42 protein-coding genes (1 of these 42 cut by a window edge) are annotated in these 42,105 nt (G+C 44.1%); 23 read left to right on the top strand and 19 right to left on the bottom strand.

What is annotated here, in order from left to right:
* Nucleotides 1–150 precede the first annotated feature (150 nt).
* Nucleotides 151–558 (bottom strand): hypothetical protein, encoded by a 408-nt coding sequence (locus tag MHM87_RS15125; protein ID WP_239259939.1) that lies wholly within the window; start codon nt 556–558, stop codon nt 151–153.
* 107 nt (nt 559–665) lie between these two features.
* Nucleotides 666–2,093: a PLP-dependent aminotransferase family protein gene (locus tag MHM87_RS15120; RefSeq protein WP_239259937.1), complete on the bottom strand. Its 1,428-nt coding sequence runs from the start codon at nt 2,091–2,093 to the stop codon at nt 666–668.
* Between the two features lie 259 nt (nt 2,094–2,352).
* Between MHM87_RS15120 and MHM87_RS15115 the strand changes: the two genes are divergently transcribed.
* The 4 genes from MHM87_RS15115 to MHM87_RS15100 all read left to right on the top strand — a co-directional run bounded on the left by MHM87_RS15115 (nt 2,353) and on the right by MHM87_RS15100 (nt 4,190).
* On the top strand, nt 2,353–2,973 hold the full coding sequence (locus MHM87_RS15115) for a LysE family translocator (protein WP_239259935.1): 621 nt from the start codon (nt 2,353–2,355) through the stop codon (nt 2,971–2,973).
* A gap of 85 nt (nt 2,974–3,058) precedes the next feature.
* Nucleotides 3,059–3,397, top strand: a complete 339-nt coding sequence (locus MHM87_RS15110) for a nuclear transport factor 2 family protein (RefSeq protein WP_039225393.1) — start codon at nt 3,059–3,061, stop codon at nt 3,395–3,397.
* Nucleotides 3,398–3,436: 39 nt separating this feature from the next.
* Nucleotides 3,437–3,817, top strand: coding sequence for a VOC family protein (locus MHM87_RS15105; RefSeq protein ID WP_014976792.1), 381 nt, complete (start codon nt 3,437–3,439; stop codon nt 3,815–3,817).
* Between the two features lie 37 nt (nt 3,818–3,854).
* A complete protein-coding gene (locus MHM87_RS15100) occupies nt 3,855–4,190 on the top strand; it encodes a hypothetical protein (protein WP_014979563.1) in 336 nt (111 codons plus the stop codon).
* 16 nt (nt 4,191–4,206) lie between these two features.
* Here MHM87_RS15100 and MHM87_RS15095 read toward each other — a convergent pair whose 3' ends face one another.
* The 3 genes from MHM87_RS15095 to MHM87_RS15085 form a co-directional block, all read right to left on the bottom strand.
* A complete protein-coding gene (locus MHM87_RS15095; RefSeq protein WP_239259933.1) occupies nt 4,207–4,806 on the bottom strand; it encodes a DNA-3-methyladenine glycosylase in 600 nt (199 codons plus the stop codon).
* Between the two features lie 28 nt (nt 4,807–4,834).
* Entirely contained in the window at nt 4,835–5,053 is a 219-nt protein-coding gene (locus tag MHM87_RS15090; protein WP_239259930.1) for a DUF2945 domain-containing protein, read from the bottom strand.
* A 385-nt stretch (nt 5,054–5,438) separates the two neighbouring features.
* Entirely contained in the window at nt 5,439–6,323 is an 885-nt protein-coding gene (locus MHM87_RS15085; protein ID WP_171338728.1) for a DMT family transporter, read from the bottom strand.
* Nucleotides 6,324–6,570: 247 nt separating this feature from the next.
* Here MHM87_RS15085 and MHM87_RS15080 point away from each other — a divergent pair, with 247 nt between their 5' ends.
* Nucleotides 6,571–7,020, top strand: a complete 450-nt coding sequence (locus tag MHM87_RS15080; RefSeq protein ID WP_239259928.1) for an effector binding domain-containing protein — start codon at nt 6,571–6,573, stop codon at nt 7,018–7,020.
* Nucleotides 7,021–7,093: 73 nt separating this feature from the next.
* On the opposite strand, the gene MHM87_RS15075 is transcribed toward MHM87_RS15080, so the two are convergent.
* From MHM87_RS15075 to MHM87_RS15060, 4 genes are all read right to left on the bottom strand, one after another.
* Nucleotides 7,094–9,934, bottom strand: a complete 2,841-nt coding sequence (locus MHM87_RS15075) for a TonB-dependent receptor (protein WP_239259926.1) — start codon at nt 9,932–9,934, stop codon at nt 7,094–7,096.
* Between the two features lie 728 nt (nt 9,935–10,662).
* Nucleotides 10,663–11,703 (bottom strand): methionine synthase, encoded by a 1,041-nt coding sequence (locus MHM87_RS15070; protein ID WP_239259924.1) that lies wholly within the window; start codon nt 11,701–11,703, stop codon nt 10,663–10,665.
* A 125-nt stretch (nt 11,704–11,828) separates the two neighbouring features.
* Nucleotides 11,829–12,803, bottom strand: coding sequence for a DUF1852 domain-containing protein (locus MHM87_RS15065; protein ID WP_239259947.1), 975 nt, complete (start codon nt 12,801–12,803; stop codon nt 11,829–11,831).
* A gap of 298 nt (nt 12,804–13,101) precedes the next feature.
* Complete coding sequence (locus MHM87_RS15060; protein WP_014949788.1) at nt 13,102–13,365, bottom strand: Rho termination factor N-terminal domain-containing protein; 264 nt, start codon at nt 13,363–13,365, stop codon at nt 13,102–13,104.
* 370 nt (nt 13,366–13,735) lie between these two features.
* On the opposite strand from MHM87_RS15060, the gene MHM87_RS15055 reads away from it, so the two are divergent.
* Nucleotides 13,736–14,917 carry a histidinol-phosphate transaminase gene (locus MHM87_RS15055; RefSeq protein ID WP_239259922.1) on the top strand — a complete coding sequence of 394 codons (1,182 nt, stop codon included), beginning with the start codon at nt 13,736–13,738 and terminating at the stop codon, nt 14,915–14,917.
* 74 nt (nt 14,918–14,991) lie between these two features.
* Here MHM87_RS15055 and MHM87_RS15050 read toward each other — a convergent pair whose 3' ends face one another.
* The 4 genes from MHM87_RS15050 to yegQ form a co-directional block, all read right to left on the bottom strand.
* Nucleotides 14,992–16,167 (bottom strand): saccharopine dehydrogenase NADP-binding domain-containing protein, encoded by a 1,176-nt coding sequence (locus MHM87_RS15050; protein WP_239259920.1) that lies wholly within the window; start codon nt 16,165–16,167, stop codon nt 14,992–14,994.
* Between the two features lie 138 nt (nt 16,168–16,305).
* Complete coding sequence (locus MHM87_RS15045) at nt 16,306–17,535, bottom strand: aminotransferase class I/II-fold pyridoxal phosphate-dependent enzyme (RefSeq protein WP_239259918.1); 1,230 nt, start codon at nt 17,533–17,535, stop codon at nt 16,306–16,308.
* A gap of 117 nt (nt 17,536–17,652) precedes the next feature.
* Nucleotides 17,653–17,898, bottom strand: coding sequence for a YfhL family 4Fe-4S dicluster ferredoxin (locus MHM87_RS15040; RefSeq protein WP_014949784.1), 246 nt, complete (start codon nt 17,896–17,898; stop codon nt 17,653–17,655).
* Nucleotides 17,899–17,901: 3 nt separating this feature from the next.
* A complete protein-coding gene (gene yegQ, locus MHM87_RS15035; RefSeq protein ID WP_275443744.1) occupies nt 17,902–19,398 on the bottom strand; it encodes a tRNA 5-hydroxyuridine modification protein YegQ in 1,497 nt (498 codons plus the stop codon).
* 333 nt (nt 19,399–19,731) lie between these two features.
* Between yegQ and MHM87_RS15030 the strand changes: the two genes are divergently transcribed.
* The 6 genes from MHM87_RS15030 (at nt 19,732) to MHM87_RS15005 (ending at nt 25,915) form a co-directional block, all read left to right on the top strand.
* Entirely contained in the window at nt 19,732–22,179 is a 2,448-nt protein-coding gene (locus tag MHM87_RS15030) for a zinc-dependent metalloprotease (protein WP_239259916.1), read from the top strand.
* A gap of 15 nt (nt 22,180–22,194) precedes the next feature.
* Nucleotides 22,195–22,851, top strand: a complete 657-nt coding sequence (locus tag MHM87_RS15025; RefSeq protein WP_239259914.1) for a hypothetical protein — start codon at nt 22,195–22,197, stop codon at nt 22,849–22,851.
* A 93-nt stretch (nt 22,852–22,944) separates the two neighbouring features.
* A complete protein-coding gene (locus tag MHM87_RS15020) occupies nt 22,945–23,202 on the top strand; it encodes a type II toxin-antitoxin system Phd/YefM family antitoxin (RefSeq protein WP_239259912.1) in 258 nt (85 codons plus the stop codon).
* The gene (locus MHM87_RS15015; protein ID WP_239259910.1) at nt 23,190–23,486 is read left to right on the top strand and encodes a type II toxin-antitoxin system RelE/ParE family toxin; all 297 of its coding nucleotides are present in this window, start codon (nt 23,190–23,192) and stop codon (nt 23,484–23,486) included. Before MHM87_RS15020 ends, MHM87_RS15015 begins: the two co-directional genes overlap by 13 nt.
* Nucleotides 23,487–23,776: 290 nt before the next feature.
* On the top strand, nt 23,777–24,511 hold the full coding sequence (locus tag MHM87_RS15010) for a trypsin-like serine protease (RefSeq protein ID WP_343213328.1): 735 nt from the start codon (nt 23,777–23,779) through the stop codon (nt 24,509–24,511).
* 801 nt (nt 24,512–25,312) lie between these two features.
* On the top strand, nt 25,313–25,915 hold the full coding sequence (locus MHM87_RS15005; protein ID WP_239259908.1) for a hypothetical protein: 603 nt from the start codon (nt 25,313–25,315) through the stop codon (nt 25,913–25,915).
* A gap of 248 nt (nt 25,916–26,163) precedes the next feature.
* Here the strand turns inward: MHM87_RS15005 and MHM87_RS15000 are convergent, their stop codons facing one another.
* The 4 genes from MHM87_RS15000 to MHM87_RS14985 form a co-directional block, all read right to left on the bottom strand.
* On the bottom strand, nt 26,164–26,529 hold the full coding sequence (locus MHM87_RS15000) for a hypothetical protein (RefSeq protein ID WP_239259906.1): 366 nt from the start codon (nt 26,527–26,529) through the stop codon (nt 26,164–26,166).
* 241 nt (nt 26,530–26,770) lie between these two features.
* On the bottom strand, nt 26,771–27,130 hold the full coding sequence (locus MHM87_RS14995) for a hypothetical protein (RefSeq protein WP_239259904.1): 360 nt from the start codon (nt 27,128–27,130) through the stop codon (nt 26,771–26,773).
* Between the two features lie 380 nt (nt 27,131–27,510).
* Nucleotides 27,511–28,629 carry a succinylglutamate desuccinylase/aspartoacylase family protein gene (locus MHM87_RS14990; RefSeq protein WP_239259902.1) on the bottom strand — a complete coding sequence of 373 codons (1,119 nt, stop codon included), beginning with the start codon at nt 28,627–28,629 and terminating at the stop codon, nt 27,511–27,513.
* A 90-nt stretch (nt 28,630–28,719) separates the two neighbouring features.
* A complete protein-coding gene (locus MHM87_RS14985) occupies nt 28,720–29,490 on the bottom strand; it encodes a HesA/MoeB/ThiF family protein (RefSeq protein ID WP_239259900.1) in 771 nt (256 codons plus the stop codon).
* A gap of 124 nt (nt 29,491–29,614) precedes the next feature.
* On the opposite strand from MHM87_RS14985, the gene moaB reads away from it, so the two are divergent.
* The 7 genes from moaB to MHM87_RS14950 all read left to right on the top strand — a co-directional run bounded on the left by moaB (nt 29,615) and on the right by MHM87_RS14950 (nt 34,619).
* Entirely contained in the window at nt 29,615–30,121 is a 507-nt protein-coding gene (moaB, locus tag MHM87_RS14980; RefSeq protein ID WP_014949775.1) for a molybdenum cofactor biosynthesis protein B, read from the top strand.
* The gene (moaC, locus tag MHM87_RS14975) at nt 30,118–30,597 is read left to right on the top strand and encodes a cyclic pyranopterin monophosphate synthase MoaC (RefSeq protein ID WP_239259898.1); all 480 of its coding nucleotides are present in this window, start codon (nt 30,118–30,120) and stop codon (nt 30,595–30,597) included. The genes moaB and moaC overlap by 4 nt, the downstream gene beginning before the upstream one ends.
* 154 nt (nt 30,598–30,751) lie before the next feature.
* Nucleotides 30,752–31,000 carry a MoaD family protein gene (locus MHM87_RS14970; protein WP_239259896.1) on the top strand — a complete coding sequence of 83 codons (249 nt, stop codon included), beginning with the start codon at nt 30,752–30,754 and terminating at the stop codon, nt 30,998–31,000.
* A 2-nt stretch (nt 31,001–31,002) separates the two neighbouring features.
* The gene (locus tag MHM87_RS14965; RefSeq protein WP_014949772.1) at nt 31,003–31,476 is read left to right on the top strand and encodes a molybdenum cofactor biosynthesis protein MoaE; all 474 of its coding nucleotides are present in this window, start codon (nt 31,003–31,005) and stop codon (nt 31,474–31,476) included.
* A complete protein-coding gene (gene modA / locus MHM87_RS14960; protein WP_239259894.1) occupies nt 31,458–32,678 on the top strand; it encodes a molybdate ABC transporter substrate-binding protein in 1,221 nt (406 codons plus the stop codon). Before MHM87_RS14965 ends, modA begins: the two co-directional genes overlap by 19 nt.
* Before the next feature lie 2 nt (nt 32,679–32,680).
* A complete protein-coding gene (gene modB, locus MHM87_RS14955) occupies nt 32,681–33,376 on the top strand; it encodes a molybdate ABC transporter permease subunit (protein WP_239259892.1) in 696 nt (231 codons plus the stop codon).
* A 1-nt stretch (nt 33,377) separates the two neighbouring features.
* A complete protein-coding gene (locus tag MHM87_RS14950; RefSeq protein WP_239259890.1) occupies nt 33,378–34,619 on the top strand; it encodes an ATP-binding cassette domain-containing protein in 1,242 nt (413 codons plus the stop codon).
* Nucleotides 34,620–34,621: 2 nt separating this feature from the next.
* On the opposite strand, the gene hemN is transcribed toward MHM87_RS14950, so the two are convergent.
* On the bottom strand, nt 34,622–35,995 hold the full coding sequence (hemN, locus tag MHM87_RS14945) for an oxygen-independent coproporphyrinogen III oxidase (RefSeq protein WP_239259888.1): 1,374 nt from the start codon (nt 35,993–35,995) through the stop codon (nt 34,622–34,624).
* An 83-nt stretch (nt 35,996–36,078) separates the two neighbouring features.
* On the opposite strand from hemN, the gene MHM87_RS14940 reads away from it, so the two are divergent.
* The 3 genes from MHM87_RS14940 to MHM87_RS14930 all read left to right on the top strand — a co-directional run bounded on the left by MHM87_RS14940 (nt 36,079) and on the right by MHM87_RS14930 (nt 38,674).
* Nucleotides 36,079–36,894, top strand: coding sequence for an SGNH/GDSL hydrolase family protein (locus MHM87_RS14940; protein ID WP_239259886.1), 816 nt, complete (start codon nt 36,079–36,081; stop codon nt 36,892–36,894).
* 82 nt (nt 36,895–36,976) lie between these two features.
* Complete coding sequence (locus MHM87_RS14935; protein ID WP_239259884.1) at nt 36,977–37,654, top strand: DsbA family oxidoreductase; 678 nt, start codon at nt 36,977–36,979, stop codon at nt 37,652–37,654.
* Between the two features lie 27 nt (nt 37,655–37,681).
* Nucleotides 37,682–38,674 carry an XdhC/CoxI family protein gene (locus tag MHM87_RS14930; protein WP_239259882.1) on the top strand — a complete coding sequence of 331 codons (993 nt, stop codon included), beginning with the start codon at nt 37,682–37,684 and terminating at the stop codon, nt 38,672–38,674.
* On the opposite strand, the gene MHM87_RS14925 is transcribed toward MHM87_RS14930, so the two are convergent.
* Nucleotides 38,671–41,301, bottom strand: coding sequence for a TonB-dependent receptor (locus tag MHM87_RS14925; protein WP_239259880.1), 2,631 nt, complete (start codon nt 41,299–41,301; stop codon nt 38,671–38,673). The two genes, MHM87_RS14930 and MHM87_RS14925, sit on opposite strands and share 4 nt — an antisense overlap.
* A 338-nt stretch (nt 41,302–41,639) precedes the next feature.
* Between MHM87_RS14925 and MHM87_RS14920 the strand changes: the two genes are divergently transcribed.
* Nucleotides 41,640–42,105 carry the 5' portion of a histidine phosphatase family protein gene (locus MHM87_RS14920; RefSeq protein ID WP_014949763.1) on the top strand. The gene runs 221 nt beyond the window's last position, so the window shows 466 of its 687 coding nt (coding positions 1–466); its start codon is at nt 41,640–41,642; its stop codon lies beyond the right edge, outside the window.

Here is a 42,105-nt window from a genome sequence, read left to right as displayed (position 1 = left end):
AGATAGAGCATTCATGGCTGTTTGGCCTCAGTGATTTTTGGCGATTGATCTGATCACCAAACGTCATGAATGTTCCTATCTTTTTTATCTCGCTGATATCATTATATTATTTGTGGGGATACCTCAGGGTCAGAGTACATTTCTGGGTCGTTATTTTACTGGCGTAAAAAGGCACAGACCGCGTTTGTTAATATCAATAGGGGTTTTGCTGATTAGATAAATGCGGGTGGGGGCAGTTACACGCAAAATTCCGCCTTCGGCATTTAAAAACTGTGAAGGCAAAAGTACAGACGTGTCTTCACTTTCTGAATTGTCGGTCTCGGCTTTCACTGCAAAGTGTGACAAACCGCAGTGATCCAGCCAACCTAATATATTATCTGGCGTTGCCACAAAACTATCGTGCTTCAATACGCTGCTATGTAGCGTAATATTCGCACCGAAGACGGGCTTATTCTCTATCGCCATTTGCGTGTTAGGCTTTAAATGCAGACGGTATAGTCCGTGTGCTTCAGGCACAATGTCATCATTCGCATCTGTATTATTCACTAACGTAAGCATACAAAGTTTCACAGGTTAGTTTGGATGGTTTTATTTTGGTGGACTTACGGCTAGCCTGCGTTGATGTGGATCAACTGCCCTTGGGTTTACGCACTTTGTATAAAAAATTAGGCTTCTTGTGCAACAAGCATCTCACCAAGACGCTGAATAGCTTCGGTGCGTGCAGCCTGCGTACTATCAATGAAATTAAAACGCAGGCAATGTCGATACTTACCTGTTGCCGAAAATAGTTGCCCTGGCGCGACATAAATTCCTTTTTGCTTGGCTTCGTCAGCCAGCGTCACGGAGTCATAACGGCTGTTTAGCTCTACCCAAAGCACATAGCCCCCTTGAGGGTAGCTAATACAGGTGTCGGCGGGAAAGTAACGCTTAATGTCTGAACGTAGTGCGTCTCGTGCACTTAGGTAATGGTGACGCATAGCCCGAATATGTTTGTCATAACCGCCTTGCTCAATGAAACTGGCTATAGCTAATTGGGGTAGAGTAGGGCACATAGAGCTACTGACATATTTAACGTGGAGCACTTTGTTTCTATAGCTTCCCGGCGCTATCCAACCCACGCGAAAACCAGGCGCTAGCGTTTTTGAAAACGAGGAGCACAGTAAAACACGCCCATCTTTATCGAACGATTTAATGGTTTTTGGACGAGGGTAGGCGTAGGCAATATCGCCGTAAATATCATCTTCAATAATGGCTACATCGTACTCTCTGGCCAATTCATATAGCGCTTTCTTTTTCGCCTCAGGCATAACAAATCCTTGAGGGTTATTTACCGTTGGGGCGACTAAAATGGCCTTGATCGGCCATTGATCAAGCGCTAGCTTTAATGCCTCTAAACTCAGTCCTGTTTCAGAGTCGGTGGGGATCTCTAACGCTTTTAATTCAGCGCCTTTTATAGCTTGCATAGCACCGTAGAATCCGGGGGATTCTACCGCTATCACATCGCCGGCGCTCGCCACTGCGCGAAGGCACACAGATAAGGCTTCCTGGCAGCCAGAAGTTACAATGAATTCGTCGCTTTGCAACACACAGCCAGATGCTGCGGCCAATCGGCTTAGCTGTTTTCGCAGAGTTTCATCACCTTTTACGTCACCGTATATCATGCCGTCCAAGGCTCGATGTTTGGTGAGTTCATGCAGGCGTTTTATAAGCGGTTTAAGGGTTTTGGCAGTCATGTTGGGCATGGCATGCTGAAACTGGCACAGGGTTTTAGCGTCATGATCTTTATTGAAGATATTCAGCAAAGTGTCTAGCACATCTTCCCATTGAGACACATCCATAGGGCGTTGCGGAGGCTTCGTCATGCTAGGGGTGTTATCTATTAAGATACTACAGGCGACAAAATAACCTGATTTAGGTTTTGCCTCTACCAGTTGCTGCGCTTCTAACACTCGATATGCTTCCTGCACGGTAGCTATACTTACTTTATGCTCCGTTGACAGCTGCCTAACCGAAGGTAACTTGTTCCCCACCTCAAAAACACCACGCTCGATTTGGGCTTTAAGTTCATTGGCTAATGTTTCGTAAAGCGTCATCGCAATATTTATTCTTATGAAGTTATCTGCATACAGATAACTATATCTTAATTGACAGGAGCTTTTAACCATACAGATTGGTGAAATAACTACCATACAGACGTTACCATGACTAAACTGTATGGCTGTTTTCAAGCGTATTTGGGTATGATGCATACAAAAATATGATTGTATTGTGTTGGTGAAAAACAAGCGTTTTGTTAACCGACCCCTTTCTTTTAAAAAAACGCATTGCTCACCTCAACACATAAGGACTGTCATGGAAACATCTTTACTCATCGCGCTTGCGACATTCGCGATCATCAGTACGGTAACGCCTGGCCCTAATAATATGATGCTATTGGCTTCTGGGGCACAATACGGTTATAAACGTTCGCTGCCGCACATGCTGGGTATTGTAATTGGTGTTGCAGGTCTAATGATAAGCACACTGCTCGGCATTGGTGCGCTGTTCAACATATTTCCCGTACTGTACATTGTGCTAAAAGTACTTGGCGTGGCATACCTGTTATGGTTAGCATTTAAAATTGCCACTGGCCCCGTAGATGAGCCAGTAGGCCTAGTAGAAAACAAAATTAAGTCGACCAAACGCCAAGGGCCGCTCAAGTGGTGGGAAGGGGCATTATTTCAGTTAATTAACCCTAAAGCATGGATGATGGCGTTAGCCAGCGTAGGCACGTTTTCACTGCCTGGCGAGCACTACACCCAATCTGGTATTGCGATTGTTACCGCTTTTGCCGTGATTGGTTTTCCAAGCATCTCGCTTTGGGCAGCGGTAGGCGCAAAAATACGCGTGTGGTTGAGTTCGCCAACTCGAAGACGGCAGTTTAACCTTACAATGGGCGCGGCCACAGCAGCCACGTTATTTTTGATAGTGTAACGGTTATATTAACTGGACGCTGGCCTTTTGGGTGTAAACCGATTGGCTTGTGTCTTTTAAAAAACTGATAAAGGGAACACGTAAAATGGAGTGGGTCGAAGTCTTTATTCAATACTTAAGAGCCTATGAACAAAAGGACCTAGACAGTGTTTCCGATATGTTTGCGGATGACATTGCATTAAGGGACTGGAAAATTTCTGTAAAAGGTAAACGGTTAGCCGTTGATGAAACACGTAAGAACTTTGAGAATGCTGACTCGATAGAAATAGATGTGCTGTCTACTATGGTAAACGAGAAGATGGTGTCTGGTGAGCTCAAAATTGTGGTGGATAAGTCTGAAACACTGTTCGTTGTTGATGTCTTGAAATTTAATGAAAACGGTAAAATCATAGCTATTCATGCTTATCTAGGACGCGACGATTAAATCTAGCGCAAACAATATAAATACAAGGAGCAGGTCTTCATGGAATTGAACCAAGTCACGTTACCCGTTACTAATATGGTCGAAGCGGTGGAATTTTACCTTACACTTGGGTTTACTCAAATTGTAGATACACCGCATTATGCCAGATTCACCTGTCCTGAAGGCTCGTCCACTTTTTCGCTCTCTTTAGAAAGCGAAAGTGCTCAAAATCACAGTGTGATCTATTTTGAACACGAGGCGCTAGAAGAGTTGTATACCTCTCTTGTGGAAAAAGGTATTCGTTTTGAGCAGCCGCCAACGCAGCAGCGCTACCTTTGGAAAGAGGCCATTTTAAGAGATCCATCTGGCAACAAAATAAAGCTGTACTGGGCAGGAGAGAATAGAGTGAACCCGCCTTGGAAAGTTGAAATAAAGCAGTAGCCATTTAGATAAACTTCAAGAAAAACCGAGATAACCAGTGACAGACTCCCAAACTAGCGTGCACTTTCGCTTAACAAAATTAGATGCCATGCAGGCGTATACGCTAAAACGAGAAATTGAAGGCGCTTACTTTAGTAAGCGTGAAGAATTCGTAGATGAAAAAGGCTCAGGTGCGTTCATTGGCATGGTGCCTTTAAAAGAAAGCCTGTTTGACGAACTCAACGATTACGTTATTCGCCAGCAAATTCAATATGATGACTGCGATATTTATGTTGAATCAAAAATTGCTAACGGTGATATTGCCGTGCCAAGGGTGGTAAACAAATTGCTCAAATACATCGACTGCAAGCTGACTTTCGCTTTTGCGAAGTAGTTTCAATTGAGGTGCGCTACTTAAGCGTGAACCGCCAAGGCAAGGTTGTGTCATCCCGTGCACCTAGCTTACCGGTTTGATCGTCTTTTGCGTAGTCTATGCCGATGCGAGGCGAACTAGTGATATGTTTACTAGCAATGGCATGGTTACTTTCCTCAATCCAAATCAAAGTGTTATTCACTACAGGCTCACCATTAAGCGCAGGTGTTATCGCAAGAGCTTGTGTCAGCTTAGCTGGACCGTCACATAGATTACGCAATGATGTGTTCACGCCGCGACGTTCACGCATTTTGTCTACACCTTCTGTAGGCTTAATTTTTCGGATCAGAACTGAATCAGTGTGGTCAGCGTCATTGGCAACAATATTCAATATACAGTGAGAACCATAAATGGTGTAGATGTAAGCAACGCCGCCTTGCTTTTTAAGTGTTGATATCGAAGAAGGGCGCCGCAACAGGTGTTTTTCCATGGCAAGATCCTGATGACCACGGTAGGCTTCCGTTTCTGTTATCGTTCCCCCGGTTAGTACGCCGTCGACATTACTAAACAGGACGTTACCAATGAGCGCCTTTGCTATATTGACGACATCGCTATCAGTGAAAAAAGAACGCTGCATTTTTCGTTTAGGTTTACTAATCAACAAATTAAGACGACTTCGTAATTTCGCTGTGAGATTTTAGCACTTTGCTACCGTCGTCCTGTTCAATGAGATATGCTGGGTCGCTGTCGCTAGCCTCTCGTTTTACTGACGAACCCTTAATCGTGCGCTCTACATCATTGGTAAATTTTTCTCTGATATTTCCCGTTGCACTACCGTTTCCCCATTCCCATTCTAATTCTGTGTTTACCGCATAATGTTTCATGATTATTCCCTAAGCCACTAAATCAACTATTAACTTAAGTTGTTTAACGAAAAGAATAAGACCTGAGTTCAAAAAGGGGGAAAATAAGGATGGTAAAAAAGTACAGAAAGTTTGAAACCCTAGGGCCTGTTGACCTTTGTTGTACATTTTTGCAGCGGTCTGTGTGCCATCTAGACAAGGCGGATGTTTGACGGTTTAGTGGTTCTAAATCGAAAACATTCAACGCAGTATAGATGGCACAAAGGCGCTGCCCGAAGGGGTCGTTATGGAAGCCTTTTACTCTTTGTCACAGTCCTTTAACTTAGCTCGCTAGGCTTGCAGGACTGTTTCGCGATTAAAAGGCTTCCATTTAGACCAAAATTCGTACACCAAAGGTCAACAGGCCCTAGGAAAGGGTTTCAATTTGTTTTTGTTTGGGTAGTTGTTTTTGCGTAGCTGAACTCCCGGCGGTAGCAATAACGACTAAAGCCACTGCAAACCATTGTGAAAGCGTGAGGGTTTCATCAATAATGATGAACGCCGCTATGGCTGCAACGGCAGGCTCAACACTCATCATAATGCTGAAGGTTTGCTTAGGCATATTGCGCATTGCACTCATTTCTAACGTATACGGGATAGCCGACGAGAATACGCCTACAGCGAACCCGATGAAAATAGCTTGTGGCGAGAGTAAGGCGATACCTTGACTTGCAACGCCAATAGGCACTACACAGATAGCAGCCACTAGCATGCCTAATGTTACCGTAACACCGCCAGAACCTTCGTTGCCTGTTTTGTTTCCAAATACGATATAACCGGCCCAAAACGCTCCGGCTGTAAGGGCAAGAATAACGCCGACGGGATCTAAGCTCTCGGCCGACGCGCCGCCAATATCGGGAAGCAGCAAACAAACGCCTGCAACGGCTAAAATAGCCCAAGCAAAGTCTCGCTTTTTTCTGGCACTAAAAAATGCCACAGCCAATGGCCCGGTGAACTCAAGCGCAACACCTATGCCAAGGGGAATACGCTCAATCGCAAGATAGAAGATGATATTCATTGCGCCTAAGCAAGCGCCGTAGAAAATAACGTTACGCCATCCTTTCGCGCTCAAGCGCGCTCTCCAAGGCCTAAAAATTATTGTTAACACCAACGCGGCGAAAAACGCACGAAGAGCACTGGTGCCTTCAGGGCCGACGATAGGAAAGAGTTGCTTCGCAAACGATGCACCAGACTGTATGGTTACCATCGCCAGAAGCACTGCGACTATGGCAAGTAAAAAACGTTGATTCACAATATATTGCAACCTGGATGAGACAAAACCGGATTATATTTGTTCTAAAACTGAAATGCTCGTTGATAAGGGAAAGTATTGAAAATTAAAAGGTGATAACAGCTAGTTTCATTATTTTAAACCAATGAGCCTTTTACTTTGCAGTTAAAATACACATGAAAAGTAAGTGAAATAACCAAGATCTGAATGGTGGGCAAAGCACAAGCGTGTATCATGATTATCTCGCACAAATAAATGGAATAAAGACATGGAAATGCGACAACTCTCTTCACCGATAAATATTAAAGGCTTTTCGGTGATTACCAATAATCACACTGAATTCTCACCACTGGGAAAGATACCCACACTTTGGCAAAGGTTTGATAATTCGATAGCTGTTGACTATAAAGGCGGCGAGCGAGTGTATGGCGTGTATTTCAACTACGAATCCGATCATTCCGGTGACTTTTCCGTGTTGGCTGGGTTTGACGGTGACTCAGTGCCAGAACATTTAAAGGTTGAGCACATCACTATTCCCGCAGGAAAGTATCTCGTTTTTTCGCGACAAGGTGAAATGCCGCAAATTGCCATTGATGCATGGAGCGATATTTGGCGCTATTTCACAGAAGGAGGTGCCGAGTATGAAAGGACGTTTTCAATAGACTTCGAGCACTATGTGAATGGCAACCATATAGACGTTTATATAGCGATAAAATGAGGTCATGTTAACTTTATAATAATAAAACGGCGCTAATAAGCGCCGTTTTTATCATTGCTCAATATTACGTAAATTACATTTTGTACGCTACGGTAACGTAACCGAAGCGGCCAATGTTGTCGTACGCGCCGTCTATTGAACCCGTGCCTGTCGTGCCTGTCGGTAGCGCACGGTTAAACAGGTTATCAATACCCACGGTTAGGCTAACACCGTTAGCAAAGTTGTAACCCGCGGTCACGTCAGTCACAGCGTATGAAGGCAGTTCCATACGGTTGCTCGGATTTGGGTTACGCGCTAACTCTTGGTTGTCGTAAAGGCTTGAACGTTCTAGGTAGCGAGTTTTCCAGCTTGCTTCCCAATCACCACGGCTATAGTTGATGGTGAATACACCCTGCCAATCAGATTCACCTGCCGTACCTGCGTACTGATAGAATACTTCAGGGTTATCTTGGAATGGGAATTCTTTGCGGTCTTTAAGGTAAGTCGCAATCAAGCTAGTACGGAATGCGCCTTCTAGCGCGTCGAAATCATATCCTAGTTCGAAGTCGATACCCTTGGCTTCTTGACCCGCGATGTTCAATGCATAGCTACGAATCTGAGTGATTTCACCGGTAGTTCCATCACGGTCGATAAGGCCACAGTATACGTTGTTAATACCCGACTCAGAGTCAACACAGCGGTCCAAAATTGTTTGGCCGTCAATAGACGAAATTGCGTCTGTCAGCTCGATTTCCCAGTAGTCAACAGTAGCGGTAAAGCCTTCAAACCAGCTAGGAGTATAGACAACACCTAGTGTTTTAGAGATTGAGCTCTCCGCTTGCAAGTCAATGTTTCCACCGTTTACGCCTTCTAGCGTTGCTGAGTCGTAATCAGAGTTGAAATCTGCAGGGATACCTAACGCTGCACAGTTTGCAATGCGTTGGTCGGCGTTGGCTAAGTCAGCAAGGTTGTCTGTACGACATGGATCGTCTACGCGGAAGAAGGTTTGGCTTGCTTCACCATAAAGTTCACCGATGTTCGGCGCGCGTAGTGCAGATGATTTTGTCGCACGTAGACGTAAATCTTCATACACTTTCCAATCTAGACCAAGCTTCCAGCTTTTCGCGTTGCCAATCGAAGAGTAGTTGGCAATCCGCGCCGCAGTATCAAATGTCAGCATTTCTACGCCAGGGAGATCGGCAAGTAGTGGAATAGTAACTTCAGTAAATACTTCTGATACATCGTAATCGCCTTTATCTTCACCTAGAGTGTTGAAAAAGGTACCCGCTGCATTATCAGGTTCTTCAATTTCGCTTTTTTCTTTGCGATATTCAACACCGGCTGCAAAGCCAACGTATCCTGCAGGTAATTCATAAATACCAGAGTTTGCGATGGTTGCGCCAGCGTTGTATTGTTCAATTTTGCTTGTGCCAACTGATGTAGTATTGACGTAGTCAATTGCTTCTTGTGAAGGCTGACCAAAGCCCATAATGTTCAGCGGTACACAGCCGTCATCACTACCTGACGCACAAACAATGTTTCCATCGCCGTCAGTTATTGCGTTAAGTGCATTCTCGAAGTTTTGCAAAACAAGGTTGTTGCGGTTCTCACGCTCTAATTCAGTTTTGCCGTAGTTAACAAATGCCTCGTAGCTCCACTCGTCACCAATGTAGCCTTCGATACCTAGCACGTAGCGATAAGTTTCACGCTCGTCTGCTTCGGTGCGGCGCCCTAGGTCAGTCATCATGCGGTTAAGCTGAATGCTGTCTAGTTCGTTTTCATCCATGTATGCGGCAACGCTATCATCTAGAAAGGCATTGTTACGATAAATGGTTGTCTCTGAGCCGCCATAGAAGAAAGCAGGCTGGCCCATTGTAATTGCACGAGTACGCGCGTACTTAGCCTGTGCATACACTGTGGTGTCGTCGTTTAGCTCGTAGTTACCTTTTACATTTAGGTTAGTACGATCAAACTCAGGCTGAAGCTGCGTAAACTGGCGCAGGTTAAACGAATCACAGTTTGCGCAGAACGCACCGTCTACTTGGTCACCGGTGTAGATTTCGCGAATTGAACCGTCAGCGTTGAAAGTCTGAGAGTTGCCGCCAAAAACGCCAGAGTTGTTTAGTGTGTAGTAGCCCGCATTAGCAGTGTAAAAGTTGTCAGGAAATGCCGTTGAATTTAACTGGTCATCACTGCGCTCGTATCCCATGATGCTTTCAAAGCTCATATTACGATACGACGTTGCAGTCCAAGGATTGTCAAGGGCCTCTAAAGCTTCTTGTGAGCTGTATTCGGCTGCAAAAGCAATGTTGCCGCGATCATTGTCGAAGTTAAAGCCGTATGATGCTTGGTATTTATCGTTCTTATAACCGTTTTCCTGTGCAAAGCCTTGCGTCGCACTCACGTCGAAACCTTCAATGTCCTTTTTAAGAATGAAGTTAACAACACCAGTTACTGCATCTGCACCATAAACCGCAGAAGCACCGCCAGTAACGATTTCTACGCGCTCAATCCATGAAGTAGGGATGGTGTTGGTATCAACCGCTGCAGAACCAGCTGAAGAAGATACGTGACGTTTACCGTCTACCAATACTAATGTGCGGTCAGTACCCATACCACGTAGGTCAAGAATATTTAGACCAGCAGTTCCAATAAATTGACCTGAATTACCTAATGAGAATGTGTTTGCAAGTGAAGGAAGCTCATTAAGCACCTCACCAATGTTCATCGCACCTGAATTAAGAAGTGACTCACCAGAAATGGCTGTTACTGGTGATGGAGCGATAGCGCCCTGACGAGAGATACGAGAACCGGTGACCTGAATTTTTTCAACGTCAGCGCTTTCATTTGTTGAGTCCTGTGCAAGAACGTTGCCTGAGGTCAACGCGACACTTCCAGCTAATGCTAACTGAACTGCAGTTGCAATATTTTTCATGGATTGTTCCTAGTGAATTAGATTTACGTGCTTGTTGTTGGTTAACGCCCCGTAAATAGGCAAGGGCTAGCCAAATTGCATGCGTAGTTTTTACTTATGTTGCAATGGCGCGCATTCTAATTATCTAGTATTAAATAAATCAATTTTTTGCGGTGAATTAAATTCTAGCTATGAAAGAGTTAACTTAATTTTAAAGAGTTTATAAATAGTAGGTTTAATTAATATTTTTAAGTTTTGTATTAATAATGTTCAACAATTGTTTTTATAATGACCATGTGGTCGAAAAGTGTCTTTTTAGAGCACTTAATAAGCGGTTTTCGTCTTGTTTTTCATTTGCTTGTTTAATTTTGAGTTAGAAGGTTTTTGCTCGTATATTGCACTAACTGAGTAAATTTAAACCGTGTATACTAAAGTTTCTTTTTTTAACGTGAATAATAGTTGTTTTGTCGCTGTTTTAAATCAAGTAATTGATAATGTTGCTCATAAGTTAAATATTCGTTACTTCTCCATGTGTTATATTTTCTCTCTTATTTCTTAATGATGTTTTTAATTATCCTTAATTCTGTGGAAATTATAAATAATGTAAGGGAGTTAACCTTAAATAAGGTCGAATAGATGAGACTAACGCTGATACTGTTTTGAACCGCTAGAAATAAAAAAGCCCACGTTGATGTGGGCTTTAGTGTGCTTTTAAAAATGCTCTTGTTTAACAAAAGTTTTGAGGCGTATTAAGCACTGAGCTTCTGAGCTAATTCCTGTCTTACTATTTCAGCACCTGCGCTGAGCGCTTCAAGCTTGCCACGAGCAACCTGTCGAGAAAGGGGGGCCATACCACAGTTTGTACAAGGGTAGAGTTTGTCGGCATCCACGTACTTTAATGCTTCACGTAATGTAGCTGCTACTTCTTCTGGTGTCTCTATTGTGTCAGTTGCAACATCAATAGCGCCCACCATCACTTTTTTGCCTTTAAGAAGCGAGATTAGTTCAATGGGTACATGAGAGTTATGGCACTCCAGCGAGACCATATCGATATTAGATTTTGCTAGCTTAGGAAAGCTTTCTTCATATTGTCGCCACTCAGAGCCCAATGTCTTCTTCCAGTCGGTATTGGCTTTGATGCCATATCCGTAGCAAATGTGCACTGCAGTTTCGCATTTAAGCCCTTCAATGGCTCTTTCTAATGCGGCAATACCCCATTCATTGACTTCATCGAAAAATACGTTAAACGAAGGTTCATCAAACTGGATAATGTCAACACCAGCAGCCTCAAGCTCCTTCGCCTCTTGGTTTAGTATTTTGGCAAACTCCCATGCAAGTTTTTCGCGACTTTTATAATGGTCGTCGTACAGCGTATCAACCATTGTCATAGGGCCAGGTAATGCCCATTTTATGGGCTGATCGGTTTGGCTCCTTAAGAACTTTGCGTCTTCAACGAACACTGATTTTGGCCGTGTAACCGCTTGGGTAACGACAGGTACGCTAGCGTCGTAGCGATTGCGAATACGTACGGTTTTACGGTTTTCAAAATCAACACCGTCAAGGTGCTCAATAAAGGTAGTTACAAAATGCTGACGGGTTTGCTCACCGTCACACACAATATCGATGCCTGATACGGTCTGTTCCTGAAGGGTAACGCGAAGCGCGTCTTTTTTGCCTTCCTCTAATGCTTCACCTTCTAGCTTCCACGGCGACCACAGGGTTTCAGGCTGTGCAAGCCACGATGGTTTTGGAAGACTGCCTGCAATAGAGGTGGGGAGTAGTTTTGTCATGTGATTCGCTTTCTTCTAATCAATAATTCGTATGGATGCGTGATGGGCAGTACGTGCTGCCCTTATCATAGTTTCACTGTCGCAACGTGTGCGGTTTGAATATCGCAAGTATCTAAATGAACTTATCAGGCGTAGCTTGCTGTGAATTGCGCTAACTTGTGTTGATAAGGCTTTATAAAGTTTTCTTCTACGAACTTGCCTTGTTCAACGGCTAGATGAGTCCGCTCTTCACGGTCATAAACAATGCGAGTCACTGAGTGATCGCTATTTTTCAAGTTTGGTTTGAAGCTTAAACCTGCCTGAGCGTTAGCGTTATAAATCTCAGGACGATAAATTTTTTGGAAGGTCTCCATCGTAGCAATAGTGCTGATAAGCTCTAAATTGGTGTAGTCATTTAGCAAGTCACCAAAGAAATAAAACGCAAAAGGAGCCGCACTATTTGGAGGCATGAAATAGCGCACATTTAAGCCCATCTTTTTAAAATACTGTTCAGTTAATGACGATTCATTAGGCTGATATTCCACACCTAATACAGGATGCTGGTTTTCTGTTCTGCGGTAGGTTTTATTATCAGAAACGCTTAAACAAATGACCGGCAGTTTTGAAAAATGTGATTTATAGGCTTCTGAATTAACGAAGCACTTAAACAGTTTTCCGTGCAGATCACCAAAATCGGTAGGGACGCTGAACGACGACTGGCCACGATTGTGATTAGATAGACGAACGCTAAAGTCATAATCGCGAACATAAGACGAGAAGTTGTTTCCCACTATACCTTGGGTACGTTTACCCGTTTTTTTGTCAATTATATTGGTTTGTAAGATTTCGATAGTTGGGAATGTGTTGCCGTTACCCTCTACATCGATATCTACCGAAACGATTTCAAGTTCAACTGCATAGCGATTGCCATTTTCATTATCCCAGCTCGCCAATGCATTAAAGCGGTTATTGATCATGCTCAGTGCATCGCGCAAATTTTCTTTGCGGCGTTCTCCGCGGGCTAAATTAGCGAAATTAGTGGTGATGCGTGTGTTATCTGAAGGGCGATAATCTTCATTAAACTGAACGCTGTTTATAGTAAAAGAGAAATCTGTGTTCACGTTGTTGTTCATGAGAATGCGCTTCTATTCCTAAAGTTAAACCGAGTAGTGAGAATGCTGTAAAGCTATGAACACGTTATACGTTGATTTAACTATGAATAAAAATGACTTATTTTCATTTTATCATGAAATATAGTCATGCATTGGGCGGGCGAAGAGCTAATCGCTTACTATTGAGGCGGTAGATCTTTACTTGAATTTGAGGTTTGCCACGAAATGTACAAATCATGCGTGTCTGATAAAACGTAATCATCACCGCCTCAGTGACCAGTTTTTGTATGTGGCGGTCTGTCCGCCACTAATGATTGCGTAACGCATCAATTAATTCGTCTTTGCTCATGTTAGAGCGACCTTCAATGCCGACTTCCTTGGCCTTTTGATACAGTTCCTCTTTAGTGCGATCCTCGTACTTTTTGCCTTTTCCACCATCTTTAGAAGGCGTTTGTTCGCTATTGGCTTGCGCATTGGCAATGCGCGCCGACTTCTCTTTGCTATAGCCTTCCTCGCGAAGGGCTTCGTAAGTGTCGTCGTTTTTAATTTGGTTGCCGTGGTCCTTAGCCATGTTTAACTCCTGTTTTGCATACTGAGTAATCGATTAATGTTTCGCCGTAATTCTTACTTTGTATTTATATAGATGGATTACACAGTCGTTTAAAAGGCAGGCTTCAAGTGCGAAGAACCAATAGCGAGAGAGTGCTGCGCCTTTAACATCAGAAAAAATGTCATTCATCGCAAACGCCGAAAACGACAAAATAACGCTGCACCGTAATGTAACGACTTAACGCGTTAAAACTTCTTATGTTGTCAATTTTAGTGCGCCACATGCACGTAAAAAGTGCATTTATGTCAATGGTTTACGTTTTTCATGCTATTGCGCGTTCAAAATTAAGCCTTTAGTCTAAAGTGAATATAGACGGAAGGCAGAGCGAAATATGAATAAAAATGAACAACAGAGCACCGTGAATTCTTCACGCCGTAGTTGGTTAAAGTCAGTGGGATTAGGTGCAGGAGCAGTAGCGCTAACGACCAGCGTTGACAGTATTATGGGCGACCTTCGTGCCGCAGGTATGCAAACTGAACACTTCCCGTCTGCTACCCCCAATGTAAACGATGGTCTTATTCGCTTATCGTCAAATGAAAACGCCTTTGGGCCGTCAAAAAAAGCCGCAAAGGCAATGCAAAGCGAGCTTTTAAACCTAGCGCGTTATACCGACGCTACGGTTGAAGTGTTAGCGCAAAAAATTGCTGAGCAAGAAGGCGTATCTGCTGAGCAAATCGTAATTACGAATGGATCTTCACCTATTCTTTTTGGCTATGCGGACTGGATCACCAAAAACGGCAATAAGCTGGTAACGTCTATGGCAACCTACGAAGGCGTACCACGGGGCGCTGAGTTTATGGGGGCAGACGTGACCTACGTGCCGTTAGCCAATGATATGACTTTTGATCTAGATGCAATTGAAGCAGCAGTAACCGAAGATACGACTGCTGTGTACGTATGTAATCCAAATAATCCGACAGGGAGCATGGTAGATGCGGCGAAGCTTACCGCTTTTGCAAAACGCGTATCGAAAAAAGCACAGGTTTTCATCGATGAAGCCTACATTGAAATGTCTGATGCTTACCCCGCTAATGTGCAATCAAAGTTAGTAGCTGAAGGGTACAATGTGGTGATTTGTCGCACTTTCTCTAAAATTCACGCCATGGCGGGCCAGCGTCTAGGTTACGCCATCATGCCTGCTGAGCAAGCTAAAACAATGGGCGGTATGCTGCGCATGGGTGGTGTGAACTACTTAGCATTAGTAGCGGGTATGGCGAGTATGGATGACCATGAGAACTTAGACACGATGCGCTCACGCATTAAAACTGAGCGTGAAAAGTTAGTGAAAGTAGCCAAAGAGTTAAAGCAGCGGTTTGCGCCAAATCCACAAGGGAATTTTATTTACATAGATACGGGCATGCCGCACGATAAATTTTCAGAAAAGATGAAAGCTCAAGGCATAAAGGTTGTAGGGCGCACATGGCCTGGGTACGACTCCTGGTCACGTATTAGTGTAGGGACACCTGAAGAAACTGACGCGTGCGTTAAAGCATTAAAAGCGGTACTCGCTTAAAAAACAACAATAACACCTAGCGCAGAGAGAAAAGGCTGAACGCAATTTGGGTTCAGCCTTCGTTTTTTGAATGGCTACTTCTCGATAGTAAACGTTAAGCCTGCTTTATCTTCTAAACGGCTGATAAGCTTGTTACCGAGTGCTGCCGCAGGTGTAAAGAAACCACCAGATAAACTAACGTCTTTGCACAAGCAAAGGGCAGATTCTGAAATCATTTTACTGGTAGAGCCGTAGCCTGGATCCTTGTCGCCTTTTACCGATACGGCAAGCATGTCTCCATTTTTAGCTGTGCCCACAAACATCACATCGTAAAAGCCATTTTCGCGCTCTTCTTTGCTCGGACCTTCACCTGGTTTAGGGCCATCATCACTTGCAAGCGACTTATCTTTGGCAACGTGATTCGCCATGGCTTCACCTTTCTCACCTGGACCAGTCATCATCATTTCATCATATTGAAAGTTCTTGCCGTAGCTATATCCGCCCAGGTAGTTCGTGCGATGAACGTTTTTAGTATTGATGGCCGCCATAATAAATGGTGCAACCCATGTGCCTAACTGCTCATCGAAGTAAGGTTTATTGCCATCGGGCTGTGGCTGATTTGACGCGCCATCGGTTAATGAGTGCGGGTTAATAAGTGCCGCCATGACAGACTTATCTTTGTGCGCAGCCGCCATGGTCGCTTTTAAACTTGCAGCCGTACCGCCAGAGAACGTGCCCTGCATTTTACGAACGCGACCTTTTACATATTCAATGACATCGCCAGTTTGCTTTTTGGCATGTTCTTGAAGGTAGTACACACCAAGGTCAAAAGGCACAGAGTCAAAGCCACACGAGAACACAATGTTTGCGCCGGTTTCTTTAGCTTTCGCTTCGTATTTATTGATCATTTGGTGCATCCAGGCTGGCTCACCGCAAAGATCTGTATAGCCGGTGCCGTTATCGACACATGCAGAAAGTAACTTTTCACCGTAAATTTGATACGGACCAACAGTGGTAAGTACAACGGCTGTGCGCTTCGTCAACGCATTTAGCGCGTCATCATCATCACCATCGGCTACAATGCTAGCAACGCTTTCACTAATGCCTAGCTTCTTTTTTACGCCGTTGAGTTTAGCTTCGTTTCGGCCTGCGACCGCCCACTTAACGTTGTCATCGCTGCCATACTGAGCCTGAAAATATTCAGCTACTAACTTACCCGTAAAACCTGTAGCACCGAAAATAACTACATCAAATTCCCGTTCGTTACTCATTGTTTTGTCCTGTTTTATCTCGTTTCGACACGTGTCATCAATATGCGTTACTCAATATACGCACAAGCACCCATATCTATCATTTTTTTCGGTAATATTTGTCTATTCACGAAATTAAATGGTGAGCATAAAAAAGCGTTAGCTTAATGATTCTACAAACTCAGCAAGCCGTGAAAGCCCTTCCTCCAAGCGTTCAATGCTAGTGGCGAAAGACAGTCTTACGTAATGGTTGGCATTGTGCTCACCAAAATCATTACCCGGCGTAAGCGCTACGTGATGTTGTGAAAGTAGGGCATCACAAAATTCAATTGCACTTAGCCCTGTGTGCTTAATATTGATGTAGGCGTAAAACGCACCGTCAGGCTTTGCATCTAAACCAAGCCTCATATTTTCAAGTGCACTAAAAACAAGGGAAGCACGCTTTTCCAGCGTATGGCGGTTTTGCTCGCATTGCGCCAATGCTTCTGGTTTAAAGCACGCAAGAGCGGCTTTTTGCGATAGGGTAGAGGGGCAAATAAACAAATTCTGCGCGAGTTTTTCAACGATGGGCGTCATTGCTTCAGGTACCACACACCAGCCAAGACGCCAGCCGGTCATGCCAAAATATTTGGAAAAACTGTTTATTACGACCACTGTTTCTTCAAGCTGTGCATTGGCAAGTACGGTTTGAAGTTTGGTATCAGTGCCCAAGGTCGATTGGGAAGCGAATGTATCATTGCGTACATCAAGATCAGCCGAAAGCGATAGATCCAAGTAAATTTCGTCAACAATTAAAAAGCCACCTTTGGATTTGCAGTACTCGCCAATTTTAGTCAACTCTTCTGCATCTATAACCGTACCAGTAGGATTGGCAGGTGTGGCAATAAGTACGCCTTTCGTGTTGTGCTTCCAATTATCGGCAACACTTGTTGCGGTTAGCTGAAAGTTATCCTCACTGCGTGTTGGTACCAGCGTTACCTCTGCGCCAAATGCGTTTAAAAAACGTCGGTTACAAGGGTAAGACGGGTCGCCCAATATCACGTTGTCGCCTGGTTCAACCAAGGCAGCACTTGCCAAAAGTAAAGCGCCAGAAGCCCCAGCGGTCACGACCACTCTAGAAGGGCTTAACGCTACGCCATGTTTAACTTCATAAAAGCGTGCAACGGCTTCACGTAGTTCAGCCATGCCCAGCGCCGAGGTATAGGGAAAAACTGGGGCATTTAAGCTTTCTTTCATTGCGGCAAGAACTGCTGCGGGTGCGCCGAAATCAGGCTCGCCTAAATTAAGTCTTATAACATCTTTACCTTGCTGTTCTAGTGCCGTGGCTTTTTCGCCATAGGCCATAGCAAGAAACGGAGAGATCGCTGTAGCGCGAGAGGCAAACTTCAAAATAAAACCCTTATTAGTAGTGCCAATTCAAACTGTACCGCAATTAGGGATCACTCTTGGTTATGATTCAAGGGAATTCTTCGAGAAGTACAATTAACTCGCTGACTTACTTCATAGCTAACTATTTAAACGAACAAACTTTTCGGCCAACTCGTCTAGTGATTCTTTATTGTGCGGGTCAGGCTTAACAACATCTATTGGGCATACCGCTGCGCAAGTAGGCGCATCGTAATGCCCCACGCATTCTGTACAGCGTAACGGGTCTATTTCATACACTTTATTACCCATGCTTATAGCGGCATTAGGGCATTCGGGTTCGCACATGTCGCAGTTAATGCAGCTATCAAGAATAAGCAGTGCCATGCATTATGCCTCGCTCGCGTTTTCGGGTGTTACTGCACTAGGAGCTTTTCGAAACGGATTGCGGGTATCAACGCCTTCATCTAAATTTCGCAGCAGTAGGGCAAAGTTTAGAGACACATCGCTGGGTATCGGTATTCTTACTTGGTGTCCTGAACCCTTAGCATCCGTAATAGAATGGTTTCTCTTATCCAGCATCTCATTTAGAGTAAAGGTAATGTTGCCGCTTGGCGTCATCAACTCAAGCGAGTCACCTACACAGAATTTGTTTTTAACGTTTATAATTGCATAGCCAGACTCTTCACAACGGTCAATCACTTCACCAACAAATTGCTGTTTATCGCTGACTGAGTGGCCATACTCATAGTTCTGATACGCGTGGTGCGCATGGCGACGCAAGAAACCCTCGGTATAACCTCGATGAGCTAAAGTATCCAAGCTTCCCATTAATGTACTATCAAAAGGCTTTCCTGCTACAGCGTCGTCAATTGCTTTTCTATAGACTTGAGCGGTTCGGGCACAGTAGTAATGTGATTTAGTGCGGCCTTCTATTTTTAAACTATGCACGCCCATTTGGGTTAACCTGCCAACATGTTGCACGGCACGCAAATCTTTAGAATTCATAATATAGGTGCCATGTTCGTCTTCAAAAGCTGGCATCAGTTCTCCAGGCTTTTCCTTTTCTTCTAACATAAACACTTTGGGGCTTGGCGTGCCTTCACCAAGGGTAGGAATTACCACTTGAGGTGCTGTAACTGCCTTATTAATCTCATTGGTTAGAACGATGTCGCCAGTTTCGTTTTCCTCGCCTGCCTTAACATCGTAAGACCATCGACAAGCATTGGTACAAGTGCCCTGATTCGGATCGCGTTTATTCATATATCCAGACAATAAGCAGCGCCCCGAATACGCCATACAAAGCGCGCCATGCACAAACACTTCCAATTCCATGTCTGGAACATGCTCGCGAATAGTTTCAATTTCTTCCAAAGAGAGCTCTCGGGACAAAATAACGCGCTCTATGCCTTGTTTCTGCCAAAACTTCACCGTGGCGTAGTTCACCGCATTGGCCTGTACACTCAAGTGAATAGGCATTTCAGGAAAGGCGTCGCGCACCATCATAATAAGCCCTGGGTCTGACATAATTAACGCATCGGGCTTCATAGCAATTACTGGTGAAATATCTTTAAGGTAGGTACCTAGCTTACTGTTGTGCGGAGCAATGTTGCTTACTACATAGAACTTTTTACCTAAAGCATGTGCTTCTTCTATGCCTATCGCTAAGTTCTCAAGGCTGAATTCGTTGTTTCTTACGCGAAGCGAGTAGCGTGGCTGCCCAGCATAAACAGCATCAGCGCCATAGGCGAAAGCGTAGCGCATATTGCGTAAGCTACCCGCAGGTGCAAGCAATTCTGGCGCGATTAACGTTTGTTTTGGCAATGTTGAAACTGAGTCTTCACGTAGGTTAGAAGAGCTGCGATTAGGTGATAATTTTGAAGTCATAGATAAAAACCGCTACTAGACGCTTTAAACAAGGCGGCGGATTTTATAAGCCGTAAAATACCTCTACAACTCAAACAAAGCTTGGTGTTGACCAAGATCAAATAATTTGTTGTCGCTTGTGTTTTTGAATGTTTAAACGGCAATTGAGCAGAGTCAATGCCAGCTGTTTTCTTCCATATAGTTGCGTTTTTAGTGCATTACCTTCGGTAGGAAAAACCAAGCCTGTTCACAGCTAAATAACAAGCAAAAAAAGCGCATTAAACGATGAACTACCATGGGCAAAACCCACCACATAGGGTAGGCTAGAAATTCACAATAATAAGGACTAACTGCATGCTGCAATTGAACATTTTTCATAAAGCGGCACGACAAGTAAAAGCATCGGGCAAATCGGCCATTGCGATTACGGTATTATTTGTCGTGTCTACGTCTTCCGCATTGGCTGCGCTGCCAAGCATTGGTGAATTCACCAGCAATATGACCAAAAAAGATGGTTTAATTCCTGTTTACTATGACGATGAAAGTGACAAAGTTTACTTGGCGGTGCCAACAGACCACGCCGAATACCTGTTTCAAAGTAGTTTGCCGTATGGCGTAGGGTCTAACGACATTGGCCTTGATCGCGGCCAGCTAGGCAATACGCGTTTAGTAAGCTTTGGAAAATTTGGAAACAAGGTTTTATTAAAGCAGCACAACACCAAATATCGAGCAGCTCACGGCAGCGACGCTGAGAAACAGAGCATTGATGAAGCCTTTGCTGATTCGGTTATTGCAGGTTTTACGCTGGTAGCCAAAAACGACCGTGCCAGTCTAATAGATTACACACCGTTCTTATTAAGCGATATTCACGGCATTGGCAATCGCTTAGCGGGAACTAACCAAGGCAGTTTTAGCGTAGATAACATGCGAAGCGGCGTGTATTTACCTAAAACCAAAGGCTTTGAAAAGAATACTGAATTAGAGGCTTTAGTCACCTTTGCAGGTAAGAAGCCAGGCGAATACATGCAGCAAGTTACGCCCGACCCAGAAAGCTTGTCGGTGCATTTGCATCATTCGTTTGTGGCACTGCCCGACGACAATTACACGCCCAGAGAGTACCACCCGTACTCGGGCTACTGGAAATTCAGTTACTTTGATTATTCAACGCCTATCAGCGAGCCTACTGAACAGCGTTTTATTACCCGCCATCGTTTAAATAAGAAAACCCCGCATGCTGCAATGAGCGAAGCAGTCGAGCCTATTGTGTATTACCTAGATCCTGGTATTCCAGAACCCGTAATGACCGCGCTTAAAGAAGGGGCGAGCTGGTGGAATCAAGCCTATGAAGCCGCAGGCTACAAAGACGCGTTTCAGGTGAAAGTATTGCCCGAAGGTGCCGACCCAATGGACGTGCGCTATAACGTAATCAACTGGGTACATCGCGCAACGCGCGGTTGGTCTTATGGTTCGTCGGTTGTCGACCCGCGCACTGGTGAAATTATCAAAGGTCACGTTACGCTCGGCTCATTGCGTGTAAGACAAGATTATTTAATTGCCCTTGGCCTAACCAGTCCTTTTAAGGACGGCAGCACCGACACCACTGCACAGCAAGAAATGGCTTTAGACCGCATTAGGCAGCTTTCAGCCCACGAAGTAGGGCACACATTGGGTATAGCCCACAACTTTGCGGCAAGTGAAAATAACCGTGCGTCGGTAATGGATTATCCTCATCCCAAAATTAGTATTAGAAACGGCAAAATTAGCTTGGAAGGTGCGTATGATAAAGGCATAGGCGCATGGGATATTCACGCCGTAGCGTATGGCTATCAAGATTTTGCCAGCGACGTAGAGGCAACCGAAGCCTTGGCAAAAATTATCGTAAAAGGCCGTAATGAGGGTTTAAGTTTTAAGTCAGATCCCGATACCCGCAGTAGTCGCCATGCATCGGCAAACGGCCATATGTGGGAAAACGGTAGCAATCCGCTAGATGCTTTCGATGAAATTTCACAAGTACGCGAACTGGCGTTAGCCAATTTAGGTTTAGACACCTTAAGCCCAAATAGCAGTTTATCCTCGCTTGAAAATGCTTTAGTGCCTATTTACTTACTCCACCGTTATCAGTTAGAAGCCGTTGCAAAGCAAGTCGGCGGCTTAGTGTATGAATACGAACGCAAAGGTGACTATACCAAAGCACAGGGCCAACAGTTTGTAGCGCCTGCAGTGCAGCAACGCGCTATGCAGCAGTTAATTACAGCTACTACCGCTGACTACCTGACGATACCTGAATCGGTACTCGCCCTTATTCCACCGACAGCGTATGGCGACGATATTACTCGCGAGCACTTTAAGGGCAAAATGGGGTTAATGTTAGACCCTGTTTCTGCCGCCGCTTCTGCATCTAACTTTGCGTTTGAATTACTATTGCACCCAGAGCGCTTAAACCGCTTAGAGTGGCAGACAAGAAGCACTAATGACAGACGCAAAAAAGTAGGCGTTTCTATGCTGGTGAAGCAAATACTTAACGTTCACTGGTATAAAAATAAGTCACAAAGCCCACTAGCAAAACGCTTACAGTTAGTGGCGTTAAATGCAGTGATGAAAGCAGTAACTAACGATAAGTTGGCGCCTGAAGTAAGAATGGAAGCCGAACTTGCTCTGCTTGAATTTAGCGAATGGTTAGACGACAAAGCAGACGACAATCAGTATGAAATACTGAAAGAACAGTTCGATAATTATTGGGCTAGTAAGGCATGGCCAAGTACCTTTGAAGTAGAGCCGCTACCGCCAGGTTCGCCTATTTAAGGAAGCTGATAATTAATGTTAGGGACAACGCAATTAGAGCAAAATCATAGCCCGAGTAACCAGCAAGTGCCGCAAAGAACCTTTGCGGCCTTGATCACTCCGTTACTCGCTGTGTTAATTCTAATATTAGTTCCATTAGTGGAAAGTCTGCATGGTGCTGTGCTGTGGGGCTTAAACTACCATTCCCCCAAGTTTATGTCACAGGTCGGCGACGCGTTAGCCTTAGTTAAGCTTATAGCGCTTTGCGCAGGTGTGTACCTGCTTTTTACGCAGCACGGTACATTTAGGTATCTTTTTAAAAGTAAATGGATGTCTATTGTTTTTAGCTGTGTTTTAGCAACAGTGGCGCTCATTCAGATTGCGATAGGTCTATTAGGTGTACTGATTGATGCAACACTAGGAACTAACCGAGATTACTTTCATAAAGAATTTGCAATAGAAAATAACACTATTTATGTGTATACCGCAGATCCAGGTGCCATGGGGACGGCCTACCATTATTTCTATTTAAAATGCCCACTTCCTTTAAACCGCTATGAACTAACATTTATTGAAAAAACAAATTGGGTATGGGAGCTAGAGCTTAAAGCTTCTGATAATGGTTTTGACGTATTTAATCAGCGTGGTGAGTTTAAATATCGCGTTAGTTTGGGTGAAGTAGGGTGTGGTTAGTTACCTTGCAACTCTGCTCAGAGTGAATGAAATCTTGTGTGGTTATCGTTAAGTGATACTATAGTGGTACATTTGAAAGCTGGAACCTGCATCGTGAAAGTAGAATTAGTTACTACATTAAAGAGACAAGCCACAAAAATTCTGCAAGACCTGCACACTTCAAAAGAGCCTGTTTTGATTACTGAGCATGGTCAGCCATCGGCTTACTTAGTTGATGTTGATGATTATGAGATGATGCAAAAGCGTATGTCGATTCTGGAAGGTATTGCAAAAGGTGAGCAGGCAATAAGAAATGATGATGTTTTAGCTAACCTGCATGCCAAAGAGAAAATGGATAAATGGCTGAAATAGTATGGACAGAACCTGCTCTAAATGACTTGGACAAGATTGCTGAATACATAGCGGTATCTAATTTAGTTGCGGCAAAGAAACTGGTTAAAGAAGTCTTCGCCAAAGTAGACATGCTTGAGGAATATCTTAAATCAGGAAAGTCAGTCCCCGAATTACCATCCCTCAATTACCGCGAGCTTTATGTAAAGCCCTGTCGAATTTTTTATAAATTTGAGGACAGCAAAGCCTTTATTTTGCACGTAATGCGGCACGAACAAGATCTTAGGCGCTTTTTATTAGATTAGCGTTGATTCATTTTAAATACATTTGGTGAACACAGCAGTTTTTTCCTTTAATTCCGGCTTGTGCCAGAAGCAGCCGTTCGAGTATTTGTAATTAAACGGCGGAAGAATAAGTGATGCGGATGTCTAATATCCTCTCCAAGAGTAAATGTTAGATGGTTTTTCAGTCAAAACGAGTGTTAGTATGGGGTCTTTGTTAGGAGCTTTTAGTTAGCCCTAAATCTACATGGATGTAATATGAAAATTTTGGTTTTATTTTTTGCTTTTTCATTGCAACTAGTAGTAATGCTGTAGTGAAACGGCACGATATTCCCTCCCGCAATTATGTCTTAGAAAAAGTACCCGAATACTTAATTGACCTACCTCACGAAGGTCATGGGGTATTGATAAAACCTCAATGGGTTGTGACAGTCGCTCATACCATTTTTTATAATTACATAGGTAAAAAATTACGCGTTGGCGATAAAGTCTTTGAAATAGAAGAGGTTCACATACATCCACTTTATATTGAACCAGATGGGGTTCTCTTTAAAGGTGATGCAGCTCCCTTAATGAAGTTTCTAGAATCTAGAAGTGATATAGCACTAATAAAGCTATCTTCCCCTGTTACAACGAGTGAACCAATTGATATCTACCCAAACATTGACCAAGCGGGTAAAGAAATCACGGTATTTGGTCGTGGAGCAACAGGTAACGGAGAAATTGGTGAAAACCTCGAAACAAAATCATTACGAGAATTAAACCATTTTAGAAATATTATTGAATCTTCAAAAGGAAACTGGCTCTCATATAAATTTAATAAACCACCTGAAGCATTGCCCCTTGAAGGAATGCACGGTGCTGGTGATAGTGGCGGAGCTTCAGTGATAACTGAAAACGGTAAGACTTATTTGGTTGGTTTATCGAGTTGGCAATTTTGGCGTGGAGATCTTGCTAATTTTAAAGGCGGTTTATATGGTACTACTGCTTATCAAGTTAGGGTGTCAAACTACCGAGACTGGATTGAAAGTGTTTTGGGCAACTCGTGAGTCAGTCCAAAGAATACTTATCGTTTAGTTTCTCTTCCTTTTTCTGCCTAGTTTACGTAAGCATTCATATGCCCATAGGTAGAGGATGAACGGCGGCTCCTTGTCTCTCAATGTACAACTAGCACTAGGGACTGAAACGTACGTGAATCGGAAGTTGGCGCATTGATTACTTGTGATGGCGTCAGTACGTTGATTTTTGACATCCCCCCGACTGATACCGGCTTTCTGCTTTAATTGCCATAGCTAACGAAGCTATTTTAATTATTGAGAGTTAAGTGTCTGTCTGGATATACAGTTACTACACTTATAAAGCCTATTACGATGATGGCCTTGATATTGACCATATAGTGCCTCTAAATTGGCGTTATGAGCATGGCGCTGATGATTGGCCTCTTGTATTAAGAAGAGAATTTGCGAACGCCCCTATTAACACAATCGCTGTTTATGCCAGAGCCAATCGTTCAAAGGGGGTGAAGTGACCCTCTAAGAGGACCCCTTGGAACTATTCTTATTGATGCGAGTACTTAGACAAATTCATTGAAATTACAGAAATTTTTAAATTGGAATTTAAATCCCTCGAACACAGAGTAATTAATAATCAGTTAGCGGCCTGCGCCGATTAGAAGTGAAGAGCTCGAAATAAGCAGTGTATTACAGAGTACTTCCTGCTAGGAGTAGAGGGCCCATGTTAAAAGGAATTACAAGTTGAAGTATATATATAGATTCACAGAACGCAGATTCAATACTAGTTTGTGTGCGCTAGGAATACTAAGAATAGGAACCCTATACGATTTTAGACGCATGGAACACGGTAAGGGGATCCAAGACCAATTTGAGGGGACAAAAAAACTTTTTACTAATATGACTGGGAGTAGGGTCAAGTCAGGGCGTCGAGTTGAAATGAAAGGGCCAGACGGAGAAGATATGGTTGCTTACCTTCAAAAGGATGTTAACGGGTATGAGTACGGAGCGGTTACTTCATTAGAAGATGACCTTAAGAGTGTCAAAAATTTGAGCTATAGCAGCAATGTTAGTGCAGCTGATTGCTATGTACTCTGTTTTTCGACGAGTTGCGATACAGATGTTTTGAAAGAACTGGAAGGCTCTAATAGTTGCGTCAGAATACATAATATTGAAGGGTTTATTGAAACGCTTACACTTGCAATTAATCAAAAGGTTCTAATTAAAAGAGTTAATTGGATGCCTGTTGTTTACAAAAGCAGAGAAGAGCACTGGGACGGTAAAAACTTGGGAATGAACCCGGCATTTATTAAAGGCCCCGAGTTTTCGAGGCAACATGAATTCAGAGTGGTTTGGACTCCAAAATATAAAAAGGAGTTAAAACCCATTTTTATAGCAGATTATAAGCTTGGAAAATACTGTACTTTAGCGACAGAACGGTAATTGATTAAGTTGGGTTAGCCATCATTTGGACAGATGTCTCCAAAAAGGAAGAGATTGCAAACCTGATAGTCTCTTGTGTACGTATAGCGGACATTGGATACTTCTAACTCGCAAGACTGCTTCAGACAAACAGCGAACGTTCACTAATCTAATATATTTGGAGATATAGAAACGTCTTAGTTTTCTAGGCGGTAATCTATTAAACAGTGGCATATATACAAGGCAGTGCACGTTTCTAAGACTGTTAGTCATGAAACTGAATATTTTATTCTTTCAATCAATTTTGTTTCAATATTCAATATTAGCATTCCGACAGCGGGATGAGTAAAAACTCCTGTATCTCCACCTTGAATTGAAGCATTGAAAAGAGTGTTGGAACCATCTGGGTTTTGAGGTTGTTTGAAACCGAGAAGTTCTTTGTTATCCTCTTTACGTTCGTAAACTATAGGCGAGAGCAGGTTATTTGAAAATTGGAAACTACCTTCAGCAATAACTTTGCTGTCGAATCCATAGATTTGCAATGAAACCGATAGCGGTGGTCGGATATTAAGCGCTACTTTTTTTTCGACTTCAAAATCTATCCTTATTATCTGACTCGGTATTGTTGTTTGCAATTCAAAGTGAGACCTCGATTTTTTAGACGCTCGCCAACATACTCTATGCTCTAATTGATTAGCATAACTTTTTGGCTTATTGAAGAGAGGATCGTATTTGTGAATCATACTGCGGAAAGGAAGATGGTTAGTCCATGGGCAAAATGATGGTATGTTATAGAAATCTCGACCGTTATAATCACAGTTTTTTCTTCCAATGAATGTTAGCTCGGGATTTGAAGATATCTCATCAATGAGCTTGCTAGGCCTTACGATCAAGCAACATGAAGTTCTTTTTTCCTTTAAAGCCCAAAAAAAGTGACTCACTAATAAGGTTGTTTGTTGTGCAAAGAACGAAAATATCTTCGTCGATGCAAGGATCGTAAACTATGGTTTCTCTTTCACTTGTATTATTATTAAAACCATGAATAGAAATTTCCCCCTCGCGTTCGTCATCAATCAAACCTCCGAAATCGCCTTTCCGAAAATTTAAAATGTTTGAAAGATAAACTTGCCCCGAAATAAAGGCATCAAAATAGGAACTTTCGAGAAACCTAAACTGTGGCTGATAAAACACAACGTCGTTAGAATCATTTGTTGAATTACCCAGTGTTTGCTGCATTGTCGACTACTTAAAACTTGTTAAAAATAAATTGTAAAACTTAGAACGGAAGTATTATTACGATTGGTCCGAGAGTATCAATTGCATGCAACAGTATAGACTCTGATTGTTACTATAGTTAGAGATAGTTTCTAAGCAATTTTACACCAGAAACCCCTTATCGAGATTTGGCCCTCGCTGAATCACTACGATATGCTCTCTTTCAAAAAATTTTAAAAAAACTCGTCCGCCTTACGTGCCTTTCTGCCGTTTAAATATTAATATTTGAACGTCAGGAAGTAATTCAAAGAATAAACCAGTTACTTGCGTGAGACGTTCCTACGTACCCGAATCAACCATTTTGCAATAAAGTTTTACTCCATCAACTTGCGTACAAAAATCTACAACTCCTTATAATTCGTAAACACCTTATACAACTGCGTCCCACTCAATACCGAAGCCGACGGGAAGTGTAGAATAGGGATCAAATCGCAAGGCGCTTCTAAGGTCCTGCTGCCGTTGTCGGTATCCAGATCGTCAATATTTAAAATTTGCGCCAGTGGTTCGCCTTTCTTCACCGTTTGGCCTGGTTTCGCCATGTATTCCACCATGCCGCCCCAGTTAGTAAACAGGGTTTTATAGTCTTTTAAATACACGCCTAAACGCTTCATTTCTGTCGGTTTAATATCGCATTCATGCAATACGCCTTTGGCGTTTAAGTAGCTAAGAATACTGGTGGCGTCTATATTACCTTCGTTAAAGTCGATAACTTCTTGGCTACCCATTTCAAGCGTAAACGCTTCAACGTTAAAGCTTATCTCACGCGCTAAATTAGTTTTTATGCTTTCTTGCAGTGTCCACCATGGGCAGAACGTCGCTTCGTCCAACGCCCCCGCAAATACGTTTGGAATAAAAATACAATGGGGAATGTTAAACAGCTTAGCACTGTCTTTGGCGTACTCGGGAATATAAACGTGACGGGTAGACACCGGGCCGTTGTGGAGATCTAACACGAAATCGGCATTTACTGCCATTTGCTGTAGCTTTAGGTTCAACTGCTGCGCTAGTCCTAGGCCCCAGGGTTCAGCCAGTTTGTTGTCGATAGCGTTAGATAAATGAGCACGAAAACGTTGTTTTATGCCTTCAACAGACTCTTCGCGGGTGACTGTTTTGGCGAAATGCTCAACTGCATCTTTATCGAAGAAGTAGCCGCGGTTCCAGTTTGTACCGTTCACAGGATCGAACCGGCCTAATGTGTACTCACCGGCTTTAATGTTAGTACCAATGGGGTTACAGTTGGGCACTAGGATAATTTCGCCGCAAATATCCATGTCTTTTAAGCGCTGAATGAGATGGTAAATAACCACGTTGCCTTGCACTTCAGCGCCGTGAATAGAACTTTGAATATACACGGTGGGACCAGGGCGCGCTCCTTTCATTCGATAAATTGGCACGTTCATGTTACGTCCAGACGCGTTTTGCGCCACTACCATGTGTTTTTTCACTACTAGGGTTGTCATTTAAATCAACCTATTTTCTGTCTTGTTCTTTGTTTTAGTCTGTTGCTTTTAACCACGTTTTTAGAATTCATGCCGCAAATGCACCTAAACTTAACAAGCACATAGCTCGCAATCTACGCCTTTAGGTAACTTCCAGTTTCGCCACTCGTGCGACAGAGCATCAAACGTCATTAACGTGTTTTTAGGAATATTATCGAAATCCATCAATACTTGCATAGCTAGCATTGCTTGGTAAGTACCAACAATATTTACTACTGGCGAGAATATACCTGCCTCAACACAGCTTAAATCGGGTGATTCAAATAACGTTCGTAAGCATGCATAGCAGCGGCTCTCACCGGGTATAGCAACGAAAAGCTGGCCTTCAAAGCGAATGGCTGCGCCCGATACTAGCGGAGTATTTAGTTTAAAACAAAATAGGTTTATTAAATCTCGTGAGTCTGTATTGTCGGTGCAATCTAGCACAACGTCAGCACGCTCTATGGCTTGTTTTAATGCTGGTGAAAGCTGAGTAGAGCTGGGCGCCGAAAACGGTTCTGCCATTACGGTAATGTCGCAGTCACTGTTTATTGCAGTAAGCCGCGCTTTAGCCGCCTCTACTTTACTTATTCCTACATCTTGTTCGCTAAACAAGGTTTGCCTTGGCAGGTTGGTGGCCTCAACTGTGTCGTGGTCGATAAGTGTAAGAGAGCCCACGCCACTGGCGCAAAGGTTAGTAGCAGCCGCGCTGCCAAGCCCGCCAATACCAATGATACAAATATTGGCGTTTAGCAGCGCTTCTTGACCGTCTAGGTCCACTTTGGGAAGCACAATGTGGCGGTTATAACGCATAGCCTGCTGATTAGTTAGGCTTTTAGACATAGTTTATGCCAACTTAGTTGTTGAATTCATGGCATGCACCCTTATAAAGTGATTACCAAATAGTATTTTGGCTGGTACTTTATCAAAAACCGCCAAAATGTCGCATATCAAATTAGGATTTCATATGTCAGTTGTCAGCCAACCCCTTAATATTGCCGTACTCACTATTTCAGATACGCGCACCCTCGAAAACGACAAGTCGGGAGACTACTTGAAAGAGGCGCTTACCTCGGTTGGCCATAACCTTTACGATCGCGATTTGGTAAAAGACGATATTTATCAGCAGCGCGCCGTGGTGTCGAAATGGATTGCAGATAAAAACATTCACGCTGTATTAATCACCGGTGGTACGGGTTTCACCCACCGCGACTCAACGCCAGAGGCCATCAGTGTATTGTTCGACAAAGAAGTAGACGGCTTTGGCGAGCTATTCCGTCAAATAAGCTATGAAGAGATTGGTACATCAACCATTCAGTCTCGCGCGGTTGCGGGCTTTGCTAATAATACGGTTATTTTCTGCTTACCAGGCTCAACAGGCGCGTGTCGTACTGCGTGGGAAAAAATTATTTCTAGCCAGCTTGATGCCGACTTTAGACCGTGTAATTTCGTAAAGCATCTGGTGGAAGCATGAGTACCTTTAGCCATTTAAACGCTGGTGGCGAAGCCAATATGGTCGACGTTAGCGACAAAGACGTTACCAAGCGAGAAGCCACAGCAGAAGGTTTTTTATACGTAAGCGAAGGCGTTATTCGCCAAATCTCTGAATCAAAAATTGCAAAAGGTGATGTATTTGCAGTTGCCCGTGTAGCGGGTATTCAAGGGGCGAAACGCTGCGCCGATCTTATTCCTCTTTGTCACCCATTGGCACTGTCAAAGGTGGATATTAATTTTGACATTCAGGCCGATCAGAATCGAATTCAAGCCACCTGTTATTGTAAGCTAAGCGGTAAAACCGGCGTTGAAATGGAAGCGCTCACGGGCGTAAATGTGGCGCTGTTAACCTTGTTTGATATGTGCAAAGCCATCGACCCTGGTATGCATATGGAAGGGATACGGGTATTAGAGAAAAAAGGCGGTAAGGCAGGCCATTGGCAGTCTGATTCCTAGTTTTCACAAAGGCCAGTGAGCTAAAAAAGTAACGTGCATAAAGCGTACACGCACTCAAAAAGCAACGCACTTTAGGCTCAACCCATTTCAGAGGCTTGGCAAGATTAATTAGCGCGCACAAAGCGACCTTAACAACGTAGATAACAGGCAAAGCATGCAGGTAACGGTAAAAACATTCGCACAAACCCGAGAGGTTACGGGAGAGGACAATATCGCGCTTCATATAAGCGAGAACAGCACTATTGAGACCGTGATATCGCAGCTTAAAACACGTAGTGACAAGTGGGCATTAGCCTTAGAGGGCAGTGTGCTTACTGCCTGTAATCAAGAGCTTTGTGATTTCCAAACAGTACTTAGCGACGGCGATGAGCTGGCGCTATTTCCACCTGTGACAGGGGGCTAGCTATGTTCGCACTAGTTCAAGTTGAAGATTTCGACCAAGGAGAGCTTTACGCTAGGCTAAAACAGTCGGCAGATGAGAAGGCCTGCGGCAACACCGGCGCGATTGTTACTTTTACTGGGCTAGTGCGAGATTTTAATAACGCTGGCGACATAGACGGCATCGAATTAGAGCATTACCCGGGCATGACTGAAAAAGCGTTAATGCTTCTGGTTGAACAAGCGAGCGAACGCTTTTCACTTAACAGTGCTGGCGCACTGCACAGAGTAGGGCGCATACACAACAACGAACAAATTGTATGGGTAGGTGCCGCCGCTCCCCACCGCCAGGCGGCGTTTGACGCTGCCTGCTACTTAATGGACATGCTTAAACAGTCGGTACCGCTTTGGAAAAAAGAATTTAAGGGCGATAAATCTGAATGGGTTGCGGCGAAAGCATCTGACGATAAAGCGGCACTTAAGTGGATGCGCAAAAAGTAATGGTTTGTTCTTTAGCAATGCGACTTTCAAGCTTTGTTAACTTGGCCATGCTTATTTTGGTAAGTGCAAGTGTAGCCCTAGGCGTTACGGCTTTTTCAAGCTCTGTGGCACATGCAAGCAGTTTTGAAGCGGCAAATAATAATGTAAATGAAGGGAGCGTTATTAGTGCCGAAAAACAAAACCAGTCAGTAAATTTCAAGCGCGACGAAAAAATTAACGTAGCCGTTGCGGCAAACTTTGCAAAACCGCTAAAGAGTATTGCCGAGCAGTTTACTGAGCTAACCGGCATAGAAGTCGCGGTAACGGTATCTTCTAGCGGTACTTTGTATGCGCAAATTCAACATGGTGCTAGCTTCGACGTTTTTCTATCTGCAGATCGCGCTCGGCCGCAAGCGTTGGTTGATAACAACGTAGTTCACCACGGCAATCTGGTGGATTACGCTAAAGGCAAGCTTGCGTTTGTCTATGCTGGCGAATTATCAAGTGAGGCATCACATGAAACATCCGGTGAAAGGAATTGCGAGCAGATCGCGCGCTCATCTACTGGAGACACAACTGCACAAATAAACGTTCAGCTTACCGATTGCTTGTCGAAGCAGCTTGTTCAATTAATGGAAAATCCACAAAACAAGGTAGCTATCGCAAATCCTAAACTGGCTCCCTATGGTGATGCTGCGCAACAGACGTTGCAAAACTTATCCTTATGGCAACAGTTTTTACCTCACAGAGTGATGGGTAAAAACGTGCTACAAACCTTGCAGTTTTATACCACCGGCAGCGTGAAAGGGGCGTTCGTTGCGTACTCATCGGCGTTAGATTTGCCTGCAAACTTATCTTCTAATTTGCCTTCTAATTTTAACAGTGTTGTTAATACCAAAAGCGCCGATACTTTTACGGTTATCGTCCCAGTACCTGAAACCTTATATAAACCCATCATTCAGTCGTTGGTGATTAACAGTAAAACGGTAGCTACATTATCTCCGAATCTGTTCGAACCACTTCCAATCAAAAATGCGGCAGCGCCAGTTGATGAGCCTATTCACAACGACAACGTTGAGCCAACCAGAGCATTTCGTTTGAGTGACGCTAATGGAGTGTCATCACCCAGCCTGTTCGTACAGTATTTAATGTCGCAAGGGGTGCAGCACAGCTTAATTGAATGGGGCTATGAACCTACCATTGCATCGGGCGTCGGTAACTAAGTATGCTCACAGAATTCTTCGGGGCACCGACACTTGAAGCTATATTACTTACCTTTAAGCTGGCCTTTATAACCAGTGGTTTGTTGTTGTTAATCGCATTGCCGTTAGCGTGGTTTTTAGCGAAATGGCAGAGCAAAGCTAAGCCTTTGGTGATGTCGATACTCGCGTTGCCTTTGGTGTTACCGCCAACTGTGCTGGGTTTTTATTTGCTTATTGCTTTTTCGCCGCAAAGTGCGTTGGGGCAGGGATGGCAAAGCCTAACCGGGAGCAATTTAGCATTTAGCTTTGAAGGTTTGGTGTTGGGGTCTGTCATCTACTCCCTACCATTTGCTCTGCAGCCTTTGTACAGCGGCTTTTCACAATTGGATAACCGTTATTTAGATGTAGCAAAAACGCTGGGGTTTTCGGCTTTTGAAGCTTTTATAAAAATAGTACTGCCTTTAAGCAAAGCGCCCATCGTGGTGGCATTAGGCTTAAGCTTTGCACATACCATAGGCGAGTTTGGTGTAGTACTAATGATAGGTGGCAATATTCCTGGAGAAACTCAGGTGCTGTCTATCGCGCTATATGAACAGGTAGAAGCGTTGGAATATAACAGTGCACACAACCTTGCGTTGGCCCTTTTGATTTTTTCATTCGTAATGCTCGCGGCGCTCTATCGTTTTAACGGTGTCACCCGTAGTGATGAGGCGCGTTAACATGCAAATATCTGCGCTACTACCAAATCGCATTAACGCACAAATCTCATTGCAGCCACAAAGCCGATTCATTGGGGTTACCGGTCCATCAGGTGCGGGAAAAAGCAGCTTGTTTCGCGCCCTAGCTGGCGTAGAAAAAAGCGCAAGTGTGCAAACGCCGTGGACCTCTCAAAAGGTCGGTATCGTTTTTCAGCAGCCCATGCTATTTCCCCATACCGATGTGCGCGGTAATTTAGCCCTGGCGCAGCGTCACGCAAGCCCTAATGCAATGTCTATCGACGCCTGCTTGCGCGGCTGTTATTGCGAACATTTAATTGATAAGCCAGTTCAGGCGCTTTCTGGTGGAGAAGCGCAGCGGGTCGCGATTGCGCGTGCGTTGGTCAATGGACCAGATGTGTTATTGCTAGATGAATCGTTAAGCGCAATTGATATCTTCACCCGTCGCAAAATTTACCAGTTTTTAAACAATTTGTGTGTGTCGGGGAAGCTCACCTGCCTTGTAATCTCTCACGATTTAGATGACCTTGCCTTGTTCAGCGATGAGTTGGTTTTTATTGACCAAGGCCGCACCGAGCTTTGTGGAAAAACGCGCGATGTATTGACTCAAGTATTCGCAAAAGAGGGATTTACGACACCGTCTAGCGTACTTGAGGGATTTAAAGTTACTGGGCAAAGCGAAGCACACGACGGCAACCAGTCACAAAACGCCGTTGTCAGCTACAAACACGGTAGCCAAATGCAACAAGATCAAAATGTTCTAACCTTACAAGGCAATGAGCAGTGCCAGTCGGAAAACGGCATTGAGCGCGTTGAGGTAGCGGGGCACGAGATATTCGTCACTGCAGAATCAGTGTCCTATTTGCCTCAGCAAAGCGGTGAGCAAGTTTTTCTTCGTTTTGCAGTTAAAGCTTGTGATGTAAGTATCGATACCAATATTGCTGACTTTGGCAATGCCAGCACAATCAGTATTTTAAATGCGCTGCCATGTGTTATATCTAGCATCGAACCCGTGGCGAATCCACTCAGTCCCCTGAACGAGCCTGAAAATAACGCCGATACAAAACTCGCAGATACAAAGCTAACTTCTAAAAAGCTAGCGACCGTAAACAGCGCGAAAGTGTTGTTAAAGCTTGATGTACTAGGCAGTAACCAAACCCTTTATGCCAGCATTAGCTGTATCTCTCTATCGCGCCTTAAGCTTGATGTAGGGATGCAAGTGATTGCGCGGTTTAAATTGCCCTAGGTTTAAATGGCTTTGGAGTAGCTACTGAGTATTTCACTTGCGTTCAAATAAGCGTCGAAACGCGCACAAATAGCCCGAATGTAAATACGAGCAGGCTCTGGCACTCGAATATACCGAGATGTCATTTCGATAAGCCCGTCTTCTTTAAGTTCTTCAAGGTTGTTTAAGGCTGAAGCAAAGTATTCATCAAAAGTGATGTGGTGCTTGTCGGCAATTGCTTGCTTGTCTACCGCTAAATTGCACATTAAGCTAGAAATCACGTCTCTGCGAATCAGGTCGTCGGCACTTAATGACAGCCCAACCTTCGCATTGGGCAGGTGGTTGTCTAAGCGATGGTAATATTCTTTTAGCTCCTTAGCATTTTGCGCAAAGGCATTACCTACCGTGCTAATGGCTGATACGCCGAACCCTATAAGGTCGGTGTCTCCACGTAAAGTATAGCCTTGAAAGTTGCGGTGAAGCTCGCCTTTATTTTTCGCAATAGCCAGTGAGTCTTTGCTTAAGGCAAAATGATCAAGACCAATCATTTCATAGCCTATGTTTGTAAAGCTGTTAACGGCAAGCTTGTAAAGCGCCGCTTTTTCTTCACTACTTGGCAGTGTTTCTTCAGCAAATTTACGCTGCGCTGCAAACCTCTCGGGAAGATGTGCATAGCTAAAAAGCGAAATACGATCTGGCATCATAGCTTTTGTTGCGGCGATGGTTGATGAGAACGTTTCAATTGACTGGTTCGGTAAACCATAAATTAGATCTAAGTTGACTGAGTCGAAACCCAGCGACCGAGCCTCGAATACTAAATCGGCAATGTGAGACGTGCTTTGTACGCGATTTATGGTTTTCTGAACATTGTAATCAGTATCTTGTAAACCAAAGCTAATGCGTGTGTAGCCGAGACATTTTAAGTTTTGAAGATAGTGTTTATCGATATTTCTGGGATCTAACTCAATTGACAGTTCAGCACCTGCTTCAAAGGTAAAGTGTTTCTTAAGCAGGTACATTAAATAAGTATGCTGAGTCTCGCTCAAAAAACTGGGTGAACCGCCACCCAAGTGCAGAGAAACTGCACGCCTGCCGTCATTTAAATAACGCTTAGACAGGATTTCTTTTTCTATGTAATCTAAATATTCGTCCGCTTTTTCATTGTGACGCGTCACCATTTTATTGCAGCCACAGTAGTAGCACAGCGTTTTGCAAAATGGAATGTGCATGTAGAGACTTACTGCCGGCGCTTTTGACACTGCAAGTGCTTGTGGAAGTATGTCATCTTGTAGCGGTTCAAATTTAAGTGCAGTAGGGTAAGAGGTATAGCGAGGAGCATTCAACGCATACTTGGTAATGGTTGATACGGGGCGTTGTTGTACGGCAATTATTGTCATATTGGCTCTGCACTTATATGTAGATAACTAGGCGCGAATTCAATTCGATGGTTAAAGCTTAATGGATTGCTTAGGAGGCTGATTTGATCTACTTCAAGGTTTTGGTGTTAAACCTGATAATTGTTTTATTTCTTCCAGTCATTTTGCTTCAAGCATTGTGGGTGAGGAAGAAGACCGCTGTACTGCCAGAGCCCGACGGCGAGCGGGTATTAACCTCAGCCGATAGTAAATTGCTATTAACTAATAACGTTTTGGTTATAGGCGATTCTGCCGCCGCTGGTGTTGGTGCAACGACGCAAATGGGGGCACTCACAGGTCTGCTGTACTCAAACCTTGTTAAGCATGGGCCAACGCGAGTGACGTTGAATGCTAAAACAGGTTTTAAAAGTGAAGATGTGCTCAAGCTTCTTCATGAAATGCCTGCCGAGCACTTTTCGTCGGTGCTCGTCTCTATTGGTGTTAACGACGTGACCAAATTTGTACCGTTGAAACGGTGGCGGCAAAACATCGATGCTATTAGTACGCTACTGTCAGATAAATTTGGGTGCGAAACAATATTGTTTACTGCGCTACCGCCAATTCATTGCTTTCCTGCGCTTCCGCAACCTTTGCGTGCACTATTAGGTTACCGCGCGTGGTTACTAAACCAAGCTTTGGCTGATAGCGTAACAGCCCGGGCTAACGCAGACATATTATATGTTAGTGCACTTAATGTGGGCGGAACTATGACGGATATTCAGCAAAGTGGTTTGATGGCAGAAGATGGCTTTCATCCCTCCACGAAAGGCTATGAAATATGGGCACACTCAGCCCTTGAAAAACTTTCCACGCTTTACAGCACCACAATGGGCACGACAAAAAAAGTTACAGCAAAAACTGATGTATCTGCGACGAAATAATCGCAGTGTGGGGTTGAAGTTTCTTTTTGTAACCTTATCTAAGCCCTTACACATTCTCGAATTCAATAAAGTGAGCCCTTTCATGACAGCAGATTTACAAGGTGCACAAAATGTGCGCAATGGAAAAAGAGTAACGGTAAATATGGTGTCTGATGTGGTGTGCCCTTGGTGTATTGTTGGGTACCAGCGTTTGCAAGAAGCCATCAAAACCCTTGATAACATTGAAGTGGATATTAAGTTTCACCCGTTCGAGTTAAACCCCAATATGCCAGAAGAAGGGCAAAACCTTCGCGAGCACATAATGGAAAAGTACGGCATTAGTGAACAGCAAAGCGCGCAGAACAGAGCGCGGTTAGTAGAAGCGGGCGAGCAATTAGGCTTTTCGTTTAACTTTACTGACGACTCTCGCATGCAGAACACGTTTAAGGCCCATCAGCTTATTCACTTTGCTTCAGAAAACGGTCTTGAAGAAGAAATGAAGCTGGCCTTATTTAAAGCCTACTTCACAGACGGTAAAAACATTAATGATCTAGGTGTTCTAGTAACGTTGGCACAAACTATTGGCCTTGATAAGTCTGAAGCTGAACAAGCGCTTAAAAGTGAAAAATACGCGCAAGCAGTGCGTGAGGAGGAAACTATTTGGATGCAGCGTGGTATTCAGAGTGTACCTACTTTTGTCATTGGTAATCAGGGCGTAGCCGGGGCACAAGAGCCAGCAACATTGGCTGCATTTATTGCCCAAGCAGCATCACAGCAATAAGCAGGTTGAACGGGTTAAGAGGTAGTTATGAGTAATCACGTTAACCATTTGCTAGCACAGTGGCTTCCGCTCAAAAACAAGCACAAATGGGTGTTAGGTTTTATTTTTAAAACCGAAGGTTCATGCTACCGCAAAGCGGGCGCCATGATGTTGTTTAGCGACGCTGGGCATCAGTTAGGTATATTAAGCGGTGGCTGTTTGGAAAGTGACATCGTAAAAAAAGCACAGCGAGTAATGACAGACGGAGTAAGTCGTACCGCGGTTTACGATGACGAAGATGAAGAAGATATTGCGTTTAAGCTAGGTGTAGGTTGCGGCGGTGTGGTGCATTTGGCACTCGTACCAGTCAATGAGAACAACCAATATTTATCGTTGGATGTGGTTAGCAAAAGCTTATCAAACGGAAAAGCGTGTGAGTGGCGCTGCGCTGTAGATGGTACTTTGGGTGATTGCACGGAATTGGAAGACTATTCTGTTAAACCTAGAAAAGCTGTGCTAGACACCGTTGATGGCAAGCGCATGTTGTCGGTTTTGATGCTGCCGCCTATCCACCTACTTGTTGTTGGAGGTGGGTACGACGCTACCTTTATGACTAAGCTTGGTAGTTTGCAGGGCTATTTAGTCAGCCTTTGGGATCCAAGGCCTGCACAAGCAAGACTTGAACATTTTCCCGAGGTAAATTACTTGATTGAAGACCCTTCTACTGAAGGCTTACGTCTTCACATGGGCGAACATAACATTCAAGCGGCGGTGCTTATGTCCCATCATCGAGAAATTGATGCAAAGGCGCTGCAGGTGCTTAGCAAGCAATCGTTAACCTATACGGCAATGCTCGGGCCACTGCACCGTAAGCAGGAAATTATGGATTTAGCCGGGCTTGGCGATACCAACTTTACTCAGTATTTTGCAAGCCCCGCTGGTTTCGACATTGGTGGTGAGCTACCAGAGCATATAGCGCTGTCTGTTATTGCTCAGTGCCATGCGGTGTTTCATACCAAACCTACGCATTTAAAGCGTTAGAAAGACTTTCTGAAGGTAACGCCAAAGCTTCTAGGCGCGCCTGGGTAGGCCATGATCTTTCCGGTTTGTACGGGTACATCAAAGCCACTTCGTGCAACGTAATCTTCATCGAAAACGTTGCGCGACCACGCAATAATTTCGCTATCCCATTGTGGGATAGTGAAACTTACGCGAACGTTAAATAATGAAAAGTCGTCAGCGTATTTGTACGGGTCGTTCGCATCATCAAGAAATACGTCGCCCGTGTATTGGTAGTCAATACTGGCGGAGGCTGGATAATTCCCAACTTCGAAATAGTGATTCAGCATAAGAGATAGTGAGTTCTGAGGCTCGAAGCCTACGCGGTCTCCGTCTCTTGAACAGAACGGGTCGTTCGGCTCCACTCGGCCCGGATCGTCAATGCCCGTGTGCCACGTGTACGCAACCCAACACGTACCGCGTTTAAACTCATCAAAGTTCGCCAATGTGCGCGATGCAACAGCGTGTAATTCAGTGCTTTCTGTCACTAGCCATGTTGCTTCAAGTTCTACACCTTTGACTACGATATCGCCCGCGTTTTGCAGATTGAACCCCGTTCCGGTAAAGGTCGTCGCCTGAAAGTCGCTAATTTTTGTATAGTGTGCCGCGGCATTTACGCGAACGCCGTATTCTTCAAAATCGTGTTTAATACCTATTTCAGCACTTCGCGATTTTTCAGCATTAAAAAGCGGGCTAAGCGAGGGTAAAATTCTGTCGGTATTCGTACCACCAGCTTTGTATCCTGTCGCAAAGCTGGCATACGTTAGCGTGTTGTCATTAGGATGATAAGCCAGTTTTACCGTGCCGGTTAACTGTGAATCATCAAGCTCTTCGTTTAAGTCAGGGCGCGGCATAACCGCTGCAGATCCCAAGAAAAAATATCCCCAGCCCGCTTGTTGAAATGGTGCTATTGCGTTAAGGGACTGTGCTGTAGGAGCTTGTCCCGCCGCTAACGCAGCAGCGATGTTTTGTAACCCCACTACAGCACGACCTACATTAGGCCATTGCGCTGGGTCTTGAGTTAGTCCGTCAATACCAGGCCCTTGCTCATCGTAGGCTCCGACAATCGACTTTTCTTCGCGGGTATAGCGTAAGCCCGTTGTTAAGGTGAAATCACTGTTTAACAGCCAATCCAGCTGAGAGAATAAAGCAATACTGTCTTGCTCTTGATCGGCGCTGTGCGCGAAAGCAGTACCGGACGGCGCGGGTGCTGCAGCAGGCGCAATAAAGCCTGATGTAACTGCAGATAGCTCGTTGATGGCGTTAGCCAAAGGCAGCAGATCGGGCGCGGCGGCATTAAAGAACGCACTAAAATCATCTTGCGTGGTAGTATCAAAGGTTAGATCTAAGTTTTGGCTGTAATAGTAAACACCTATTAAACCGCGCACATCTTCACTGGTGTAATGTAATCTAATTTCTTGAGAAAACGACTGCTGCTTGGCGTCGTTAGTGGCAGTAAGAAGGTCCGCATCAGAAAAGTCGGTATCTACCGTATCTAAGCTGTCAAACGCGCGGTACGCGCTTATGCTCACAAAATCCCATGCTTTGTTTAAAGCCACATCTACTTGAACTGATAGTCCTTTGTCTTTCATTTTTGAAAGGGGAGTTTGGGACAGCGAGGTTTTATAGTCATAAAAGTTATCGCGCCCGTAAATAGTTGCATTAAACGGCGGTTGTAGCAGCAGCGCATCAGTGCCGAATTTACCCGCTATGTCATTAGCCTGAATATTGTTTTGAAAAGTTAGTGCGCCGCAGCACCGTTCGTCTAGCTCGCCGTAATCAGCAATAAGTCGCACGCTAATGTCAGCTGTTGGAGTGTAAAGCAGCTGTGCTTTTATCGCAGAACGGTTACGGTTATTCAGGGTTTGCCCGCTGCGCTCATCGGTAATGAAGCCGTCGCTATTAGAGCTAAAACCCGAAACCCGCATGGCAAGAATATCGTCGATAAGCGAAAACGACGAGCCAGCGCTTAAACGAACTAAGTTATCATTGCCGATGATGGCTTCGGCAAAGCCGTCGCGCTCGTCGTGTGAAGGTGCGACCGTAGTTAACGTCATTGCGCCAGCGGCAGTATTCTTTCCGAATAGTGTGCCCTGTGGCCCACGCAACACTTCAATAGATTCAATATCGACTAAGTCGTTAATTAACGCGTTTTGTCGTGCACGGTACACACCATCTACGTATAAACCCACCGAAGACTCGAAGCCGAAGTTTTGTGAAGACGTGCCAATGCCGCGTATTGAAAACCCTGAATTTGTTACGCTTTGATTTTGAAGCGCGCCAAAAGCAGGTACGTAGTTTTGCAGGTCAAACACATCTCGGCTAACTGTTTCAACTAGGTCTTGACCTGAAAGCGCAGTGACCGCAACGGGCACATCTTGCAAGTTTTGACTGGTCTTTTGCGCCTGTACAACAATGTGTTCCAGCGCCTTTTTGTTATGCGGAGTAGATATAGCATTCTCATCGGCGTGAGCGTGGGGAGCCAAAGCAAGTGTCGACGAGACAATAGAGGCAATAAACGGCGAACTACATAGGCAACGCGTAATGGCGTTTTGGGGTGTAGATATGCTTGAGCTATTACAAGACAAAGCGTGTGTAAGTGACTTCATTTTGGTTCTTTTTATTTTTCAAAAGCGGTGGGCTTTAAACAAAATTAATCACGACAAGGTCGCGTCCAAATGCGTACAGTCCTTTACATTTTAAATACGCCAACTTCCCTATGACGTCGTGTAGTGCTTTTTCACTATACAATCTAATGAACATATATTGCACGCATTTGAAGCTATCATGTCAAATTTTGTTCGCAACGTGCAAAAAGCGAACAGATATTTGGCAGTGAATAGTTTCACATGATGCATACTCATTCAAAATATCAATTAAACTTATATCGCTGTTTTCCTTAGTATGTTGGTTGAAAGTTAACATATTAATAACATCAGGCAGCGGTATGACAGACATCTATTTAGTGCGACATGGTCAAGCGTCTTTTGGCAAAGCGAACTATGACAAACTTAGTGAACTGGGTGGGCAACAGGCCATTTGGCTTGGTGACTATTTCAAGCATCGCAATGTTGAATTTGATGCAGTTTTCTCTGGCGACATGGTTAGGCATCATGAAACCAAAGACGGTATTGCCTCGGGTATTGCTACTGAAGACTATACGCTACCTGAAGTTACAGTGAATAGCGCACTGAATGAATTCAATTTTCAGGCAGTGGCTACCGCCTATTTAACACGTTACCCAGAAGCAAAAGTACCTGAAGGTGCTTCGCCTTCTGAATATTACCGATTGCTAAAAAAAGCAATGCTTGCCTGGTCGCAAGACGAATTGGCGCATGAACTCCTTGATGAAACATGGGGTCAGTTCGAAGACAGAGTTCACAGTATGCTCACGCACCTTCAAAGTATAGATG

This window comes from Alteromonas sp. Cnat3-28, assembly GCF_022348265.1.
GTDB classification, from domain to species: domain Bacteria; phylum Pseudomonadota; class Gammaproteobacteria; order Enterobacterales; family Alteromonadaceae; genus Alteromonas; species Alteromonas macleodii.
The sequence above is the reverse complement of the archived record's forward strand: the minus strand, read 5'-3'. Positions and strand labels throughout refer to the sequence as shown.

Coding starts and splice junctions, on each gene's coding strand:
- MHM87_RS15125 (WP_239259939.1), bottom strand. CDS start 558: ATGCTTACGTTAGTGAATAATACAGATGCGAATGATGACATTGTGCCT.
- MHM87_RS15120 (WP_239259937.1), bottom strand. CDS start 2,093: ATGACGCTTTACGAAACATTAGCCAATGAACTTAAAGCCCAAATCGAG.
- MHM87_RS15115 (WP_239259935.1), top strand. CDS start 2,353: ATGGAAACATCTTTACTCATCGCGCTTGCGACATTCGCGATCATCAGT.
- MHM87_RS15110 (WP_039225393.1), top strand. CDS start 3,059: ATGGAGTGGGTCGAAGTCTTTATTCAATACTTAAGAGCCTATGAACAA.
- MHM87_RS15105 (WP_014976792.1), top strand. CDS start 3,437: ATGGAATTGAACCAAGTCACGTTACCCGTTACTAATATGGTCGAAGCG.
- MHM87_RS15095 (WP_239259933.1), bottom strand. CDS start 4,806: ATGCAGCGTTCTTTTTTCACTGATAGCGATGTCGTCAATATAGCAAAG.
- MHM87_RS15090 (WP_239259930.1), bottom strand. CDS start 5,053: ATGAAACATTATGCGGTAAACACAGAATTAGAATGGGAATGGGGAAAC.
- MHM87_RS15080 (WP_239259928.1), top strand. CDS start 6,571: ATGGAAATGCGACAACTCTCTTCACCGATAAATATTAAAGGCTTTTCG.
- MHM87_RS15075 (WP_239259926.1), bottom strand. CDS start 9,934: ATGAAAAATATTGCAACTGCAGTTCAGTTAGCATTAGCTGGAAGTGTC.
- MHM87_RS15070 (WP_239259924.1), bottom strand. CDS start 11,703: ATGACAAAACTACTCCCCACCTCTATTGCAGGCAGTCTTCCAAAACCA.
- MHM87_RS15060 (WP_014949788.1), bottom strand. CDS start 13,365: ATGGCTAAGGACCACGGCAACCAAATTAAAAACGACGACACTTACGAA.
- MHM87_RS15055 (WP_239259922.1), top strand. CDS start 13,736: ATGAATAAAAATGAACAACAGAGCACCGTGAATTCTTCACGCCGTAGT.
- MHM87_RS15050 (WP_239259920.1), bottom strand. CDS start 16,167: ATGAGTAACGAACGGGAATTTGATGTAGTTATTTTCGGTGCTACAGGT.
- MHM87_RS15040 (WP_014949784.1), bottom strand. CDS start 17,898: ATGGCACTGCTTATTCTTGATAGCTGCATTAACTGCGACATGTGCGAA.
- yegQ (WP_275443744.1), bottom strand. CDS start 19,398: ATGACTTCAAAATTATCACCTAATCGCAGCTCTTCTAACCTACGTGAA.
- MHM87_RS15030 (WP_239259916.1), top strand. CDS start 19,732: ATGCTGCAATTGAACATTTTTCATAAAGCGGCACGACAAGTAAAAGCA.
- MHM87_RS15025 (WP_239259914.1), top strand. CDS start 22,195: ATGTTAGGGACAACGCAATTAGAGCAAAATCATAGCCCGAGTAACCAG.
- MHM87_RS15015 (WP_239259910.1), top strand. CDS start 23,190: ATGGCTGAAATAGTATGGACAGAACCTGCTCTAAATGACTTGGACAAG.
- MHM87_RS15005 (WP_239259908.1), top strand. CDS start 25,313: ATGGAACACGGTAAGGGGATCCAAGACCAATTTGAGGGGACAAAAAAA.
- MHM87_RS14995 (WP_239259904.1), bottom strand. CDS start 27,130: ATGCAGCAAACACTGGGTAATTCAACAAATGATTCTAACGACGTTGTG.
- MHM87_RS14990 (WP_239259902.1), bottom strand. CDS start 28,629: ATGACAACCCTAGTAGTGAAAAAACACATGGTAGTGGCGCAAAACGCG.
- MHM87_RS14985 (WP_239259900.1), bottom strand. CDS start 29,490: ATGTCTAAAAGCCTAACTAATCAGCAGGCTATGCGTTATAACCGCCAC.
- moaB (WP_014949775.1), top strand. CDS start 29,615: ATGTCAGTTGTCAGCCAACCCCTTAATATTGCCGTACTCACTATTTCA.
- moaC (WP_239259898.1), top strand. CDS start 30,118: ATGAGTACCTTTAGCCATTTAAACGCTGGTGGCGAAGCCAATATGGTC.
- MHM87_RS14970 (WP_239259896.1), top strand. CDS start 30,752: ATGCAGGTAACGGTAAAAACATTCGCACAAACCCGAGAGGTTACGGGA.
- MHM87_RS14965 (WP_014949772.1), top strand. CDS start 31,003: ATGTTCGCACTAGTTCAAGTTGAAGATTTCGACCAAGGAGAGCTTTAC.
- modB (WP_239259892.1), top strand. CDS start 32,681: ATGCTCACAGAATTCTTCGGGGCACCGACACTTGAAGCTATATTACTT.
- MHM87_RS14950 (WP_239259890.1), top strand. CDS start 33,378: ATGCAAATATCTGCGCTACTACCAAATCGCATTAACGCACAAATCTCA.
- hemN (WP_239259888.1), bottom strand. CDS start 35,995: ATGACAATAATTGCCGTACAACAACGCCCCGTATCAACCATTACCAAG.
- MHM87_RS14935 (WP_239259884.1), top strand. CDS start 36,977: ATGACAGCAGATTTACAAGGTGCACAAAATGTGCGCAATGGAAAAAGA.
- MHM87_RS14930 (WP_239259882.1), top strand. CDS start 37,682: ATGAGTAATCACGTTAACCATTTGCTAGCACAGTGGCTTCCGCTCAAA.
- MHM87_RS14925 (WP_239259880.1), bottom strand. CDS start 41,301: ATGAAGTCACTTACACACGCTTTGTCTTGTAATAGCTCAAGCATATCT.